Genomic DNA, 56,332 nt, shown 5'->3' on the forward strand with positions numbered 1-56,332 from the left:
CAGGAGCGCGATGAGCAGGTTCAGCAGACGTCCGGTTTTCTTGGGGGGCACATGTGCAGGCTACCCGGAACGCAGGCTGGCCGCGGACGGCATGCCGTCCGCGGCCAGCGATAGGCGCGATGAGCTGTTGGACGTCAGCGGACGCCCACGAGATCCACGACGAAGATGAGGGACTCGTTGGGACCGATCGCCCCGCCGGCGCCCCGGGAGCCATATGCCAGGTCCGAGGGGATCTCGAGACGTCGGCGGCCGCCGAGCTTCATGCCGAGAAGGCCCTGATCCCAGCCCTGGATCACCTGGCCGACGCCCACACGGAAATCGAGCGGGGCGCCGCGGTTCCAGCTCGAATCGAACTCCTCGCCGCTGGACCAGGCCACGCCAACGTAGTGAGCCGAGACCGTGTCGCCTGGAGCAACCTCGCGGCCGTCGCCCTCGATGAGGTCGATGATCTTGAGCTCGGTGGGCACGGGGCCCTCGGGGAACTCGATCTCCGGCTTCTGCCGGTCGTACTGACGCTGTCCGAAGGACATGGCACTTCCTCTCAGTAGTGGCGTTGCGTGACGCCGTGGAGCGTTATTTGATGCCGAGGATGTCGACGACGAACACCAGATCACCCTTGGCCTGGCCCTGCTGCTGGTCGCCGTACGCCTGGGCTGCCGGGATGACCAGCAGGACCCGGGAGCCGACCGTCTTGCCCGTGAGCCCCTTGGTCCACCCCTCGATGACTTGGCCGAGGCTGAACGTTGCGGGAGTTCCGCGGTCATAGCTCGAATCGAACTTCGTCCCGTCGGAGAGGTTGACGCCGACGTAGTTCGCGACGATGGTGTCGCTCGCCTCGACGGCGGCGCCCTTGCCCTTGATGAGGTCCTGGGCGACGACGTCGGTGGGCTTCGCGACGCCCTTGACGTCGATCTGCGGCACGCCCTTGGAATCCTCGGTCACCTTGGGCAGACCGGCGGGAGGTGTGACGGTGTCCCCTTCAGGCTTGGACAGCGGTGCAGGAACGTCCTTCGCGTCCGTGATCTTGAGGATGAGGAGCGTCGTTGTGTTGTCTCCGCCCTGCTCGGCGTCGACCGGCGGAGTGGCGTACGCGAGGTAGGAACCTACCTTCGCGCCCAGAAGAGCGTTGTACAGCACGCTGTTCTGCTGCTGGAGGCCGCTATCCACCGGCACCTTCTGCGACTCGCCGCTCGCAAAGGTGTCGCCGAGCACGCTGCCGTCGGTTCCCTTGAGGGCGAGGACGCTCACCACGGCGTCCTGGCCCGCCTTGACCGCGGCGCCCGTCCCGTCTTGGACGGTCTTCACCGTGAGGCTGGACACCGTGAGCGGCTTGGCGAAGTCGACGGTCGGAGCCTTCGCCGCCGGAGTCACCTTGAGGGAGCTCAGGGCGTTGAGGTCACCTGCGTTCTGGCTCGTGGGCTGGCTGGACGAGGGGCTGGACGAGCTGCCAGACCCGCACCCTGCGAGAAGCAGGGCGAGGGGCAGCAAGAGCGCAAGGAGTCGGCGCACTGATCAACTTTCCTGTGAAGTCTGCACCACAACGGTGGCGGCGGTCAGGGCCCGGAGGCCTCTCCTAGCGTAGCGGCTCAGTCTGTGAAGAATATCTGTGGGTTACCCCGCGAAGGGTCTCAGCGTCTCCAGGAGTTCGTCGACGCGGGAGTCCTCATTCGAGAAGGGATCCTTGCAGAGGATGGTGTGGTGGGCCCGGTCGTTGAGCTTGAGGTGGACCCAGTCGACGGTGTAGTCGGCGCCTGCGGCTTGGGCGGCCTGGACGAACCGTCCGCGCAGCCGGGCGCGGGTGGACTGGGGCGGGGTCTCCATCGCGGACTGGATGGCAGTCTCGTCAACCAGCCGGGCCGCCTCACCCCGCTTCTGCAGCAGGAAGAAGAGGCCGCGGTCCGGGCTGATGTCGTGGTAGGTCAGATCTAGCTGTGCGACTCGTGCCGAGTCGAGATCCACATCATGCTTCGAGCAGTAGGTATCGATGAGCTTCTTCTTGATGGCCCAGTCGACTTCCCTGTCGATGAGGGACGTATCCCCGCTCTCCACGGCCGAGAGCGTGCGCTCCCACAGGTCCAGGATCCGAGGGACGTGCGGGGTGTGCGCACCGTATTGCTCGACGAACTGCCTGGCCTTCTCGAGGTAGACCCGCTGCATGTCGATGGCGGTCAGCTCGGTCCCGTTGGCAAGGCGGACGACGGCGCGTCCCGACAGATCGTGGGAGATCTCACGAATGCTCCGGATCGGGTTCTCCATGCGCAGATCCCGCATGATGACACCGGCCTCGATCATGCGGAGCACGAGATCCACGGTGCCGATCTTCATCATCGTCGTGGTCTCGGACATCGTCGAATCGCCGACGATCACATGGAGACGGCGGAAATGCTCGGCATCCGCGTGTGGTTCGTCGCGGGTGTTGATGATCGGGCGAGACCTCGTGGTCGCCGAGGACAGGCCCTCCCAGATGTGATCCGCACGCTGCGAGAACGCGTAGATCGGTCCATGCGGAGTCCGAAGGACCTTGCCCGCACCGCAGAGGAGCTGCCGCGTGACGAGGAACGGGATCAGGATCTCTGCCAGTCGCGAGAACTCCGTACGCCGCGGAATCAGGTAGTTCTCATGGCTGCCGTACGAGTTGCCTGCGGTATCCGTGTTGTTCTTGAAGAGGTAGACGTGGCCGTCGAAGCCCTCTTCCCGCAGCCGCTTCTGCGCCTCGTCGATCAGGTCGACGAGGATGCGCTCCCCCGCCCGGTCGTGGGCCACCAGCTGTGCCACGTCGTCGCATTCGGCCGTCGCGTACTCCGGATGCGACCCCACATCCAGATACAGGCGGGAGCCATTGCCGAGGAACACGTTCGAGGAGCGGCCCCAGCTCACCACCTTGCGGAACAGGTAGCGCGCGACTTCCTCAGGGGCAAGCGGCCTGCCCTGGGGGCTCGAGTAGGCGATCCCGAACTCGGTCTCGACGCCGAAGATGCGACGGTCCACGCGGCTCCTCTCGGACTAGATCGGCCCCGTCAGGAGCTCGTTGAGCTCGTCAAGGGTGATGCGGCGAAAAGCGCGGCGGACGCCACGCTCGGTCTCGGAGTTCCTGTCCAGGACTGCGACTTCAAGGGAGAGCTGGGTCTCAGTCCGATCCTCCCGCAGCGCTCGTGCGGCGAGCTGGATGGCCTCCCGGTACGAGGCCTCGGCGCTCCATCCGTCGATCACTGCCTCGGCGACACGCTCCGCCGCGCCGCCCATGACCACGAAGCGGCGTTCATCGGCGATGGAGCCGTCGAAGGTGAGGCGGAAGAGATGGTCCGAGCCGACGTCGTGCCCTACCTCCGCCACGGTGAGCTCGACCTCGAACGGCTTCTGCTCTGCGGTGAAAACCGCACCAAGGCTCTGGGCGTACACGCTCGCGAGGCCGCGCCCGGTCACATCCACCCGATCGTAGGAGTACCCCCGGACATCCGCGTAGCGCACCCCGGCCTGCCGGAGGCTCTCGAACTCGTTGTACTTGCCCACGGCGGCGAACGCGATCTTGTCGTAGATCTCGCCGATCTTGTGGAGCGACGGCGAGGGATTCTCGGCGACGAGGGCAATCCCCTCCCCACAGCTCAGAACGACGACGGACCGGCCGCGCGCGATGCCCTTGCGGGCGAAATCCGCTCGATCCTTCATCACCTGTTCGGGCGAGACGTAGAACGGCTGGGTCATATCAGGCCTCCCGCCCGGCGATGCTGCGCTGCTCGAAGATGTCGCCCGCGATCTCTGCGAGCTCGTGCTCGGGCGCGCGACGGTGACCCGACCGCGTGACGGAATAGACCACCGGCCAGAGCTGGCGGAGGGGGTCCGGTCCTCCGGTCGCCGTGTCGTCATCGGCTGCGTCGAACAGCGCCTCGACGGCAACGCGCACTGCCTGCGCCTCGGAGAGTCCGGGGCGCCAGAGCTTCTTGAGGGCTCCCCTTGCGAAGACGGATCCGGAGCCGACCGAGTGGTGTTCGGGCTCCTCGTAGCGGCCGCCGGTCACGTCATAGGAAAAGATGCGTCCCACGCCTTCGTCGAGATCGAAGCCCGCGAACAGCGGCACGACCGCAAGCCCCTGGAGCGCAAGACCGAGGTTCGAGCGGATCATGGCCCCCAGCCTCGTTGCCTTGCCTTCAAGGCTGAGGAGCGTGCCCTCGATCTTCTCGTAGTGCTCGAGCTCCACCTGGAACAGCCGAACGATGTCGATGGCGAGGCCGGCCGTGCCAGCGATGCCCAGCACGGCGTAGCGGTCGGCCGGGAAGACCTTCTCGATATGCCGGCTCGCGATCATATTCCCCATCGTGGCGCGGCGGTCGCCGGCCATGACGACGCCGCCGGCGAACGACATCGCGACGACGGTCGTGCCGTGCGGCGCGAGATGTGACGCGTCGGTGGGAAGAACCCTATTGGAGGGCAGCAGCTCTGGACGGACGGCGGCTAGGTGCTCGGTGAAGGACGATGTCGACTGGGCGGCGACACGTTCTGCGAGGAAGTCGTTCATCCTGGGCCTACTGGCCGCCCTTCTGGACGAAGCCGCGGACGAACTCCTCGGCGTTGCTCTCCAGCACGCCGTCGATCTCGTCAAGCAGGTCGTCCACGCCCTCGGTTGCCTCGGAGGCCTGAGGCGCAGCCGGCGCGGGCGCTGGCGTACCCGGATCGACGTCCTCGATCTCGTCGCGTGACTGGCTGCTCTTCTGCTCCTGACCGGCCATGACTGCCTGCCTCCTTGCATCGAACCCGTCGCCTCTGCGGCGGATGGAACCTATACTGTCACTCTTTCATGCTGTGGTTGAGCCTTGGCCTGCCGCGGCTCACGTGTGGCGCTCGCCGAGAAGCGCATCCAAGAAGGCTTGGATGTCCTGGTTCTGCTCGAAGAGCGACTCGGTGAGCTCCTTCGTTCCCCTCAGCGGCTCGCGGGTTGGGACGCGCTGAAGCCGATAGCTGCCTGGCGGGGAGAAGACCACCGAATCCCAGCTCGCACTGGCCACATTCGCAGGGAAGCGCTGGATGCTCTTGCCCCGGAACCAGGCCCTGGTATCCGGCGGCGGGTCGATCGCGGCACGCGCAATCGCGCCGTCGTCCACAAGCCGTTCCAGCGTTCCCTTCGCGAGGAGGCGGTAGGCCAGCCCTCGCTCGGGCCGCACGTCGGACCATTGGATGTCGATGAGACCGAGACGGGCATCGCCCCACGCGAGGCCGTCCCGCGACTTGTACGCTTCGAGCACCCGGCGCTTGGCCGCCCACTCGACGTAGCCCGCTGCCGTCCCCGGGTCGGCGGCCAAGTCTGTGAGGGCTCTCTCCCACAGGCGCAGCACGGCAGCAGTGTGCCCATCGCCCCCATGTTCGGCGGCAACACCGGCATCCGCTGCGAGCTTCGACGCGGCCTCGAAGTAGATCCACTGGATCTCAAGCGCCGTGAGCCGCCGCCCATCGAGGAGGCGGACCGTCTCGCGGAGGTCGACATCATGGCTGATCCGATGCATCGCGGCGACCGGCTCGTGGACCTCGATCTCCGGCACCGCCCCGGCCTCGATGAGACTCAGGACGAGGGCCGTGGTCCCGAACTTGAGGTAGTTCGCGACGTGGCTGCAGTTCGCGTCGCCCACGATGACGTGGAGGCGACGATACTTGTCCGCCACCGAATGTGGTTCGTCGCGGGTATTGATGATGGGCCGCCGCATGGTGGTCTCAAGGCCTACCTCGGCCTCGAAGAAGTCCGCCCGCTGGCTGATCTGGTAGCCCGGCGTGCGCCCGTCCTGTCCGAGGCCCACACGGCCGGCACCGCAGACTATCTGCCGGGTGACGAAGAACGGCGTGAGACCGCGGACCAGATCCGCGAACGGGACGGACCGGGGCACGAGGTAGTTCTCGTGGGAGCCGTAGGAAGCACCCTTGCCGTCCGTGTTGTTCTTGTAGAGGTTGATCGGCCCGCGCTCCTGATCACCGGACAGGGCCCGCACCGCCGTGAGCACGACGGCGTCACCGGCCGAATCCCAGAGGACGGCGTCTCGGGGATTCGTGACTTCAGGACTCGAATATTCAGGATGGGCGTGATCCACATAGAGCCGTGCGCCGTTCCCCAGCACGAGGTTCATGAGCGCCGGCTCCTGATCGCCGTCCAGCTCAAGCTCGGCTGGACCGTGAGCGAGCGCCACGCCCTCCGCGGTGAGCACCGGCTCCAGGTCGGTCAGGAGGTCAGGGTGGGCCTGATTCCGGCGGACAGACCAGCCCCGAGCGTCGCGGAGCGGCGTTTCGTCCGTGTAGTCCCAGCCAGCGCCCGGGGACGCGTGGAGCCGCTCCCGGGTGAGCCTCGCGTAGGCGGCGATCACTTGGGACGAGAGGTAGGTCGCGTTTGCTCCCGGCGCGGCCGGGGCATGGATCCCATACTCGGTTTCCGACCCCATGACGCGCAGTGCGCCGCCTGGAGGGAGCCCCTCCTGACTCTGCTCAGTGCTCGACATGTCACTTCCCCTCGCGGGCTCGTGTCACAGGTACTGGCCCGTGCTCTGCGCCGTCTCGATCGTGCGGCCGGGCTCGCTGCCGCCCTTGCCCTGGACGATCGTGCGGATGTAGGTGATCCGTTCGCCCTTCTTGCCAGAAATACGCGCCCAATCGTCCGGGTTGGTCGTGTTGGGCATGTCCTCGTGCTCCCGGAATTCGTCCGAAACAGCCCTGAGGAGATGGTCCACGCGGATGCCCTTCGCCCCTGTGGTCAGAAGGTCCTTGATCGCTGCCTTCTTGGCCCGATCCACCACGTTCTGGATGACCGCGCCGGAGTTGAAGTCCTTGAAATAGAGGATTTCGGTATCACCGTTCGCGTACGTCACCTCAAGGTACTCGTTGACCTTGTCGGTCGAGTACATGGCCTCGACCGTCCGCTGGATCATCATGTTCACGGTAGCCTCACGGTCGCCGCCGTGCTCGGCCAGATCCGCCGGATGGATCGGAAGGTCCGCAGTGAGGTACTTCGAGAAGATGTCTGCCGCGGCCTCGGCATCGGGCCTGTGGATCTTGATCTTCACGTCGAGCCGGCCCGGTCTCAGGATCGCGGGGTCGATCATGTCCTCGCGGTTCGATGCGCCGATGACGATGACGTTGTCGAGTCGCTCGACCCCATCGATTTCGCTCAGCAGCTGCGGGACGATCGTGGTCTCCACGTCTGAGGACACTCCGGTGCCACGCGTGCGGAAGAGCGAGTCCATCTCGTCGAAGAACACGACGACGGGGCTTCCGTCCGACGCCTTCTCCCGTGCGCGCGCGAAGATGAGGCGGATATGGCGCTCGGTCTCTCCGACGTACTTGTCGAGAAGCTCCGGGCCCTTGATGTTGAGGAAGTAGCTCTTGATGTCCTGCCCGCCGGCCCGCTCCATGGCACGGGCCGCAAGCGAGTTCGCGACAGCCTTCGCGATGAGGGTCTTGCCGCAGCCTGGAGGGCCGTACAGCAGGATTCCCTTGGGGGCCTTGAGCCCGTGCTCCCGGTACAGGCCTGGGTGCAGGAACGGCAGTTCCACGGCATCGCGGATCTGCTCGATCTGGGAGGCGAGGCCACCGATGTCGTCATAGCTGATGTCCGGGACTTCTTCCAGGACCAGGTTCTCGACTTCGGAGCGCGGCACCTTCTCGAGCGCGGTCTGCGTCCTGTTGTCCACGGAAACGGCGTCGCCGACGCGCAGCTGCTCGAGCAGCAGCGGTCCCGAGAGTCGGACCACGCGCTCCTCGTCGCCGCGGCCGATGACCAGAACGCGGTCCGCGCCGAGCAGCTCCTTGATGGTGACGAGCTCCCCCGAACGCTCATAGCCCAGGCCGGCTACGACCTCGAAGGCCTCATTGAGCAGGACCTCCTGCCCGACGCTCAGTTCTGAGATGGAGATGAGCGGGCTCAGGCCAACCCGGATCTTCCGTCCGGAGGTGACCACGTCCACGCTCTCGTCCGTCACTGCGGCGGCAGCTCCGCCGGCCTGGCGGCGGCGGTTCAGCTGGACCACGGTTCCGTAGCTGTACGGCGGCTGCCCTTCGTGCTCGAGCGCTGACTTGAGACGGACGATTTCCGTCTTGGCGGTCTGCAGCATCTCGGCCATGCGCGTGTTGTTGGACGTGGCTGCCGACAGCTGCCGATCGACCGCGCGGAGCTTGTCCCGCAGGACGTTGACCTGACGCTCGAGAACAATCAGCTGTTCAGCGTGAGCTCGTGCGGTGGCTTCTTCGCGACCAGAGTTGGTCCCCTCGCGATCTTCCATCACCCTCACACCCTCTCGTGGCTCGGAACATTCCGATATCTCGACACTAGCCGCACTCCGGCCCGCGCAAACGCCTTTGAGCAACAGAGAAGCTAAGCGTTACCTTCACGCAATCTTTAGGGGAGGGAACGGGGAGAGGTTGCGAATCTGGTGCGGCAGGGCCGTCTCATCAGAGGCCGAGGGGTCAGGCGTCGTCGGACCTGCCGGCGCGCGCGTCCCGGGCCGCCCTGCGCAGCTTCCGGTCCGAGACGGGGCGCTCGCCCACGGACTCGGGAGTCCAGGCGTTGAGATCCTCCTGGCTGAACTCCGCCTTCGCCCGCTTCTTTCGCAGGAGCGGGGTCACGCCGTCGGCGAGCCTTCGGGTGACCAGCAAGAAGCCCGTGTGGCCCACCATCCGGTGCTCTGGACGCACCGCGAGCCCCTCGAGGTGCCATCCGCGGACCATCGATTCCCACGCATCGGGCTCCGTGAACCGCCCATCGGCCCGGATCGCCTCGGCCGTGCGGGAGAGCTGGGTTGCCGTGGCAACGTAATTGATCCATACTCCCCCGGGCGCCAGGACGGTCGCGACGGCATCGAGGCACTCCCACGGTGCGAGCATGTCCAGCACGACTCGATCGACGCTGCCGGGCTCTTCTGCCCTGACGACCTCGTCTTGGAAGTCACCGAGGGACACGTGCCACGCCGGATGGGGTCCGCCGAAGATCGTCTCCACGTTGCCGCGCGCGATCTCGGCGAACTCCTGGCGGCGTTCGAAGGAGTGGAGGTAGCCGGCGTCGCCCACCGCGCGCAGCAGTGAGATCGAGAGCGCTCCGGAACCCACGCCCGCCTCGACGACGCGGGCACCCGGGAAGATGTCGGCCATCGTGACAATCTGGCCCGCGTCCTTCGGGTAGACCACGGCTGCCCCGCGCGGCATCGACAGGACGAAGTCCGAGAGGAGCGGCCGCAGGGCTTGGTACTGGTGGCCGGCGGTGTTCGTCACCACCGAGCCGTCCGGCTGGCCGATGATCACATCGTGGTTGAGGAAACCCTTGTGCGTGTGGAACGCACCGCCCTCCTCGAGGGTGATCGTGTTCATCCGGCCGCGCTCATCCGTGAGCTGGACGCGCTCGCCAACCCGGAACGGTCCGCGGCGATTCGCCGCACCGGCGGGCTCAGGCAGGAGGGTCGACGACGGCTGGGTGCTGCTTTCGGTCATGGGTTCCTTCTCGACAATGGTGGAGTGTCTTGGGGTGGCTGCGGTTTAGCGCACTGGCCGGCCGGATATCGCCGCCACGACGGCGCGCTGGCTCAGGAGTCCGACGACGCGGCCCGCGGCGTCTACGACGGCGTACTCAGTGCCTTGCAGTTGGGCGAGGTACTGGACGAGTTCCTGCCCGCCGGCCGTGTCGGGAACGTAGGCTCCGGGAGCGAGGGCGTAGCCGACCGCGGTGACGGGGGTCACTCCCCGCGCTTCGTGGGGAACGCGGGCAATTGCGGCGGGATCGACCACGCCTTGCGGCTTGCCATCGGGCGCGCAGAGGACGACGACGGTCCCCTGGCCCGCGCCTGCCTGCACCGCCTGCTCCACCGACGCGAAGTTGGGCACGCCGACCGCCGGGACCGCCAGACGACCGGCGACGATGCCCGGGAGGCGGCTCCGAAATCCCGCGTTGCGGATGGAAGCGGAAGCGCCCTGCCAGAGGAATCCAGCGACGAGCAGCATGACCAGCGTGAATGAGAGGTCCGGTCCGTTGCCGCGGAGCCAGGGAAGCGCGAGGCCGAAGAAGAGGATCGCCACCACGATGGCACGGCCCGCCCAGCCCGCGGCGATGGTCCCCTTCTCCTGCGAGCCCGTGGCCTTCCACACGGCGCTTTCGACGAGCCGGCCGCCGTCGAGCGGAAGCCCGGGCAGGACGTTGAACAGGCCGATGAGGAAGTTCGCCCACAGGAAGATATTGGTCAGGATGTCCGCCACCCCGGTGAGCTCAACCGCGGTCACGAGCACCCAGGCCAGCCCTGCCAGGACGAGATTTGCTGCCGGCCCGGCAAGGGCGACGACGACCGACCGCCCAGGGGACACGGTGAAGCTCTCGAACTGCGTGTGGCCGCCCCACAGGTTCAGGACGATCTTCTGGCTCGGCCAGCCGAAGGCCCGGGCGCTGAGTGCATGGGCAAGTTCGTGGACCAGGACGGAAAGGAGGAGAAGGACCGCGTACGCGAAGGCCACGAGATACGCGCCCGTGCCGAGCTGCGGTTGACGAGCCTGGAGCGTCGGCCCGTAGACGACCACCGTGAAGCCCGCGATGAGGAACCACGAGTACGCAAGGTAGATGGGTACTCCCGCTATCCTGCCGAGCCGGATTCCGTCGCGGGAACGCCCTTCAGCAGCGTGACTGTGGCCGTCCGTCTCGGGGCCGGGCCGCTCGTCGGCCGGACTCACGCGCGGCCCTGCCGGGCGAGGCCGGAGGATGCGGCGAGCACGTCCACGACGTCGTCCATGGTGCGGCCAGCGAGGGTCTCCCAGTGCTCGGCTCCGAGATGCACCGGGATCGCCAGAGCGTTCGGGACCACGATGGTGGCTAGGCCAGCCGCTTCGGCCGCGGTGGCCCCCGGCTCGGAGTCCTCGATGGCCACGCATTCGGACGGGGCGAGTCCCGGGAGCCGGGCGCCGAGGAGGGCAAGGCCCTTGAGGTAGGGATCCGGATGCGGCTTGCCGCGGCGCACGGCGTCACCGGTGACGACGGCGCTGAAGGTCCCCTCGGGGAGGTGTCCGAGAATCCGCTCCACCATGGGCCGCTCGGACATCGTCACGAGTGCGCACTCAACCTTCGCATCCCTGAGAGCGGCCAGAAGCTCTCGCGCCCCCGGGCGCCACGGCACGGCCTTTCCCAGCTGCTCGATCACCTGCCCGGTGAGCGTGTCGATGATCTCGCGCTTGTCGAGCGCCACCCCTGCCTCCTGAAGGATGCCAGCTGACGTCGGCAGCGCCTGGCCCACCAATCGCATGGCCTGCTCGTGGCTCCAGGTCCCGCCGAAAGACTCGACGAGTTCGCGCTCGGCGACGATCCAGTAGGGCTCGGTATCCACAAGCGTGCCGTCCATATCCCAGAGGACGGCACGCAGCGATGCTGGCTCGGATTCGACGGGAAGGCGCATATGGACCAGTCTACGGTGACTGCCTCCGCTGTCCTCCCTGCGCGAAACTCGCACGGGCCTTCCCTTGCAGACCCTGCGATCGGGGCTGCTTGGTCATAGTCTGGAGCGATGAACGAGTTCGACGCCGACGCCCCGGCCCCCCACCCCGGCCTCTTCCCGACGCCTGCCGAGGGCGAGAGGGTCACCGTGATGCTCGCGGCGTTCGAGGGCTGGAACGACGCCGGCGAAGCGGCGAGCGAGGCGATTCGAGCCATCAAGCGGCAGTTCGGCGCGCAGAAGGTAGGAGCCATCGACGCCGACGACTATTACGACTTCCAGTTCACCCGACCGACGGTGCGGCGGTCGGGTTCGGGGCGACGGCGGATCCGTTGGCCATCGACTCGGGTGTCCATCGCGCGCCCGGAGGGCTATCCCGTTAACCTCGTCTTCGTCCAAGGCACGGAGCCTTCCTATCGCTGGCGGGGATTCACCGAGGAGCTCATGGAGTATGTCGAGGATCTCGACGTGGACTACCTCGTGGTGGTGGGAGCGCTGCTCGCCGACGTGCCCCACAGCAGGCCCATCCCGGTGACTGCCACGAGCGAGTCGGAAGACGTGCGGGACCGGCTGGACCTCGAGGCCTCCCAGTACGAAGGCCCCACAGGCATCGTGGGAGTGTTCGCCGACGCCGCGGATCACCACGGCATCCCGACGGTTTCCCTATGGGCAGCCGTTCCCCACTATGTGGCGCAGGCCCCGTCTCCGAAGGCGCAGCTCGCGCTCATGCACCGCATCGAAGAGCTCATCCAGGTTCCGCTGGACACGAACGAGCTCGCGGAGGACGCCGAGGCCTGGGAGCGCGGCGTCAACGAGCTGGCCACCGAGGACCCCGAGATCGCGGCCTACATCCAGCAGCTTGAAGAGGCGAAGGACACCGCGGATCTCCCCGAGGCGACCGGAGAATCGATTGCCCGGGAGTTCGAGCGCTACCTCAAGCGCCGCGGCAAAGACGGCGGCGCGACCAGCTAGAGCTAGAGGCGGACCAAGCGCTAAAGGCGGACGCCGAGGAGGGCGTCGACGGCGGCGGCGACGAGATCGCCGTCGGCCGCTTCCTCTTCGACTCCCGCCAGCGCGTCATCGGCCCACTTGTCCACGGCGGCCAGCGCCCGGGGGGCGTCGAGATCGTCCGCAAGAGCCCCACGGATCTCCGCGAGGAGAAGCTCGGCAGAGCCCTTCGCGGCGCGCGGGAGGGCCTCCCGCCACCGGGCCAGCCGCGCTTTCGCGACCTCGAAGAGCTCCGTCGTCCACTCCCAATCCGACCGATAGTGGTTGGCGAGAATGGCAAGCCGGATCGCTTCCGGGGCTTCCCCAGCCGCGCGCAGCTTCGAGACGAGGACAAGGTTTCCGAGCGACTTGCTCATCTTCTGGCCCTCGAGGCCAACCATGCCGGTGTGGGCGAAATGGCGCGCGAGCGGAACGTGGTGGAGTGACCACGCGTGCCCGGCGCCCATCTCGTGGTGCGGGAACGCAAGGTCAGATCCGCCCCCCTGGACGGTGAAGGGCTGGGGTAGGAAACGCTGGGCGATGACCGTGCATTCGATATGCCAGCCCGGCCGACCCCGCCCCAGCGTCCCGCCGTCCCAATGCGGCTCGCCCAGACGCGCCTCCCGCCAGAGAATGGGGTCCAGCGGGCTGTGCTTGCCCGGCCGATCGGGGTCTCCCCCACGCTCGCCGAAGACCTCGATCATTTCGGCGACGGTGAGGTGGGAGACCTGACCGAGGCGCCAGGCGTCCGCGGAATCGGCACGCCGAGTCGCCTCGGTGACGTCGTAGTAGATGTCGCCGTCCGGCTCGCCCTCGGCACCCGCGAGCTGGTAGGCAAGGCCTTCCTCGACCAGCCGTTCGACTTCGGGGATGATCCACGGGATCGACTCGACGGCGCCGACGTAGTGGTCCGGGGCAAGGACGTTCAGTGCCTCCATGTCGGTCTGGAAGAGACCGATCTGCTGCTTTGCGAGGGTCCGCCAGTCCACACCCGTGGCGTCCGCGCGCTCAAGCAGCGGATCGTCGACGTCGGTGGTGTTCTGAACGTAGGAGACCGTGCTGCCGGCGTCGCGCCAGAGGCGATTGAGCAGGTCGAAGGAGACATAAGTCGCGGCGTGGCCGAGGTGCGTGGCGTCGTAAGGGGTGATGCCGCAGACGTACATCGACTGCTCCGGCGCCACCGGGATCTCCGCCATCTCGTTCCGCGCCGAGTCCCACAGCCGAATCGGACCGCTCTGGCCGGGGAGGGACGGAACCGGAGCCTGACGCCAAGTCTTCACCCCACAAGCCTAGTGCCCGCGCCGCGCGAGCCTGCAACTCTCCTCAGCTGTCGTCGTCGCTGTCTAGCAGGTCGATCGGGAGGTCCTCGCCGTACGCGTCGTAAAGCGCATCCGCGTACGCCTCGAAGGCGTCGGCGACGGCGAAGTACGCAGCTTCAACGGCCGGGTCGTCGTCTCCGCGCCGGGATGCCGCGGCCACGAGGTGCTCCTCCAATGCCGCCGTCAGCGAACCGAGGGCAACGCGCGGGTCGATCGTCATGGCCCCACGGTAATCTGAATGCCGTGGACTGCCTAGACAGTCCGCAGAAGCTAGACACTCCGTAGAAGCCGGAAGCAACAGAAGCTGCTCCGCAGAGGAAGCGAGGGCCAATGAAGGAACGGATCCTCAGCTCGGGGCCGGCCAGCAGCGCCGCGGCCGGGAAGTACGAGTACCTTGTGCTCTCCGTGAATCCCGGAGAATCGATCGCCGAGGCGCGGCAGCGCGTGCGTGAGCACTCCGAGTACGGCAAGTGGGAACTCGAGCGCAGTCGGCTTTACATGGGCGGCGGCCGCCGGTACTGGCTGCGCCGCAAAGTCATGGTGGTCGAGCGGACGGCGTAGCGGAAGTTCAGCCTTCGAGGGGGCCGAGGAGAGCGTTCGCCACCGTTGCGTGGGCCGATTCGGGGTCCGAGGGGTGATAGAGCCCGGCGAGGACGTCCCGGTACAGGCGTTGGAGCTCGCTTGAGCGGAAGTAACCCCCGCCGCCGCCCACACGCAATGAAATATCGACGACCGAGCGCGCCGCCTCGGTCGCACGGTGCTTGAGGCCGCTGAGGGCCGGGAACCACGCGGCGCCGCGATCCACGAGGCGATCGACGTCGTGAGCCACCCGCTCAAGCTGCGGGAGCACGCCGTCGACCGTCATGGCCGCCTCGGCCACCTGCCAGCGGATATCCGGGTCCTGCGAATACGGCCTTCCCCCATTCCGCAGCGACTTCCTCCGATGGGCCGCCTCGACGGCCAGCTCGAGCGCACGTTCGGCGATGCCCGTGTAGACCGCGGCCAGCAGCGTCTCGAAGACCGCGAAGATCCCGAAGATCAGCAGATCGGGGTTGGGGCCGACCGGAAGGGAGCGCACGATCCTGTCCGCCGGCGCAAAGGCTCCGTCGAGGATGGTGGTGCAGGACTGGCTCGCCCGCATTCCGAGCGTGTCCCAGTCGTCGAGGTGCCGCCACCCGGGTTCGTCCCGCCGGATGAATCCGTAGACGAGCCGCGGCTCCTCCCCACTGGTGTCCTTGCCGAACGTTCCCATCCGCGTCCAGACCGGGGCGAGGCTCGTGAAGACCTTCGTCCCGGAATACCGGTAGCCGCCGCCCTCCTGGGGTTGGGCCGCCGTCACCGAATCGAAGAGCACCGAATCGTTTCCGGCCTCGGAGATTCCGAAGGAGAAGACTTCCCCCGCGGCGGCCTCCTCGAGCACGAAGTCCAGGCTCGCATCTCCTCGGGCTTGGACGACCCGGGCAACGCCGGTCCACACGAGGTGCATGTTCACCCCGAGCGCCGTGGCGGGCGCCGCTGCGGCAAGGCGCCGCTGGAGGCGGACGACGTCGGCCAGGCTGGCTCCCAGCCCTCCCAAGGCTTGGGGCACGAATGCCTTGAGGTACTTGGCCTCGACGAGCTCGTCGAAATCCTCGCGGAAGAACTCGTTGCGCTCGTCGTAGCCCGGCGCGCGGGAGCGGATGCGCTCTACGAGGCTGTCCCGCAGGACGGACTCGGGTTCGATAGGCACGAGCTCCTCCTCATCGATGGTCACAAGCCTTATGGAAGGTCAGGAGCCTAATAGGAGGTCAGGAGCCGGCGGAGGACCCGGGCCCCGAACTGGAGGGAATCTGCGGGGACGCGTTCGTCCACCCCGTGGAACATCCCGGCGAAGTCGAGATCCGCAGGCAGCCGAAGGGGCGCGAAGCCGTACCCCGTGATCCCGAGCCGGCTGAGGGACTTGTTGTCGGTTCCGCCGGAGAGCGTGTACGGGAGGACGTGGGCCTCCGGGTCCTCCTCACCGAGGGCGCCGACCATGGCATCGACGAGGGCGCCTTCGAACGGCGTCTCAAGCGAGACGTCATGATGCACGTAGGCGAAGTCGATGCCCTCCCCAGCGAGCTCCCTGATCTTCTCCATGACCAGTTCGTCCTGGCCCGGGAGGGTCCGCACGTCGATCCGCGCCTCCGCGCTGCCGGGAATGACGTTGTCCTTGTAGCCGGCCCTCAGGACCGTGGGATTCGACGTGTTCTGCAGTGTCGCGCCGACGAAGCGGGCGAAGGTTCCGAGTTCCTTGAGGAGGATCTCCGGATTGTCCTGGTCGAACTCGATCCCTGTCAGCTCGGTGACACCGTCGAGAAAGCGCCGTGTGGTGTCCGTGAGCTCGATCGGCCATTTGTGGTCGCCGATGCGGCCAACGGCTCGGGCGAGACGCGTCACGGCGTTGTCCAAGTTGGTCTGCGAGCCGTGGCCAGCCCGACCGCCCGCTGTGAGCTTGAGCCATGAGAGGCCCTTCTCGGCAGTTTGGAGCATGTAGGTCCGGCGTCCGCCGATCTCCGCGGAAAACCCGCCGACCTCGCTGATCGCCTCCTTCGCGCCCTCAAACAGCTCAGGCCGGTTGTCGACGGCCCAGCGGGCGCCGTAGGTGCCGCCCGCCTCTTCGTCGGCGAACATTGCGATGACCAGATCGCGCTTCGGCCTGGTCCCCGTACGCTGCATGTCGCGCACGACGGAGAGGACCATGGCATCCATGTCCTTCATGTCCACCGCTCCGCGGCCCCAGATGAGGCCGTCCTTGAGCTCGGCGGCGAAGGGGTCAACGCTCCAGTCGTCCTTCTGGGCCGGAACCACATCGAGGTGGCCGTGGACCACGAGGGCACTTGCGCTCGGGTCGGTTCCCTCGAGCCGTGCGACCACAGAGGCGCGGCCCGGAGCGGACTCGAAGATCTCGGCTTCGAGTCCAACCTCCTCAAGCAGCTCCGCGGTGTACTCGGCTGCCGCTCGCTCCCCAGGGCCCGACGCGTCACCGAAATTGCTCGTGTCGTACCGAATGAGGTTCTGGCAGATCTCGACTACTTCGTCCTCGGCGCGAAGAGTGCTCTCGGCTGGGCGGTCGGACATGCAAGTTCCTCCTCGGCAGACACAGTCGGTGAGGCCAGCCTAGCCCTCACCCGGACACGGCGCGGCGGGCGTCCCCGATTTCTTCCTATGCCCCGCATCGTGTACAGTCTTATTCGCTGCCCGGGAGGGAAACGCATGATGCGAGATCTTCCGGTGCCCACTTCTGCGCGGGTGGCGGAATGGCAGACGCGCTAGCTTGAGGTGCTAGTGCCCGTTTAGGGCGTGGGGGTTCAAGTCCCCCTCCGCGCACAATCTGAACGCCCCGGTCTTGAGACCGGGGCGTTTCTTTTTTGCCTCGGCGGAGGGGCTGAAATGGCACGCCCCGCAGGTGCGGACGTGACCATCTGGAGCCAGAAATGGTGTAGAGTATTTTCTCGTTGCCCCGGGGAACACCGCAGCATTGCGGGCTCCGGCGACCATCTGCGCGGGTGGCGGAATGGCAGACGCGCTAGCTTGAGGTGCTAGTGCCCGTTTAGGGCGTGGGGGTTCAAGTCCCCCTCCGCGCACGGATGTGATGAGACATTGACACCCCCGGTCTTCGGACCGGGGGTGTTCTGTTTTTGGACTAGACCGCGCACCTCCGCGGGGCACCCGCACCTCCGTGCCGGGCCCGGCGCGGAGGTGCGGGGAAGAGCGACTCCAGCTAGAGGCGCTCCACGCGGCCCACGAAATGCCGCCGTCCCGACGAGGCGCCCCATCCGACGAAGTCAGAGCGCTCCCAGGCACCCTCGGAGTCCCCCGAGTCGGTGATGTTGACGCAGACGCGTGCGGGAAGGAAGACGGGAGCCTCGAACTTCACCTCCCAGACGAACGCGTCGCCCTTCTGTGGACCCACCTCGGCCAGCGCACGGGACGCGGTATACATCCCGTGAGCGATCGACCGCCGCATGCCGAGTGCTCGGGCCGAGATCGAACTGAGGTGGATGGGGTTGACGTCGCCGGACACCGCCGCGTACTCCCGGCCGGTCTCTGAGCTGAGGCGCCAGAGTGCCGTCGGCAACGGCGGGCGGAACTCCTCCCGCGCCCCATTCACTCCCGGCCTGTCGAGTCCGGGGAGGTACACCCCCTTGGCGAGGTAAGTCGACACGCCGCGCCAGGCGACGTCGTCGTTCCCCGCATGCCGCACTTCGACGACAAGGTCGACTCGGGTACCCGCCCGATGCCCAGCGAGCCCCTCGGCCCAGGCCGTCACTTCGAGCAGGTCGGTGTAGAAGACGGGAAGCCGGTATTCCACCCGGTTCTCGAGGTGGACCATCCCGAGAAGTGGAAGCGGAAAGTCCTCCCGTCCCATGACGGACATTGCGGCGGGGAAGGCGAGCGTGTGAACGTATCCCGCCGGGGCAATGTCTCGCTTGGTCTCGCCCAGGAGCGACTGGTACTCAGTCATCTTCCCGAGGTCCGGACGCACGCCCGCTACGCGATGCCGCGCCGCGGGCAGCACCCCCCGGGCCGTACCCTTCTTGACGAGCTTCCTCGCCGCGTCGCGCGCCGCGGCCACATACAGCCGCGAGAGCGAGGGCATCTCTGCAAGCTCAAGCGTCTCGATGCCCCTCGCCGGCGCGCTCATTGGCCTACCATGTTCTGTCCGCACACGCGCAGCACGCCGCCCGAGATCCCACCGGCGGCGTCCGATGCCAGGAACGCGATGGCCTCGGCAACGTCCTGCGGCTGGCCGCCCTGCTGCAGGGAGTTGAGCCGACGCGCGATCTCCCGGGTCGCGAACGGAATCTTCGCGGTCATCTCCGTCTCGATGAAGCCGGGGGCGACGGCGTTGGCCGTGCCGCCGCGCGAGGCGAGCCGTGCCGCCGTCGACCGCACCATGCCGATCACGCCCGCTTTGGAGGCGGCGTAGTTGGTCTGCCCGCGGTTTCCCGCGATGCCGCTCGTTGAGGCCACCGAGATGATCCGTGCGCCCTCACCGAACCGATCTGACGCGAGCAGTGCCTCGTTGATCTGCAGCTGGGCGGCGATGTTGACGGCGATGACCGAGTCCCAGCGTGCCGCGTCCATGTTTGCCAGCAGCTTGTCGCGGGTGATGCCCGCGTTGTGCACGACGATGTCCAGGCCCCCATGGCGGCTCAGAGCGTGTGTGAGGATGCGTTCGCCGGCGTCGGGCTTCGTGATGTCGAGCTGCAGCGCCGTGCCATGGATGTCGTTGGCCACCCGGGCGAGCGATTCTCCGGCGGCAGGGACATCGACGACGACGACGCGCGCCCCGTCGCGGGCGAGCGTCCGCGCAATGGAGCTGCCGATGCCTCGGGCGGCACCCGTGACGACAGCAACCTTGCCCTCCAGTGGCCGCTCTGCATCGGCCGGCAGCGAGCCGCCGGCGGTTCCTACGGTCAGGAACTGGCCGTCCACGAAAGCGGAGCGGCCCGAGAGCAGGAACCGCAGCGCGCCGAGGACGCTCGGCGCGTCAGCCGAAACGCCTTCTGCCAGGAGGACGCCGTTGCCCGTGGCACCCGCCCGAAGCTCCTTGGCGAGTGAGCGGAGGAGGCCGTCGACTCCCTGCCGGGCGGCGGCCACTGCGGGCTCGTCCTGAACGGAAGCGCGTCGGGAAACGGTCACGACGCGCGCGCAGGGGGCGAGCGACCGAAGCGCCTTGCCCGCGGCCAAGACCGGCCCGGCCAGATCCCGTGGGTGCTGCACGCCGTCGAGCATCAGGACGATCGCCCCGAGTCGACGGGGTCCGGAACCATTGGCCTCGGTGCGAGACGACTGAGCGAAGGCCTCGGCGTCGCGGCGAACCTCCACACCCCACCCCTCGAGCGCTGAGACGAGCTGCTCGGTGGATGCCCCCTCGCCGATGACAAGGGCGGGACCGGGAAGCAGGGGCGCCGCGGGGTCGTGTCGACGCAGCGGCACCGGCTGCGGCAACCCGAGGCGCTTGGCGACGTCGCGGCCCCAGCCGCGGCTGACCAGAGCTGTGTACGTATCCGTCACGGATCCCCCTCAGCGAGCCTCGAGAACTGCGGCAACCCCGAGGCCGCCCGCAGCGCAGACAGAGACGAGGCCGCGCGCTGGACGGCCGTCCACGGTCCCGCGCTCATGCAGCTGCTTGGCCAGAGTCGCGACGATGCGCCCACCGGTCGCGGCAAAGGGGTGCCCGGCCGCCAGCGAGGAGCCATTCACGTTGAGCTTCGCTCGGTCGACCTTGCCCAGCGCGCCGTCCAAGCCGAGGCGCTCGCGGCAGAACTCCTCGTCCTCCCAGGCAGCAAGATGGCACAGAACAGTGCCGGCAAACGCCTCATGGATCTCGAAGTAGTCGATGTCCTCGAACGTGAGCCCAAGGCGGCCCAGCAGGCGCGCGACCGCGAACACCGGCGCCATGAGCAGACCGTCCTTGCCGTGCACGAAGTCGACGGCGGCCGCCTCGCCATCCACAATGTCGGCCAGAATCGGCAGGTCGTGCGACTCGGCCCAGTCCTCGGACGAGAGCAGAACGGCCGAAGCTCCATCCGTCAGCGGGGTCGAGTTGCCGGCAGTCATCGTGGCCCGGTCCCCCAGCTGGCGGCCGAAGACGGTTCGGAGCGAGGCGAGCTTCTCAAGCGAGGTGTCGGCACGCATGTTTCCGTCACGCGTGACCCCGCGGTAGGGAGTGACCAGATCGTCGAAGAAGCCCCGGTCGTAGGCCTCGGCCAGGTTGCGGTGGCTCGCCAGCGCCAACTCGTCCTGCGCCTCCCGGGAGATGTTCCACTGCGCCGTCGTCAGCGCCTGATGCTCCCCCATCGAAAGCCCCGTGCGGGGCTCATTCGTGCCGGGTGCCACCGGAGTGACGTCCTTCGGGCGCAGCTTGGAGACTGCCTTGAGCTTCTGCTGGAGCGTCTTCGCGCGATTCAGCTCGAGAACGGCGTGCCGCAGGCCCTCGCTCACGACGATCGGGGCGTCCGAGGCGCTGTCGACGCCGCCCGCGATGGCCGAGTCGATGCGGCCGAGCTTGATCTTGTCGGAGAGACCGAGGATTGCCTCTAGACCCGTAGCGCACGCCTGCTGGAGGTCATACGCAGGCGTCTCGGGAGAGAGCGCGGAACCGAGCACGGCTTCCCTGGTGAGGTTGAAGTCCCGCGAGTGCTTGAGCACGGCACCTCCGGCCACCTCGCCTAGCCGCTCGTCCTGAAGCCCGAACCGGGCCACGAGCCCGTCGAGAGCCGCGGTGAGCATGTCGAGATTCGAGGTCATGGCGTAGGCGCCATTCGCTCGGGCGAAGGGGATGCGATTGCCGCCGACGACGACGGCCTTGCGCAGCGTGGACATCTTGCCTCCCTGTGAGGGGTTCATGCGCCGAGGCGCGGAGAAGGATGTGATGTGAATTACCGATACCAAGCGTACCTGATACGCTGAGTATCGTGAACTTCTCCCCCACGGACTCCCCGGCCATCGACGGGCGCGCCGCGAGATGGGCCAACCACCGCGAGGAACGACGCCGCGAGCTCATCCGGGCCGCCCGCCACGCCGTCCACCGGCTGGGTGCGGAAGTCCCCATGGAAGACATCGCCACGGCGGCCGGAACCTCAAAGTCGGTCTTCTACCGCTATTTCGGGGACAAGGCAGGGCTTCAGGCAGCAATGGGCGAAGTGGTCCTGGCGCGAATGCAGGAACGAATCGCCGAAGCTGCACGCACGGCCCAGTCTCCCTATGAAGGTCTGCGCGCGATGGTCGCCGCGTATCTCGGGATGGCTGCGAGCTCTCCGCACGTCTACGAATTCGTGACCCGCGTCCCAGCCGCGAGCGAGGCCGACGCGGCAGCCGCCTTCGGGAGCTTCTTCGATGCCGTTGGAGCCATGCTCGAGGAGCCCATGCGGCGTCTTCTCGCCCCCGGCCGCCAAGCCACCATTGCCTTCTGGCCCACGGCCGCCATGGGCCTCGTGCGTGCCGCGGGCGAGCGCTGGCTGGAAACCCCCGAGAACACCGTCAAACCGACCCTCGACGCGATGGCAGGGCTGATCGCCGATTGGCTTTTCGCCGGCATCGCAGCCGAATCCGACATCACGATCACCAGCAAGGAGATGCCATGACCGAACTCGCCCCCGACGCCGCCGCTCTCGCAGAGGACGCGGCCGAGACCGCCGAGGACGTGCGGATCGACGTCGATGCGCTCGCCGAGCAGCTTCTTGGCACATGGGCCGAAACACGCCGTGAAGCGCGCGAGCTCGCGGGCCGCTCGGAGCTCCACAAGGCAGAAGGGCTCACCCACCATGAGCACCGGGAGCGCGTCTTCGGGCAGCTCAAGTACCTCGTGGACCACCGTGCTGTGCACCGGGCGTTCCCGAAAGAACTCGGTGGCGACGAGGACCACGGCGGGAACATCGCAGGATTCGAGGAGCTCGTCACCGCAGATCCTTCCCTCCAGATCAAGGCGGGGGTCCAGTGGGGCCTCTTCGGCGCAGCCGTTCTCCACCTCGGCACTGAGGAGCACCATGCCAAGTGGCTTCCCGGCATCATGTCGCTCGAGGTCCCCGGCTGCTTTGCCATGACCGAGATCGGCCACGGTTCGGATGTGGCAAGCATCGCCACAACAGCCACCTACGACCCCGAGACCGAGGAGTTCGTGATCCACACGCCGTTCAAGGCCGCGTGGAAGGACTACATCGGGAACGCCGCGAAGGACGGCATTGCCGCCGTCGTCTTTGCACAGCTCATCACCGCCGGCGTGAACCACGGGGTCCATGCCCTCTACGTCCCGCTCCGAGACCCTGAGACGAAGGAATTCCTCCCCGGCATCGGCGGGGAGGACGACGGCGTCAAGGGCGGCCTCAACGGGATCGACAACGGCCGCCTCCACTTTGACCACGTACGGGTTCCGCGCAGCAATCTGCTCAACCGGTACGGGGCCGTTGCACCGGACGGTTCCTATTCCTCGCCGATCTCCAGTCCGGGGCGCCGCTTCTTCACCATGCTCGGAACCCTCGTGCAGGGACGGGTGTCTCTCGACGGAGCCGCAACGGCGGCGGCCAAAGTCGCCCTGACGTCCGCCATCCGCTACGCCTCCGAGCGTCGCCAGTTCAACGCCTCCTCGGACGTGGCGGAGGAAGTCCTGCTCGACTACCAGCGCCACCAGCGGCGCCTCCTCCCCCGCCTGGCGACCGTCTACGCGATGAGCTTCGCCCATGAGCAGCTGCTCGCGAAGTTCGACGGCGTCTTCTCCGGCCGTACGGACACCGATGGCGACCGTCAGGATCTCGAAACCCTCGCGGCCGCCCTCAAGCCGCTCTCCACATGGAGCGCCCTCGACATCCTCCAGGAATGCCGGGAGGCGTGCGGGGGCGCAGGTTTCCTCATCGAGAACCGCTTCGCGTCGCTGCGCGCCGATCTCGACGTGTACGCCACGTTCGAGGGCGACAACAACGTGCTCCTCCAGCTCGTGGCCAAGCGTCTCCTCAACGACTACGCGAAGGAGTTCCGCACCATGAACGTGGGGGCTCTCGCCAAGTTCGCCCTGGGCCAGGCCGCCGGCGTCGCGTACCGGACTGGTCTGGGGGCTGTTGCGCAGTTCGTCCGCGACAGCGGCCGCGCGCAGCGCGCGGCGTTGGCGCTCCGCGACGAGGACACCCAGCGGCTCCTCCTCGCCGATCGGGTCCAGACGATGGTCGCAGAAGTGGCGCAGGCGCTCCACGGGGCCAACAAGCTGCCGCAGGCCGAGGCCGCAGCGCGGTTCAACGCGCACCAGAACGAGCTCATCGAGGCAGCCCGCGCACACGCGGAGCTCCTCCAGTGGGAGGCCTTCACCGAGGCGCTCGCGGAGATGAAAGATCCGGGCACCAAGCAGGTCCTCACCTGGCTGCGTGACCTCTTCGGCTTGTCGCTGATCGAGAAGCACCTCGCCTGGTATCTCATGAACGGCAGGCTCAGCATGCAGCGCGGGCGGACCGTCGGGGAGTACATCAACAGGCTGCTCGCCAAGCTTCGCCCCCACGCCCTCGACCTTGTGGAGGCGTTCGGCTATGGCCCCGAGCACCTTCGTGCCGCCATTGCCTCAGGTGCAGAAGCGGAACGCCAGAGCGAGGCGTCTGCTTATTTCGCGTCGCAGCGCTCATCGGGTGCGGCTCCCAAGCTGGAAAAGCACGCGAAGCAGGTCAGGCACCCGAAGCTGGCGTCCTGATCATTCGACCTCCGGCCTGTTCGCTCTGAGCCCTCGTACGGAGGCTTCCACCCCTCACTTGGCCGGGTCTAGCCTGAGGGCAAGGCCCGGCCAAGGGACCGGGCAGACCCACGAGGAGGATGCTATGGCAGAAGGATGGTCCCGTCGCGGCGGGTGGGACATGCCCGTCCCGCCGCAGTTCCGCCGCTTCGGATTCCCGGAGCAGTTCCGTCGGTTCATGGAGGGCGACTGGGACACAGGGTGGCTGCGGATCGAGGAATTCCGCGAGGGCGAGACCCTTGTGGTGCGGGCAGAGGTTCCGGGCATCGATCCGGAGAGGGACGTCGACGTGAGCGTGCGCGACGGCGAGCTGAACATCCGTGTAGACCGTCAGGAGAACAGCGAAAACGCCAACAAGGACGGGTACCGGTCGGAGTTCCGGTATGGCTCCTTCGCCCGGTCCGTCCAGCTTCCGCGAGGCGCGCGACAGGAGGACATCAAGGCGAGCTACCGGGACGGGGTGCTCGAGATCCGCGTTCCGGCGGCGCCCGAGAGCGGTCCCGGCCCCACGAAGATCAACGTGAGCAGAGACTAGGGATTGGATGGACGACGACGGCGAGCTGCCTCGGGCGAGGCGGCTCGCCGTCGTCGTTCGCCTCTCAGCGTCAGGCGAGCACTGAGCGGTAGACCTCGAGAGTCGTCTCGGCGATGCTGTCCCAGGAGAAGTGCTGCTCGGCACGCTTGCGGCCGGCTTCTCCCATCTGGCGTGCACGCGCAGGATCGGACACCACTTCGGTGAGGGCGGCGGCGAAGTCGGTGACGAACTTCTCGGGATCGAGAGGAGTGCCCGTCCCGTCGGTAACCTGCTCGATCGGGACGAGCAGCCCCGTCGTGCCGTGGTCGACGACCTCCGGAATACCCCCCGTTGCCGTGGCAACCACCGCTGCGCCGCAGGCCATGGCTTCGAGATTCACGATGCCAAGGGGCTCGTAGATGCTCGGACAGGCGAACGCCGTGGCATGGCTCAGGACCTGAATGAGCTCCGCGCGCGGGAGCATGCGCTCGATCACGACGACACCCTCGCGCTCGGCCTTCAGGCCATCGATGAGGGCGGCGGTCTCCTTGGCGAGGTCAGGGGTGTCAGCGGCGCCGAGGCACAGGACGAGCTGGACGTCCGCCGGAAGCTTCGCGGCCGCGCGAAGGAGGTAGGGCACGCCCTTCTGCCGAGTATTCCGGCCCACGAAGACGACGGACGGCTTCTCGGGGTCGACGCCGAGAGCACTCACATGCTCCGTGTTCTCGTCGCGCTCCCACAGGGAGACGTCGATGCCGTTGTGGACCACGCGGACCTTGGCGGGATCGACCTCCGGGTAGCAGCGCAGGATGTCCTCGCGCATGCCGTGCGACACGGCGATGATCGCCGACGCTGCCTCATACGCTGTCTTCTCCACCCAGGAGGACAGCCGATAGCCGCCGCCAAGCTGCTCGGCCTTCCACGGGCGCAGCGGCTCGAGGCTGTGGGCGCTCAGGACGTGGGGGATTCCGTACAGCAGCCCCGCGATGTGGCCGGCCATGTTGGCGTACCACGTGTGCGAATGAACGACGTCGGCCCCCGACACCTCGGGCACGATGTCCACGTCGATCCCCAAGGTCTGGAGAGCCGCGTTCGCACTGGCAAGCTGCGGCGGCGCCTGATGCGAGGTGACCTTGGCGCCGTCGACCTCAGGCTCGCGCGGAGCACCGAACGCATGAACCCTCAAATCCACCTGCCGGGCTAGCACTTTGCTGAGCTCCGACACGTGCACCCCCGCCCCACCGTAGATCTCCGGGGGAAACTCTTTGGTCACAATGTCAATTCGCACGGCACCAACGTAGTCGCTGCCGGGTAGGTGTTCTAGTGTGAACCACGAGGCTCTCTGCAGCGTGGGAGAGGCCCGAAGGGCCGGAAGAAGAGATGACGGGGGTGCGCCATGGCGCCGAAACGAGTGTTGGCAATCGTCCTGGCCGGTGGAGAGGGAAAGCGGCTCATGCCGCTCACGGCGGATCGTGCGAAACCGGCCGTGCCGTTCGCGGGAGCGTATCGGCTCATTGATTTCGCGTTGTCGAACCTGGTGAACTCGGGGTACCGGCACATCGTGGTGCTCACGCAGTACAAGTCGCACAGCCTCGACCGCCATATCTCCGAGACCTGGCGGCTCTCGACCCTCCTGCAGAACTACGTTGCCTCCGTTCCCGCCCAGCAGCGTGTGGGGAAGAGCTGGTTCCTCGGCAGCGCGAACGCCATCTACCAGTCGCTCAATCTCATCTACGACGACCAACCGGACATCGTCGTCGTCGTCGGCGCAGACCACGTGTACCGCATGGACTTCGAGCAAATGGTCCAGGCCCACATCGCGTCCGGCGCGAAGGCGACCGTCGCCGCCGTGCGCCAGCCCCTCAGCATGGCGAACCAGTTCGGCGTCATCGAGACCGACTCCGCCGATCCCGGGCGCATCGCCGCGTTCGTCGAGAAGCCGCCGACGACGCCCGGCCTGCCGGACGCCCCAGATCAGTTCCTCGCGTCCATGGGGAACTACGTCTTCGACTCCGACGCGCTCGTCGAAGCGCTCAAGCGGGATGCCGAGCGCCTGGACACGAAGCACGACATGGGCGGCGACATCGTCCCCTACTTCGTCGAGCGCGGCGAGGCCGGCGTCTACGACTTCACCCTCAACGAGATCCCCGGCGCAACCGAACGAGATCGCACGTACTGGCGGGACGTGGGCACCATCGACTCGTTCTACGACGCCCACATGGACCTCATCTCCCCGCTGCCGGTCTTCAACCTCTACAACTCCAAATGGCCCATCTACACGCACCAGAGCGTCTCACCGCCCGCGAAGTTCGTGCGCGGCGTCGGAGGCCGGATCGGCTCCGCCCTCGATTCGATCGTCTCGAGCGGCGTCGTGGTCACGGGCGGCTCCGTCGAGGGTTCCGTCATCTCGCATGATGTGCGCGTCAACGCCGGCGCACGGGTGCTCGACTCGGTGCTGATGGACGGCTGCATCGTCGGCGAGGGCGCCGTCATCCATCGCGCCATCCTCGACAAGAACGTCACCGTCCCCCCAGGCGCCACCATCGGACTCGACAGCAAACTGGACAAGCAGCGCGGCTTCCAGGTGACCGATTCGGGGATCACCGTGCTCGCGAAGGGACAGTCGGTGCCCGAACCGAGCGAGGACGAGAAGAACCTTGCCGCAGCGTGGGCGTCCGAGCACCCCGCCGAGTTCGAAGACAGGACTCAATCCCGGGCCGCTGAGGCGAGTGCCGCAACCGGGAACGGACAGCGGGAAGCCGATGCGCCGTCGTCGGCCGCTGAGGCAGCGGAGGCCGCGCCCCGGTAGACTTGGAGGCCATGAGCTCCACCGATCCCGCGTCCCCCGAGACTCTCACCCCGGAGGAAATCCAAGCCTGCCTCAAAGTGCTCGGCACCATCCACAAGTACGACGAGGAACACCCGGATTTTGTCGCCGTGCGGCGCGCCACGGGCAAGATGTTCAAGGCGCACCGCCGGTTCACCCGGAACCAGAAGCGGGACGCGATCGCCGACGCCGATCGGGCTGTCCTCGCGCAGACCGCAACGGCCGCCCCGGACAGGATCGACGACGAGACCAAGGGCAACAAGCTCAAGCCCTCGGCTACCGGCAGAATCGCCGGGCACCTGATCCGTGCTCGCGCCTGCTACATCTGCAAACAGCCCTACACCCAGGTCGACGCCTTCTACCACCAGCTGTGCCCTGAATGCGCGGCCTTCAGCCACGCAAAACGCGACGCGCGGACAGACCTCACGGGTCGGCGCGCCCTCCTGACGGGCGGGCGCGCCAAGATCGGCATGTACATCGCGCTGCGGCTTCTCCGCGACGGGGCCCACACGACCATCACCACGCGGTTCCCCAAGGACGCTGCGCGCCGCTTCGCCGCCATGGAAGACAGCGGCGAGTGGCTGCACCGCCTCCGCATCGTCGGTATTGACCTCCGCGACCCGTCCCAGGTGATCTCGCTCGCCGAATCCGTGGATGCCGAGGGCCCGCTGGACATCATCATCAACAACGCGGCCCAGACGGTCCGCCGGTCCCCCAACGCCTACCGCCCGCTGGTCGAGGCCGAAGATGAACCCCTTCCCGCCGAGCTTCTGGCGTCGAACGGCGGCCCGGAGCTGCTCACCTTCGGGCACGCCCACGACAAACACCCACTGTCCATTGCCGGAAGCGTCACCGGACACCCCGTCCTCGCCCCTGACGCTGTGACCGCGCTCGCCCTCTCCACGGGATCAGCCTCGCTCGAGCGGATCGAGGCCGGAACCGCGATCGACGCAGGGGGACTCGTCCCCGACGTGGCGAAGATCAACTCCTGGACGCAGGTGGTGGAGCAGGTCGACCCCCTCGAGATGCTCGAAGTTCAGCTCTGCAATGTCACGGCGCCCTTCCTGCTGATCAGCAGGCTCCGGGAAGCGCTCCGCCGATCGACTGCACGCCGGAAGTACATCGTGAACGTCTCGGCCATGGAAGGCCAGTTCGGGCGGAAGTACAAGGGTCCCGGCCACCCCCACACCAATATGGCGAAGGCATCCCTCAACATGCTGACGCGGACCAGCGCCGGCGAGATGTTCACGACCGACCAGATCCTCATGACCGCGGTCGACACCGGGTGGATCACCGACGAACGTCCTCACTACACGAAGGTCCGCCTGGCCGACGAGGGCTTCCACGCTCCGCTCGATCTCGTGGACGGGGCCGCGAGGGTCTACGACCCGATCGTCATGGGCGAGGCAGGCACGGATCTCTTCGGCGTCTTCCTCAAGGACTACAAGCCCTCCCCCTGGTGAGCCCGTCCCCTGGATGCACAGTGTCCGGGGTGTCTCGTGGCCCATTCTCGCGGCTAGTGGTCGGTTCTACACTGTGGCCATCCACAAAAGGGCCATCCATAAGAGGGCCCGGCGGAAAGGATATCGACCATGAACGTTATCGAGCAGGTCCGCGAGGGAATGCAGGTCGTCGGGCCGGACGGGAAGAAGATCGGCAAGGTCGAAGACCTCAAGATGGGCGATGCGGAAGCGGTGACCGCGGAAGGGCAGACCGATCCCGAAACCGGGGGGCTCATCGGCACCTTCGTCGATCAGTTCGCGGAGACCTCCAAGGTGCCTCGCCACGTCGCGGAAAGGCTCCTGCGGCTGGGCTACGTGAAGATCGACAAGTCCGGCCTGTTCGCAGGGCACGAATTCGTCGCCGCGGATGAGCTGGACCGGGTCGAGGGCGACACTCTCTGGCTCAAGACGGGCCAGCCCGCCGGCCAGTAGTCGTTAGGCGAGGCGCGTGATCTCCACCGAGACGTCGAGATGGGAGCCGCCGCCGCCCGAGAGGATGCCCTTGAGCGGCGGGACGTCCCGATAGTCGCGCCCGCGCGCCACAGTGACGTGGTAATCCCCCGCCGGCTTGTGGTTGGTGGGGTCCCAGCTGCGCCACTCCCCGTCCCACCACTCAAGCCACGCATGGGACTGGCCGGCCACCGCCTCGCCGATGTCCGCCGTCGACCGCGGATGGAGGTACCCGGAAATATAGCGAGCCGGGATGCCAAGGCTCCGCAGCGACCCGATCGCGAGGTGGGCGAGGTCCTGGCAGACGCCCTGCCGCTGTTTCCACGCCTGCTCTGCGTCGGTGGTCACCCCGGTGCTCCCGGGCATGTAGCGCATCTCGCCCCGCAGCCACTCGAAGACTGCGTGGGCGGCTGCGTGGGGGTCGAGGTCTCCTGCGAGCCCCGGGACGATGTCCAATACCTCGCTTCCGGGACCGGAGAGTCGTGACTGCGGGAGCCAATCGCTGAACTGGTCCTCGACCTCGGGACTCCTCAGTCGCTCCCAGGAGACGATGGCGCCGTCGGCGGGCACTCGCTCGACCCGATGCACCTCGACGGTCGTGGTCGAGGTGACTTCGAGGTACTCGTGCGGGATCTGCATGTCGAAAGCGGTGACCCGGGTTCCCCAGTAGTCCTTGTACGAGCTCACGGCGGCCTGGGAAGGCAGGACACGGACCTGCGACTCGAGCACAACCTGCTGGGGTTCGGTGAGCGGCGTCATCCGGGCCTCGTTGTAGCTCAGGGTGACGCGCTGGTTATAGCGGTACGCGGTCCGATGGACAATCCTCAACCGGGTCATGACACCTCTCCCACCCAGGCCTGCTCGTCGGCCCGACTGAAGTACTTGCGCGAAATGGCGTCCGACGCCTGCGCGACCGCTTTCTGGACGCGCTCCATATGCTCGGGAAGTTCCATCATGAGCTCATCCGTACGGTGGAACTCAAGGAACGTGCGGGCCTGTCCCACGATCCGGCGCGCGTCGTTGATGAGTCCGAGACGGGTGTCAGACGGGTCGAGCTTGGCAAGGGCCTCGTCGGCATCCCTCAGCGCATACACGATCGACCGCGGGAACAGCCGGTCCATGAGCAGGAACTCTGCCGCATGCCGATCGTCGAACGACACCCGGCGGGTGCGGAGGAAGGACTCGTAGGCTCCGGCGCACCGAAGCATGTTGACCCAGGACATCCCCGCGGTATGGACCTCGCGTGTGGACAGCATGCGTGCTGTCATATCGGCCCGTTCGAGCGAACGCCCCAGCACGAGGAACAGCCAGCTCTCGTCGTGGCTCATCGTGGTGTCGGTAAGCCCGCCGACCATCGCGGTCCGTTCGAGGACCCAGTGGCAGAAACGGTAGGTCCCGACGACGTCCTTGCGATGCTGGCTCAGGCCGTAATAAGTGGTGTTGAGGCACTCCCAGAGGCTCGACGAGACGGTCTCACGTGCACGGCGGGCGTTCTCCCGAGCCGCTCCGAGGGAGCCCGCGATGGAGGTCGCGTGCGAGCGGTCGTACGCCAGAATCTGGAGCAGCTCGGCGAGCCCGAAGTCTTCGTCCTCCGGGCGGGAGCCCATGACCGCCAGCAGCTCCTGCGCGACGCTGTGCTGGTCTTCCGGCGGGAGGTGGTTGAGGCGCTCGAGGTGGACATCGAGGATCCGGGCGGTCCCGTCAGCGCGCTCGACGTAGCGGCCGATCCAGAACAGGGATTCAGCGATGCGGCTGAGCAAGGGGGCCTCCTGAGGCGAGGACGAAGAGAATGCTGGGCTTCGGGCTGGGACGGGAGATCACTGCTGCTCCGCCTGCCGGTCGCGCCAACTGCTCTCGACCGGCCAGACACTCGTCCGCTCGCGGATGGTGATGGAATGCCGCGGCTCCGTCTCGATGGGGACGTTGCGGGACTCGGCGAGCACCCATGTGTCCTTGGAGCCGCCGCCCTGGCTCGAATTGACGATGAGGCTGCCCTCCTTGAGCGCCACCCGGGTGAGACCGCCGGGAAGGACCCATACGTCGTCGCCATCGTTGAGCGCGAAGGGGCGGAGGTCGACGTGGCGGGGGCCGAATCTGTCCCCGCTCAGGGTTGGAACGGTGCTGAGCTGGAGGACGGGCTGCGCGATCCAGCCGCGCGGGTCGGCGATGAGGCGCCGCCGAAGGGTGTCGAGTTCCTCCTTGGTGGCGTCCGGGCCGATGACGAGGCCCTTCCCCCCGGACCCGTCGACCGGCTTGACCACAAGCTCGTCGAGGCGGTCCAAGACCTCCTCCCGCGCCGCGTCCTCCTCGAGGCGGAATGTGTCCACGTTCGCGATGATCGGCTCCTCGCCGAGGTAGTAGCGAATCAGGTCCGGGACATACGAGTAGACGAGCTTGTCATCGGCCACGCCGTTGCCGACCGCATTCGCGATGGTGACGCCGCCAGCGCGGGCCGCGTTCACAAGCCCCGGACATCCGAGCATCGAGTCAGAGCGGAACTGCAGCGGATCGAGGAAATCGTCGTCGATGCGCTTGTAGATGACATCGACACGCTGCTCGCCCTCCGTGGTCCGCATGTACACGCGGTTCCCTCGGCAGATGAGGTCCCTGCCCTCCACGAGTTCGACGCCCATGAGGCCAGCCAGCAGCGTGTGCTCGAAGTAGGCCGAGTTGAACACGCCGGGGGTGAGGACGACGACGGTCGGATCCTCAACCCCGGCCGGTGCGGTCTTGCGGAGGGCTGAGAGGAGCCGGCGCGGGTACTCCTCCACAGGCCGGATCGGCTGCCGACTGAACGCCTCCGGAAGGCCCTTCGCCATGGCCCGCCGGTTCTCGATGACGTAGCTGACGCCGGAGGGAACGCGCACGTTGTCTTCGAGGACGCGGAAGGTCCCCCCGCCATCCCGGACGATGTCGATCCCCGAGATGTGCACGCGGACCCCACCCGCGGGCTCGAATCCGTGCACCTGCCGGTGGAAATGCTTGCTCGACGTGATGATCCGCCGCGGGATCACGCCGTCGGACGTGACCGACATCTTGCTGTAGACGTCGTTGAGGAAGGCCTCGAGCGCCTGGACGCGCTGGGCTACCCCCCGCTCGAGGACGCTCCATTCCGAGGCCGAGATGACGCGCGGCACGATGTCGAGCGGGAAGGGCCGCTCCTCCCCCGCGTAGTCGAACGTGACGCCGCGATCGAGGAACGTCCGGGCCATCGAATCGGCCCGGGAGCTGACGTCGGCGAGGTCGAGGCTCGCCAGCGCCCCCGCGAGCTGGCGGTACGTAGGACGGGCCACCTGGTCGGGGGCGAACATCTCGTCGTAGGCGCCCGTGCGGGCCGCGGCTACGGCATAGTCCTCGAAGAGATCCGACATAGGGGCTAGCTTTTCACCAATCAACGCGCCGCGCATATCGGCTGGGCCTCCGGGCGTGTTTCCGGGGGCCCACCGCTTTCTCCCAGCCCTGTCGGGGAGCCGTGGTTGAATGGCCGCGTGCCGAACGAGAACCTGAGCCGCGAGGAAGCCGCCGAGCGGGCGCGGCAGATCGCCGTCGAGTCGTACCACGTCACGATTGATCTCCGGGGAGCGCAGGACCCCGGACAGGAGACCTTCGAGACGACGAGCACGATTGACTTCCGCGCGCAGCCCGGGGCGGCGAGCTTCGCCGACTTCGTGGGCGAGGCCGTCACGAGCGTGGTCCTCAATGGACGGCTGCTCGACGAGGCTGCGGTGTTCGACGGCACCCGGATCCGCCTCGATGGCCTTGCCGAGAGGAATCGGCTCGAAGTCACGGCGCAAGCGCGGTATAGCCGCACGGGAGAGGGCCTGCACCGCTTCGTCGACCCCGCCGATGGGCGCACCTACCTCTACACGCAGTGCGAGCCGGCCGACGCGAGGCGCTACTTCGCGAACTTCGAACAGCCCGACCTCAAGGCGACCTTCGCGTTCACGGTCCTCGCGCCGGAGGAATGGGTCGTCGCCGCAAATGGCGCGCCGGTCACTCGGGTGCCGCTCCGCGGCGACGGCGAGGAGACCGCCGTCGTCCGCTGGGATTTCGCGCCCACTCCCCCGATGTCGACGTACCTCGCCGCCGTGATCGCCGGCCCCTATCACCACGCGGAGGACGTGTGGGAGGGCGTGGCTGAGGACGGCGCACCCCTCACCGTTCCGCTCGCGGCCTACTGCCGCGCTTCCCTCGCCGAGCACTTCGATGCGGACCGGATCTTCGAGCTGACGAAGCGCGGCCTCGACTTCTACCACTCGGTCTTCACCCCAGCGTTCCCCTGGCGGAAGTACGAGCAGGCCTTCGTCCCCGAATACAACTTGGGCGCCATGGAGAATCCGGGCCTCGTCACGTTCACTGAACAGTACGTCTTCGCCTCTCGTGCGGCGGACTCGCAGTACGAGGGCCGCGCGAACACGCTGCTGCACGAGATGGCGCACATGTGGTTCGGAGATCTGGTGACCATGCGCTGGTGGGACGACCTATGGCTCAAAGAGTCGTTCGCGGAGTACATGGGAACGCTGGGAGTCGCCAGGGCGACGGACTGGACCACGTCCTGGGTCAACTTCGCCAACCGGCGGAAGGCCTGGGCGTATGTCCAGGACCAGCTTCCGACAACGCATCCGATCGTCGCCGACGTGCCCGATCTCGAGGCAGCCGAGCAGAACTTCGACGGCATCACCTACGCAAAGGGCGCGTCCGTGCTCAAGCAGCTCGTCGCCTACGTGGGCGAGGAGGCGTTCTTCGCGGCGGCCCGCGACTACTTCTCCCAGCACGCGTATGGCAACACGAGCCTCGCCGACCTGCTCGCCGCGCTGCAGCGCGCCTCCGGGCGCCCCATGGAAGCTTGGGCGGCGGCCTGGCTTCAGACAGCCGGCCTGCCGCTGCTCGAACCCGAGGTGGGGTACGACGGCGGCCGCCTCGCCCGAGTGGCCGTGCGGCAGACAGTGACCGATCCGGTCACCGGAGACTCCACAGCACGTCCGCACCGCCTGCGCATCGGCCTCTATTCGCGCGCAACGGACGGCGCGATCACACGGACCCATGGCGTCGCGGTCGACATCGCCGGCGGTGCCGCGGGCCAGCTCACCGAGGTCCCCGAGCTCGCGGGCCTGCCTGCGCCCGACCTGCTGCTCGTGAACGACGAGGACCTCACGTACGCGAAGGTCAGGCTGGACCCTGCCTCTGAGAAGACCGTGCGCACCTCGTTGGGGGACGTCGCCGATCCGCTCGCGCGGGCGCTGTGCTGGACCGCTCTCTGGCACGGGGTCCGCGACGGCGACACGCCTGCTCGGGACTACGTGCACGCCGTTGCTGAATTCGGTCCTTCGGAGACCACGATCGGGGTGCTGCTGACCGTGCTCGACAACGCCCGGACAGCCCTTGAGCGCTACGCCGATGCCGACGAGCGCCCTGCACTGCGCGAGGGCTATCTCGCCGAGGTGGCCGACCATCTGACTGCTGCTGAACCCGGTTCCGATCAGCAACTCGCGTGGGCCCGCGCCCTGGCGAAAGGAAGCCGGTACGGCAACGGGCAGCTCGGACTCGTCCGAGCCCTGCTCGACGACGGCGAAGTGCCCGGCGTCTCCGCGGACGCCGAGCTTCGGTGGCTGCTCTGGCAGGCGCTCTCCGCGCAGGGCCGGGCCACGGCGGCGGAGCTCAATGCCGAGCTCTCGCGCGATACGACAGCCCGAGGACGCGTCGGATACACCGTCGCGGCGGCCGCGCGCCCTGAAGAGCTGGTCAAACAGAGCTGCTGGGCGGAAATGCTCGGGGGGAACTCGCTCTCGAACGATCTCCTGAGGGCGACAATCGAAGGCTTCCTGCTCGGTCCGGCCGAACTGCGCTCTCGTTTCGTGGCCCCCTACTTCGATTCGCTGGAACGAGTCTGGGTCGAGAGCTCGAACGAAGTCGCGAGCCGGCTCGTGGCCGGCCTCTTCCCTTCGGATCAGGATCTTCCCCCGGCGAGCGTCCCAGACGAGGACCCGATCGTGCAGCGCGCGGGCTTATGGCTTTCCGAGCACCCCGACGCACCTCGCGCCCTCCGCCGGATAGTGATCGAGCAGCGCGACCACCTGTTGCGCGCGCTCACGGCCCAAGCCCGCTCGCGACGCTCGTGAGAAGTCAGGGAACGCGGTGAAGCCAGGCCTCGGTGGAGAACTTCTCGGCCGCCAACGCCCGCGCGGCCGCGAGCGATGAGTCCGCCAGAGCGCTCCGCCTGGCGTTGTACCTGCGCGCGAAGGTGGACATCATGGCCTCGATGATCGCGCCCCGGTCCAAGCCGGTCTGCCTCTTCAACGGGTCGACTCGCTTCTTGGCGCTCGCGATCCCCTTGTCCGAAATCTTCTCGCGGCCGATGCGCAGCACTTCGGTCATCTTGTCAGCGTCGATGTCATAGCTCATCGTGACGTGGTGGAGCATCGCGCCGTTGCCGAACCTCTTCTGGGCGGCGCCGCCGATCTTGCCCTCGTCCGTCGCAATGTCGTTGAGGGGCTTGTAGAAGGCCTTGACCCCGACCGAGGCAAGGGCTTCCATCACCCACGCGTCGAGGAACGGATAGGAGTCCGCGAAGGAGAGCCCGTCGACGAGAGACGTGGGGAGGTACAGGGAGTAGGTGATGCAGTTGCCGGCCTCCATGAACATCGCGCCGCCGCCGCTCACACGCCTCACAACGGTGATCCCGTGACGTGCCACGCCCTCGGGGTCCACCTCGTTGCGGTAGGACTGGAACGTTCCGATCACGACCGAGGGTTCGTCCCAGTCCCACAGGCGCAACGTCGGCTTCCGGTGCCCTTCGCCAACCTCGCGGGTGAGCACCTCGTCCAGAGCCACCTGATGCGCGATCGGCAGCGGGGTCGGAGGAATGATCTCCCACTCATGGTCAGCCCAGGTGGTGGCGTGGCCGAGAGCACGCCGCACAGCAACGGCGACGGCCTCCGAGTCGAAGCCGAACATCACCGTGCCGAGGCCCACTGCCTCGGAGACCGCGCTGCTGATGGCCGTGTTCGGCGCGTCCGTCGAGAGGCCGACGAGGGCATCGTTGATGTCCGCGAGGGCGTCGTCCGGTTCGAGGAAGAAATCACCGTTGATGCTCGCGCTGGTGATGACGCCATCGTCCGCTGCGAGGTCGGCGACCACGAGCTTGCCGCCGGGCACCTTGTATTCGCCGTGATATTCAGCCACGCCTTCAGCCTAGCCCGGGCGGCAAAGGGGCTGTCCGGAAAGCCAAAAGGCGCCGGCCCACCCGGGGACGGCGCCTTCGTGCGCAGCAAGGGGCCAAATCAGCCCTTCTTGCCGAAGTTCTTGAACCGGGCGTTGAAGCGCTCGACGCGGCCGGCCGAGTCCATGATGCGCTGCTTGCCCGTGTAGAACGGGTGCGACTCGGAGGAAATTTCGACGTCAATGACCGGGTAGGTGTTGCCATCCTCCCACTCGATCGTCTTATCCGACGTCGCGGTGGAACGGGTGAGGAACTTGGTGCCGGAGGCGAGATCGTTGAAGACGATCGGCGCATACTTCGGGTGGATATCAGACTTCACAATGGGACCTTTGCTAGGGCTCTGGATTTTGCCAGAGGCCAGGTGTGAGCGCCCTCCCGATTGAAGGGCCAGCCATGAATTCTAGCATGGGCGGGGATCGGCGTGCCCGTGCTTCTCAGCGTTGCCGCAGCTCCCAGAAGGCCACCGCGCTCGCCGCGGCAACGTTCAGCGAGTCGATGCCCGCACGCATCGGGATCTTCACCGCGAGGTCGACGGCGTCGAGCGTCTCCGGCAGGATCCCCGCACCTTCCGTGCCCAGGACCAGGGCGAGACGCTCAAGGCCCCGCGCGCCGAGGACATCCAGCTCAAGCGCGTCCTCAGTCAGCTCGAGCGCAGCCACGGTGAAGCCGAGGTCGCGAAGGTCGTCCACGGCGTCTGGCCAGGCGCCGATCCGCGCCCACGGCACGTGGAACACGGCGCCCATGCTCACCCGGATGCTGCGGCGATACAGCGGATCGCCGCAGCGGGGTGTCACGAGCACCGCATCTACACCGAGCGCTGCGGCGGAGCGGAAGATCGCGCCCACGTTCGTGTGGTCCACGATGTCCTCGAGCACCGCGACACGCCGCGCATTTGCGAGGAGTTCGGCGACCGGAATCGGATCGGGACGGTGCATGGCAGCCATCGCCCCGCGGTGCAGATGGAAACCTGTGATCTCCTCGAGGAGCCATGGAGGGCCGACGTAGGCGGGAATGTCCGGGTAGGCTTCGAGGACGTCCGCGAGGCCTTCGAGCCATTTGTCGGCGAGGAAGAACGAGCGTGGCCGGTGCCCCACCGCGAGTGCCCGGCGGAGCACCCGGGAGGATTCCGCTATATACAGGCCCTCGGCCGGTTCCCGCACCTTACGGAGGTGGACGTCCGTGAGACTCGTGTAGTCGCGGACCCGCGGATCGTCGGCGCCCTTGATCCGCACGATGGTCACGCGCTCACGAGCTTTCCGATCATGTTGGCCAGCGCCACCACGCCCAGGATGACGATGACGACGCGCAGCACCGACGGAGACATGCGCCGGCCGATCCCCGCACCGAGGAATCCACCGAGCAGAGATCCGACCGCGATCAGAAGGACTGCGAGCCAATTGATCCGATCGAAGGCGAAGAGGAGGTACCACACCGCCGCGATGAGGTTCACCACGAGGCTGAGCACAACCTTGATCGCGTTCGACTGTTGAAGCGTTCCATGGAAGAAGATCCCGAGGACCGCCATCAGCAGAACGCCCTGAGCCGCAGTGAAGTACCCGCCGTAGACGCCGATCAGGAATACGAGCACATACAGGATGGGCGGAATCGGCTGGTGGTCCGCCTGTTCCGGCGTCACGTGGGTGAGGGCCTGACGCCGCTTCACCCACGCGGAGAGCTTCGGCTGGAAGATGACCAGGAGGATCGCGATCACGATCAGCACTGGGGCGACGTAGCCGAAGACCGTCTCCGGAAGCACCAGAAGGAGGATCGCACCGAGGAGGCCGCCGACGAATGACACCGGAAGGAGCCTCAGGAGTGTGCGCCTCGCACTGGCGGCCTCCCGGCGGTAGCCCCACGCGCCGGAGAATCCTCCTGCGACGAGGCCCATGGCGTTCGAGATGATCGAGCCTACCGGCGAGTAGCCCACGGCCACGAGGATCGGGAACGTCACGAGCGAGCCCGAACCGACAATCGTGTTGATCGTGCCGGCCCAGAGGCCGCCGACGAAGATGAGGAGGTCGCGCCAGAATTCCACGTCAGACGGCCACGGGAGCCGGGGCCCGGCGGACGGCCGTATAACGTCCGCTGCTCGCCGTCACCTCGAGAGGCAGTCCGAAGGTCTCGCTCAGGTTCTGCTCGGTGAGGACCGCGTCGATCTCGCCCTTCGCCACGACCTTGCCGTCGCGGAGCAGAAGGGCGTGCGTGAATCCGGGCGGGACTTCCTCGAGATGGTGCGTGACGAGGACGAGGGCCGGGGCGAACTCGTCCTGGGCCAGCTCGCTGAGCTTGTAGACGAGCTCCTCCCGGCCGCCCAGGTCGAGTCCCGCACCGGGCTCGTCCAGCAGGAGGAGCTCGGGGTCGGTCATGAGCGCGCGGGCGATCTGGACGCGCTTGCGCTCCCCCTCGCTAAGCGTGGCAAAGACCCGTCCGAGCAGCGGGCCCATCCCCCACTCGTTGAGGAGACGGAACGCGCGGCGTTCGTCGTCCCGGTCATAGGCCTCGCGCCAGCGGCCCGTGATGCCGTAGGAAGCGGTGACGACGACGTTGAGCACCTTCTCGTGCTCCGGGATCTGGTTCGCGAGGGCGGCCGATGCGAGGCCGATGCGCGGCCGGAGCTCGAAGACGTCGACCTTGCCGAGGGTTTCGTCGAGGATGCCGACGGTGCCTCGCGTCGGATGCATGCGGGCTGCCGCAAGCTGGAGGAGCGTCGTCTTGCCCGCGCCGTTGGGGCCGAGGACCACCCAGCGCTCCCCCTCGCGCACCTGCCAGTCGACGCCGTCGAGCAGCGTCTTGGCGCCGCGCACCACGCTGACGCCGGACAGCTGGAGAACATTGCTCATGGGAGTAGACACTATTGCAGACTTCCGCTGTGGGCGAACCAGAGCGCCGCGGCTAGAATCGCCGGTATGCCATCCCGCTTCGCCTTGGTCCTCTCTGCCCGCACGCTTCTGCCTCAAGCGGGCACCGCCGCTGCCGCGCTCCTCGAGCCGCTCGGTGCGGCTGTCGGAGCGTTCGCGAGTGCTGGCGATGACCGCTACAGCGTCCTGACGGCATCCGTCGATCTCGACTTGGACCGGCTCGCCGAGGCGCGGGAGGCGCTTGGGGAACTTGCGGAAGCGGAAGCCGCGCTCGTCCCGGCATCGGTGAGGGATGCGGAGCACAAGTTCCTCATCATGGACGTCGACTCCACCCTCATTCAGCAGGAGGTCATCGAGCTCCTCGCCGAGCATGCGGGCAAGCGCGCCGAGGTCGCCGCAGTCACGGAGGCGGCCATGCGCGGCGAGCTCGACTTCGCCCAGAGCCTGCACGCCCGCGTCCGGACCCTGGCGGGACTCCCCGAGGAGGTCATCGATCGAGTTCGCGACGCCGTGCTCCTCACCCCGGGTGCCGAGGAGCTCGTCGCTGCGTTTCACGAGGCGGGGCACGCCGTCGCCGTTGTGTCCGGGGGGTTCAACCAGATCCTGGCTCCCATCGCCGATCGCCTGAAGCTCGACTACTGGCGCGCGAACGACCTCGAGATCGTCGACGGGAAGCTCACCGGACGAGTGGTCGGCGAGGTCGTGGACCGGGCGGTGAAGGAGCACAGCCTTCGGGCGTGGGCCTCTGAGCAGAACGTCCCTTTGGAGGCGTGCATCGCCGTCGGCGACGGTGCCAACGACCTCGACATGCTGGGCGCCGCCGGTCTCGGCGTGGCCTTCCATGCCAAGCCGGCCGTGCGCGCGGCAGCCGACGCCGCCGTCGACCTCCCGTACCTCGACGTCGTGCGGCACTTCGCCGAAGTCTGATCGAGTCGGCCACGCGTCAGGCAGACGTGGCCACGTGTCGGGCGAGACGTGGCCACGCGTCGGTGAGAGGTGTCAGCCGGTGAAGTGCTCGGCCCCGCCCACGTACTCGGTGTGCCCGGTGGGGACGTCTGCGGTGACCATTTTGGCGACCTCTGCCGCGAACTCGTCCACCGAGTAGAGCTTGCCCGCGGCCTCGCGGCGCGATGCAATGGCACCGGGCGCAGCCCGCTCGAGGAGGGTCGCGGTGATCGTGCCCTCAATCATGTCGCCTGACACCACCACGAAGGTGATGCCCTTCTCCTCGAGCCACGGGACGAGCTCGCGGAGCGCCGTCTCGCCCGCGCGCTTCGAGCGCGCGACCGGCTCGTAGGCATCCATCGTGGGGACCTGATCGATGAAGTGTGCTTGGTGGCTCGTGACGAAAACGACGCGCGAACCCGGCTTCATGCGCTCGGCCGCGGCCTTGAGCATCGAGACCTGAGCGTCGCGGTTGAGGCGAAGTGCGTAGTCCTCGCCGAGGCCCGACTCCATGCCCCCCGAGGCGTTGAGGACGAGGACATCGAGAGAGCCGAAGGTGTCGAGCGCCGCCTGGGCGAGCTTCTCGACGTCTTCCGGGTTGGTGAGGTCGCCGCCTACAGCCAGCGCGCGGCCCCCGTCCGCCTCGATCTCGGCGACCACCTTGTTGGCGCGCGGCGCCTTCTGCCGGTAGTTGATGACGACGGCGGCCCCCTCCCCCGCGAGGATCTTCGCCGTGGACGCGCCGATGCCGCGCGAGGAGCCGGTGACGATCGCCGTCTTGCCGGCCAGCGGCGCGCTCTGCGCCGTGCCTTGGTCTGTCATGTCAGTTCCTTCCGTGAACAAGAGGTGGGGTGTCAGTGGCCCATGCCGAGGCCGCCGTCGACCGGGATGACGGCGCCCGAGATGTAGCCGGCCTCGTCGCTCGCGATCCAGCGGACGACATTCGCGACCTCGTCGGGGTCGGCAAAGCGGCCGGCGGGGACACGGGAGAGGTAATCCTTCTGGGTGTCTTCGGGGAGCTCCGCGGTCATGTCGGTCTTGATGAAGCCGGGCGCCACGACGTTGGCCGTGATCCCGCGGGAGCCGAGCTCGCGCGTGAGCGAGCGCGCCAAGCCGACGAGGCCCGCCTTCGACGCCGAGTAGTTGATCTGGCCCGGCGCCCCGTAGAGGCCCGAGACGGAGGAGATGAGGATCACGCGGCCGCGGCGGAGCCTGATCATTCCCTTGGAGGCGCGCTTCACGACGCGGAAGGCTCCCGTGAGGTTGGTGTCGAGCACCGATGTGAAATCGTCCTCGCTCATCCGGAGCAGGAGAGTGTCCTTCGTGATGCCGGCGTTCGCGACGAGCACCTCCACAGGGCCATGGGCAGCCTCGACCTCGGAGAACGCGCGATCGATAGACGCCTCGTCCGTGACGTCGGCCTGTACGCCCAGAATGCCCTCCGGCAGTTCGCTCGAGGAGCGGTAGGTGACGGCTACCTTGTCGCCGTTCGCCGCGAATGCCTTCGCGATGGCGAGGCCGATTCCGCGGTTCCCTCCGGTCACGAGGACACTGCGCGGGGCGTGGGCTTCCGTACTCACGGGGCTCCTTCAGGTGTTCGAAAGGCGGCTTTACGGTATTGGAAGTGCGGCCGCGGGCTTGGCTGCGGAACGATCCGGGCAGCACTGGTCTGTCGAGAATCCTAGCGGCACGTCCCGTGCGCCGCCGCCTCGAGCCTGGGGATGGGCGCGCATGACAGCAGGATTCGCCCGCCCGGAGGCCCGGTGGGACAATGGACGGACGGGAACAATGATGAAGAGACTGACTGACGGGACGGGAACCGGGCCGGAGGACGAGCGGACCTCCGACGATCCGGAAGTCCACAGCATCACCACCGCGGCCCCGGGGCACAGCGAGGACATGCACAAGCGCATGGTCCGCTACGCCACGGCGATGGGCATCCGCATGGTGTGCATCATTCTGCTCTTCGTCGTGGACGGCTGGTTCAAGCTGGTCGCCGTCGCCGGCGCCGTGTTCCTTCCGTGGGTTGCCGTGGTCATTGCCAACGCCCAAGACAAGGCGGAGACCACGAGCGACTCCCTGCTCGACGCGCCGCCCGTCGGCGAGCTCGAAGCCGGGACGCCCGGACGCGCCGAGGACGTGGTGCTGGACGGGGAAGTCGTGGACGACACAGAGGAAGAAGATCGGGGCACGGAGGAGAAGAGCGCGTGAGCCTGCTGGGAATGGCGGGTGAAGGTCCGGAGGCTGCAGTGTGCTCCCGGAAGGGGTGCCGCAGCGAGGCAGAATGGCAGCTCCTCTGGAACAACCCCCGGATCCACACACCCGAGCGGCGCAAGGTCTGGCTCGCGTGCGGGGAGCATCGCGACTGGCTTGAGGACTACCTCAAGACTCGCCTGCTGTGGCGCGAGACCGTTCCCCACCCGCAGCCGGCCGGGGACGGGGCCCGCTGACGTGTACCGGTTCCTCTTCTCACGCCGCTGGCTCACGTATCTAGGCCTCGCCATCCTCTTCGCCGTTGCCTGCGTGCTGCTCAGCCGCTGGCAGATGTCACGGCTCGCCGAGGCCCAGGCCGTCATCGACCTCGTGAATCGGAACTACGACGCCGCCCCGGTGCCCTTCCGGGACGCGTCCCAGCAATTCGAGCACCTCGCAAGCGGTCACGAATGGGAGCAGGTGAGCCTTCGCGGCTCGTATCAGGTGGCGGACAGCCGCGTTGTCCGCAACCGCCCTCTCAATGGGCAGCCGGGCTACGAAGTGGTCGTGCCGTTCAAGCTCGACTCGGGCCAGACGGTGGTCGTCGACCGTGGATGGCTGCCGATCGGCAGTCAGGAGCAGGGACGCCCGGACTCCGTGCCCGCCCCGCCGTCGGGTGAGGTGTCCGTCGTCGTGCGTCTCCGCCCCAGCGAGCCTGCCCTCGATCGCGGCGCCCCGTCGGGCCAGCTGGCCTCCATCGATCTGCCCACCTACGCGGGTCAGCTGAAGTACCCGGTGCTCACCGGATCGTACGGGCTGATGGCGAGCGAGACCCCCGCCGCGGCCACCACCCCGACCCCGCTGCCCAAGCCTCAGCCCGACGACGGAACCCACCTCTCGTACGCCCTGCAGTGGCTCGCGTTCGGCGTGCTCATGTTCATCGGCTTCGGCTACGCGGCGCGCCAGCACGCGCGCAACCGCGCCATTGACGCCGCAGCGGAGGCAGCGGAGGCTGCCGAAGCGGCTCGAGGCCAGGGCGAAGATCACACCGAGGCGCAGCGGGCGGCCGACGATGCTGCGGCTCGCGCGGCGCGCTTCGTCCCGAAGAAGCGGCGGAAGCCCACCGCCGAGGAGGAAGAAGACGCCATCCTCGACGCCCAGGGCTACCGGTGAGCGCCTCACACAACGGCGACCGGCCCGCCGTCGAGCGCGTGCGCCAGGCGCTCCTTGGCGCGGGTCTGCCGGACAGCGTGCGCACCTTCGACGAGGACGTTCCCACCGCCGCGGCAGCCGCGGAAGTTCTTGGCTGCGATCTCGGGGCGATCGCGAACAGCCTCGTCTTCGAGCTCGACGGCGAGCCCCTTCTGATCCTCGCGAGCGGGGCGGCGCGCGTCGACACGAAGCTGGTCGCGAGGCAGCTCGGTTCGGGGAAGATCCGCAGAGCCAGCGCCGAATTCGTCCTCGAGCACACGGGACAGCGTGTCGGCGGGGTCGCCCCCGTTGGACATCCGCGGCGGCTCCGCACGGTCATCGATCTGCAGCTGAGGGCCTACCCGCTGCTATGGGCGGGTGCAGGGGACCATCAGTCGATGCTGTCGGTCACCTATGAGGACCTTGCCCGCGTGACAGGAGCCGAACCGCTGGAAGTGCGCTGACGCCTACGCGAGCGTGATCAGGTCGAGGTAGTCCGCGCTCCAGAGGTCCTCGACGCCGTCCGGAAGGAGGACGACGCGCTCGGGGTTGAGCGCCTCGACGGCCCCCTCGTCGTGGCTCACCATGACGACCGCTCCCTTGTACGTCTTGAGGGCGCCGAGGATCTCGCGGCGGCTTGCCGGGTCGAGGTTGTTGGTCGGCTCGTCGAGCAGGAGGACGTTCGCGCTCGAGGCGACGATCGTGGCCAGGGCGAGACGCGTCTTCTCCCCGCCCGAAAGCACGCCGGCCGGCTTGTCCACATCATCGCCCGTGAACAGGAACGAGCCCAGGATGCCCCGGACATCCGCGTCCCCGAGGTGATCGGGAGCGGCACGCCGCATGTTCTCCAGAACCGAACGGTCGGGATCGAGGGTCTCGTGCTCCTGCGCGTAGTAACCGATCTTGAGTCCGTGGCCGGGATGGATCTCGCCCGTGTCCGGCGAGTCGACCCCAGCCAGCATCCGGAGAAGGGTCGTCTTGCCGGCGCCGTTGAGCCCGAGGATCACGACACGCGAGCCCCGGTCCACCGCGAGGTCGACGTCGGTGAAGATCTCCAGCGAGCCATACGACTTCGAGAGCCCCTCTGCCTGGAGGGGGGTCTTTCCGCAGGGGGCTGGCTCCGGGAAGCGCAGGGCGGCCACGCGATCCGAGACCCTTTCCTCGGCGACGCCGGCCAGCAGGCGCTCCGCGCGCTTGGCCATATTCTGCGCCGCGACCGCCTTCGTTGCCTTGGCGCGCATCTTGTTCGCCTGATCGAGGAGGACCTGGGCCTTCTTCTCGGCGTTGGCGCGTTCCCGCCGACGCGCACGCTCGTCCGTCTCGCGCTGGGCGAGGTAGCGCTTCCAGCCCATGTTGTAGACGTCGATCACCGCGCGGTTCGCGTCGAGGTGGAAGACCTTGTTGACCGTCGCCTCGAGGAGCTCGACATCGTGCGAGATCACGATGAGTCCGCCCTGATGCGCCTTGAGGAACTCCCGCAGCCACGCGATGGAGTCGCCGTCGAGGTGGTTCGTGGGCTCGTCGAGGAGAAGGGTATCCGCGGCCGAGTAAAGGATCCTGGCCAGCTCCACACGCCGCCGCTGGCCACCCGAGAGGGTGCGAAGCGGCTGGTTGAGGATGCGGTCGGGGAGCGCGAGGTTCGCCGAGATCGCGGCGGCCTCGGCCTCGGCCGCGTAGCCGCCGCCGGCGAGGAACTCGGCCTCGAGCCGGTCGTAGCGGGACATTGCCTTGCGCTGGGTGGCCGGGTCGCCGCTGGCCATGGCCGCTTGGGTTTCGCGCAGCTTGCGGACGACGACGTCGAGACCGCGCGCTGACAGGATACGGTCACGCGCTAGCTGCTCCATGTCCGGGGTCCGCGGGTCCTGCGGCAGGTAGCCGATCTCACCACTGCGGGTCACCGTTCCGGCGGCCGGGATCCCCTCGCCCGCGAGGACGCGCGTCAGCGTGGTCTTGCCCGCGCCGTTCCGCCCCACGAGGCCGATCTTGTCGCCCTTGTCGATCCGGAACGTCACCCCGTCCATGAGCAGGCGGGCTCCGGCGCGGAGTTCGAGGTCCTGAACAGTGATCACGTAAGGAGAGGCCTTTCGGGGGGTGCGCGGCCCGGACTGGGCCTCATACCATGCTAGCCGCCGAAACCCCCGCCCCTTCCCCCTGCCCTGCCCTCTGGGGCTGGGGCTGCGCCTTCTCCAATGGCTGCTGCCCGCCGTTCTCCTGCGCTTCAGCCTGCTTCCCGAGCCGCTCGCGCTGAGGCACGACGACGTACTTCGGGTCGCGTGTGGACGCCCGTCCAGCTTCGAATACGCCGAAACGGAGGAGCGCTGAGCCCGCGGCCACGGCCAGACCACCGAGCGCGCTCACCGCCCGGGACTTGCCTCCGCCCAGCGCGAGCCCGACCGCGCCACCGACGGTGCAGGCCTTCGAGAGGCGCAGCAGTCTTCCAGCCTTACCCGTGTGCAGGGTCTCAGTGGAGAGGTGGTCCCGGCGTTCCATGACCATGCTCATGGCGGTCTCCAGTACCGCGCCTCCGACAGCCATCCGTCGTGCCGGTCCTGCCTCGGCAACGGGCGAGAGGGCTGCCGCGACGCCGCCGGCCGATGCCGCGGCCGAGCCGGCGAACACGAACGGCAGGACGTCATGGGCGTCGTGCCACGTGGGCACCGCGGTGTCGCCGATCAGGACTGCCGTGTAGGTCGCGACCCCGGTTCCGGTCACGGCCGCGCCGAGGCCCGCCAGGCGCCCGGCTCGCGGCAGGAGACCGAGCACGTTGGAGGCCGCCGTCGCTCCAGCGAGCGGACCGTAGACCGAGAGGATCCAGGAACCCACGCTCATCGGCGAAGTCGGCTTCGCGACCCGGAGCATGTTGAGGAACCGGTCAGGACGACCGAGGTCGTGGACGAGCGCGACGACCGACGCGGAGATCGCGGTGAGGGCCGTGAGCTTGGCCGACCGTTCGAGCCCCGGACGCCCGCTGTGCTGCGCGCCCGCCGCGAGGAGCGACGAGGCGCCCGCGAGGCCGCCCGCGAAGATGTAGCCGGCGATGTCCAGCGCTTCCCACGTCGGCTCCTTCAGAATCGGCCGCCCGTAGTAGGAGGTGAATTCCTCCTTCTGCCGCCGCGGGCTCACTTCTTCGCTCCCCAGAACGCGAGGGCCGCCCCGGCCAGAAGGCCAGCAGCAGCGCCCGCCGCACGCTTCCACATCGCGGGCAGGTCCCTCGTGGTCACGATGGGATCCGGGGGAAGTCCGTACGTCTCGGGTTCATCCAGGAGGAGGAAGAACGCCCCGTCGCCGCCCACGCCGTTGTCGGGATCGCGCCCGTAGAGCTGGGCGTTCTCCTCGCCGCGCTCCTTCAGCTCGACGAGGCGCGCGTCGGCCCGCTCCCGCAGCTCATCGAGCTCGCCGAACTGGATCGACTTGGTGGGGCAGGCCTTCGCGCAGGCCGGCTCCTCGCCCGCCTCGAGGCGGTCATAGCACATGGTGCACTTGAAGGCCCGGCCGTCGCCCTTGCGCTGGTCGATGACGCCGTAGGGGCAGGCCGAGACGCAGTAGCCGCACCCGTTGCAGATGTCCTGCTGGACAACGACCGTCCCGTGCTCGGTGCGGAAGAGCGCACCCGTGGGGCAGACGTCGAGGCAGGCCGCGTGGGTGCAGTGCTTGCACACATCCGACGACATGAGCCACTTCACGCCGTCGTGCGCGGACGGATCGGTGGCGGGCACCTGCTTCTCGATGAACGCCACGTGGCGCCAGGTGTTGGCCCCGAGGGCGGAGGTGTTGTCGAACGACTCTCCAGTGATCTGGAGGTCCGTGTCGGCCGGGACATCGTTCCACTCCTTGCACGCGACCTCGCAGGCCTTGCACCCGATGCACAGGCTGGTGTCGGTGAAGAAGCCCTTGCGGGGGACGCCCACCGAAGGCATCCCGAGTTGGGTGACGCTCATGCCCTGACTCCTTCCATGCCGGTGTGCTCGTCAAGGCCGGTGTGCTCGTCTATGCCGGCGCGCCGGCGGTAGTCCGCAACCAGGCCAAGCAGGTCGCCGCCTCGGGGCCGGCGGCCGGGTCGGATGTCCACGGTGAGCGCCTTGACCTCCTGGATATGGACGTTCGGGTCCATGGAGATCGAGGAGAGCTCATTCATCGCGTCGCCTCGGCTCAGCCCATTCGGGCCCCAGTGGTACGGCATGCCGATCTGATGGACCGTCCGGCCCTGGACCCGGAGAGGCTTCATCCTGTCCGTCACGAGGACTCGGGCCTCGATGGCCCCGCGGGCCGAGACGAGCGTGGCCCAGCCCCGGTTCGTCAGCCCGCGTTCCGCGGCAAGGGCGGGCGAGACCTCGCAGAAGGACTCCGGCTGCAGCTCAGCCAGATACGGGAGCCAACGGGTCATGGCACCCGCGGTGAAGTGCTCCGTGAGCCGGTACGTGGTCAGCACGTAGGGGTAGACGTCGGCACCCGGCTGATTCCCGCTCGGGTGGTACCGGTTGCCCTCACGGGGCAGGAGCTTGCGCAGAGGATTCCTCTGCTGGCCGTACAGCGCATTCTCGAACGGCGACTCCTGGGGCTCGTAATGCGTAGGCATTGGCCCGTCGACAAGGCCCGCTGGCGCGTAGAGCCACCCCTTGCCGTCCGACTGCATGATGAAGGGGTCAGTGCCGGAGAGGGCATCGGGCCCCTTCGCGTCCTTGGGCGGTCGGTACGACGGCGGCTTGGTCGGCTCGAAGTCTGGAACGTCGTCGCCCGTCCACTCGCCGGCCTCCTCGTCCCACCAGATGAGCTTCTTCCGCTCGCTCCACGGCCTCCCCTCGGGATCCGCCGAGGCACGGTTGTAGAGCTCGCGGCGGTTCGCAGGCCACGCCCAGCCCCATTCGCGGCTTGAGACGGTCTGCTCGGTGTGGGGCTTGCGGCGCGCCGCCTGATTGACGCCGTCGGCCCTGCAGCCGCAGTAGATCCAGCACCCGCACGATGTGGAGCCGTCATCCTTGAGCTGCGTGTAGGCAGACAGCGGCGAGCCATCCGCCGCCTTTCCATTGATCTCGGCGAAGACCGCGTCTGCGTCCGGCTCGTCCTGGGTTCCCACCGTCGGGTAATCCCAGGTGAGGTCCAGCACGGGCCGATCGGCGTCGTCGGCCGATCCTTCGAGCAGCTTGCGGATCCGCCGGCCCAGATGCCAGATGAACCACAGGTCGCTCCTGCGGTCTGCTTCGGGCTCGATCGCCTGGTCCCGCCACTGCACCAGCCGGTTGGTGTTCGTGAAGCTCCCGGCCTTCTCGGTGTGGGCGGCGGCGGGGAAGAAGAACACCTCCGTGGCGATGTCCTCGGTGCGGAGCTCGCCGGTGGCGATCTCCGGGCCGTCCTTCCACCAAGTGGCACTCTCGATGAGGGAGAAGTCCCGGACAACGAGCCAGTCGAGCTTCGACATGCCGAGCCGCTGGAGGCGGGTATTCGCGGACCCCACAGCCGGGTTCTCCCCCATGAGGAAATACCCCTTGCAGAGGCCCTCGAGCTGGGCGTTGACCGTGTCGTACGTGCTGTGGCTCCCCGTGATGCGCGGGAGATAGTCGAAGCAGAAGTCATTCTCCGCGGTTGCGGCGTCGCCCCACCATGCCTTGAGCAGGCTCACGGTATAGGCGCGCATGTTGGCCCAGAAGCCGCCCTTCGCCGAGTCGGCCTCGATGTAGCCGTCCAGGTCGAGGTGCTGTTCGGCGTGAGGGGTCGGGAGGTAGCCGGGCAGCAGGTCGTACAGCGTGGGGATGTCGCTTGAGCCCTGGATGCTTGCATGGCCGCGCAGGGCCATGATCCCGCCCCCGGGGCGTCCGATGTTGCCGAGAAGGAGCTGGAGTACGGAGGCCGTGCGGATGTACTGGGTGCCCGTGGTGTGCTGCGTCCAGCCCACGGCGTAGGCGAACGCCGTCGTCCGTTCCCTGCCGGAGTTGGCGGTGATCGCCTCGGCGACCTCCTGGAAGAGCGCCTGCGGCACGCCGCAGACCTGCTCGACCATCTCCGGGGTGTAGCGGGAGTAGTGCCGCTTGAGCACCTGGAAGACGCAACGGGGGTCCTGAAGGGTTTCGTCCCGCCGCCACTCGCCGTGGACCCCAGGGCCGCCCGACCCGTGCGACTGGGGATGCGACGACTCGCCGAGCGCGCTCCCCTGCTCTTGGAGATGCGAATCGCGCTCGCCGGACGAGGCCGCCGCGTACCCGCCCTCGTACTGCCACGTCTCGGTGCTGTAGGTGGAGTTCTCCGCGTCGTAGCCAGAGAAGAGACCGTCGAGATCCTCGGTGTCCTGGAAATCGTCGCGGAGGATGGTCGCCGCGTTCGTGTAGTTCACCACGTATTCGCGGAAGTACGCATCGTGCGTGATGACCCAGTTGATGAGCCCGCCGAGGAACGCGATGTCGGTGCCTGCGCGGATCGGTACGAAAGTGTCCGCCATGGCGCTCGTCCGCGAGAACCGGGGGTCGACATGGATGATCTTCGCTCCGCGCTCCTTCGCCTCCATCACCCACTGGAAGCCAACAGGATGCGCCTCGGCGAAGTTCGAGCCTTGGATGATGATGCAATCGGCGTTCTGAAGATCCTGGAGATACGTGGTCGAGCCACCACGGCCAAAGCTCGTGCCGAGGCCGGAGACAGTGGAGCTGTGGCACACCCGTGCCTGATTCTCGACCTGGACGATGCCCAACGCCGTGAACAGCTTCTTGATGAGGTAATTCTCCTCATTGTCGAGCGTGGCGCCGCCGAGGCTCGCGATCCCCATGGTCCGACGGGTGCGGATGCCATCGACGTCCCACTCCCACGTGTCGCGCCGGGTCTCGACCACGCGCTGGGCCACCATGTCCATCGCGGTCTCGAGGTCCAGCCGCTCCCAGTCCGTCCCATGCGGCTTGCGGTAGAGGACGTACTTCTCGCGGGAGGCCCCCGTGGTCAGCTGGAGCGACGCCGAGCCCTTCGGGCACAGTCGCCCGCGGCTGATCGGCGAATCGGGGTTTCCCTCGATCTGGATGACCTGCTCGTCCTTGACGTAGACCCTCTGGGCGCACCCCACTGCGCAGAAGGGGCAGACCGAGGGGACCACCCGATCTGCCGTCTCGATCCGCGCCTTCAGATTCTCAGTGGCGCGTGATTTCGCCGCGTGATGTCGGCCTGACGGATCGTGCTCCAGAAACTGCCGCAGAACCGGCCACTGCAGCGGACTTGCCATGGGAAACCCCTCCCAGCCTCGGACCGCCGTCGCGTGATCTGTGTCACGCGGCGCACGGGAGCCATACTAGCCCTGCCCTCTACGTGCCCCGCCAGACCTCAGATGAACCATGCGAGATTTCTGCCGCCAGATCGCAGCCGCGGTTCAGCCGGAAGCGCCCTCCCGGACCAAGAGGCCCTCGTTCTCCTCGATTGCCGAAAGTGCCAGTTCCTTGTAACCGACGGACTCGAAGAGCACCGTGAGACGGTCGGGCTCGACCCCCATGACCATGCCCGGCCCCCACTCCCGATGGCGCACCTGGGACTGCATCGACCAACCGCCCGGGGTTGCAGCCTCGCGTTCCTCGGCCTCCTGCTCGCTGCCTTCCTCCTTGCACCGGTCGCAGTTTCCGCACCAGGCGGGCGCCTCCTCGCCGAAGTAGTTCAGGAGCCACTGACGCCGGCAGGCGTCGGTCTCGGCGTAGCCGCGCGCCATCTCCACCCGGGACTCGTCGATCCGATGCCGCGCTTCGTCCGCCGCCCGCGCGCGTTCCATCGCGTCGTGGGGGCTGAGGTGTCCCACGGCCCGATACCCGCTCCGCGATCCAACGACGCAACCGCTGTGCTCGAGCAGGCTCAGGGCGCGCGCCTGCGCCCGAGGGGTCAGGCCCGTCTCAGCCCGAAGCGCAGCCGAACGAAGCGGCCCCCGAGCGCGGACCGCGTCGTAGAGGGCAGCCACGTTGTCCTCGTCGAATGACTTCCCCGCGAAGAACCGCTGGAGTCCCAGGTCTTCGGCGCGGTAGTGGAGGACGGCGAGCGCGGGATCGCCGTCCCGGCCCGCCCGGCCGATCTCCTGATAGTAGCTGTCGAGCGAATCGGGGATGTCGGCATGGACCACGAAGCGCACGTCGGGCTTGTCGATCCCCATGCCGAACGCGGTCGTGGCGACGACGACGTCCAGTTCGTTGTCGAGGAACCGCCGGTGGACCTCCGCGCGGTCGCTCGCCTTGCGCCCGGAGTGATAGGCCTCCGCACGGACGCCGCGGTCCGACAGTTCACGGGCGTACTCCTCGGTGTTCCGCCGCGTGGCCACGTAGAGCAGGCCGGGCCCCTCGAACTCGGCGACCTGGTCGATCACCGCGGCCCGCTTCCCTGCCTCGCTCTCGTGCCTGATGACCGTCAGCTCGATATTGGGCCGATCGAAGCTCTGGACCATGACGAGCGGGTCCCGAAGGCCCAGGCGCTCCACGATTTCAGCTCGGGTGTGCGGCGTCGCCGTGGCGGTCAGCGCGACGACGGGTGGTCGCCGGAGCTTCTGGAGCACGTCACCGAGCAGGAGGTAGTCCGGACGGAAGTCGTGGCCCCACGATGAGATGCAGTGAGCCTCATCGACCACGAAGAGAGCCAGCCGTACGGTGCTCAAGCGCTCCACAGTCTGCTCACGGGCCAACTGCTCAGGGGCCAGGAAGGCGAAGCGCACGTCGCCGCGTTCGATGGCTTCCCACGCGGCCCTCTCTGCGCGGGCGCCGAGGGTCGAGTTGAGGGCCACGGCCCGCTCCGCGCCGAGGCTCTCGTTGATGGCGTCCACCTGATCCCGCTGGAGGGCGATGAGTGGGCTCACCACGAGCGTGACGCCGTCGAGGGCCGCGCCGGGGACCTGGTAGATCGCCGACTTCCCGTGGCCGGTGGGCATGACGGCGAGGACGTCCCGCCCTCCGGTTGCCGCTTCCACCGCTTCGAATTGGCCCTCCCTCCACGAGTCGATGCCGAAATTCTGGCTGGCGATGCGGAGCAGGGCGTCCTGTGTCATTCGCTGGTGTCGGCTAGTAGGAGATCAACTTGACCAACTCGCCCACCTGATCCTCGGAGAGGCTCCGGGCGATGTCGGCCTGGGACACCATGCCCACGAGGTCGTGGCCGTCGATGACCGGGAGACGGCGGACCCGGTGCTCCTCCATGGTCTTGATCGCCTCTTCGACGCTGTCGTCGGCGCCGATCGTGATGGGCTTTCCCTCACCCAGGCTCCCAGCCGTCGTCGTCCGCGGGTCTCCGCCTTCGGCGAGGCACTTGACCACAATGTCGCGATCAGTCACCACACCCTTCAGTCGATTGTCCTCGCCGCAGATGGGCAGGGCCCCGACATCGAGGTCCTTCATCTTCCGGGCTGCGACCTCGAGTGTCTCGTTCTCGCCGACGCACTCGGCTCCCGGAGTCATGATCTCGCGCGCGGTAGTCATCGCTCTCTCCTGTCGCCGTGTCTCTGGCCGCCGCCCTGTCTGCGGCGGCCATCCGCGGATTACCCTCCGGGCAGGGTCGAAAACTCGGCGCGAGTTGTGGCGCCTCGCCAACGTGCAACGGTTGGCCTTGGTGGGGCGCCTACAAAATGACGGACGACGGCGGTGCGTAGCCTTCACAGTCAGAAGAACCCGCCTGCCGGGAGACCTTGGAAGGGAATCATGAGCCAGAAGACCGCCCCCACCGGGCCCACGTCATCCCGTCCGCGTCGGGCGTGGGATGCCCAGTCGCTTGCCCTTGTCGCCGTGTTCGCGGCACTCATCGCCGCATCGGCCATCGTCCCCGGCATCCCCGTCGGGAGCTTCGGCGTTCCCATCACGCTCCAGACTCTGGCCGTGGCGCTCACGGCGCTCGTGCTCGGAGGCACCCGCGCTGCGGCCGCCGTCGGCCTGTATCTCATCCTCGGTTTCGCAGGCCTGCCCATCTTCTCCGGAGGCCGCGCTGGCCTCCAGATCCTCGCCGGAGGGTCAGCGGGCTACATCGTGGCGTTCCTCGTGGGGGCGTTCCTGCTCGGCCTGCTCGCCGAGCGCATCGTCCGACGCACCTCGGCCGCGCGGCGCGGCGCCTGGTTCTTCCTCGCCGCGACCGTGGTGTCCGTCGTCGTCATCCACTCCCTCGGCGTGCTCGGGATGATGGTGAACCTCAAGCTCTCATGGCAGGCCGCCTTCCTCGCGGATCTCGCATACTACCCCGGCGACCTGCTCAAGAACGCCGTGTCTGCCCTGGCCGCGACGGCGGTCCACCGCGCCTTCCCCGACGTCCTGGTCAGGAGGGTCAAGCAGGCGTGAGCCGGATCGAGCTCGAAGGCGTCCGGGTTGCCGTAGCGCTCGACGCCGATGCGGGGCCGCGCGAGAAAGTCGTCCTCGACGGGATCAGCGCCGTGATGGCCGAGCGCCGCGTTGCAGTGATCGGAGCCAACGGCTCCGGGAAGTCGACCCTGCTGCGCCTGCTGAACGGGCTCGTCGAGCCTTCCTCGGGGAGCGTGGTCGTCGATGGGCTCGACAGCGTCCGCGATGGCAGGGCCATTCGGCAGCATGTGGGCTTCGTCTTCACGGACCCCCTCTCCCAGCTCGTCATGCCGACTGGACGCGAGGACATCGAGCTGTCCCTGCGGCGCCGCCATCGGAATCGGGTCGACAGGGCAGCCGCGGCCCAGGAGGTGCTCGACCGTTTCGGACTCGGCCGGCTCGCGGACCAGAGCGTCTACGAACTCTCCGGCGGCGAGCGGCAGCTGATGGCGCTCGCCGCCGTGCTCGCGGTCGACCCGGAGGTCCTCGTCCTCGATGAGCCGTCCACCCTCCTCGATCTCCGCAATCGAGAGCTTCTCCGCAAGACGCTCGCCTCACTCCCCCAACAAGTGATCCTCTCGACCCACGACCTCGAACTCGCGCTCGACGCCGAACGCGTTCTCGTCGTCGAATCCGGCAGGATCGCGTTCGACGGAGAGCCCGCCGAAGCCGTCCGCCGGTACCGAGCCCTCAGCGGTGCGGAAACGGGGCAACGCTGATGCGGGACCGGACGCGGGGGGCCGTCCTCGCGGGCTATGTCCCGGGCGACTCATGGCTGCACCGCGCGCCCCCATGGGTGAAGTTCCTCGGCGTGCTGCTCGCCGGAACGGCCAGCTTCGTGCTGGTTGATTGGCGCGCTTCGGCGGCCGCGGTGGTCGTGGTGATTGGCGCATGGCTGACGGCTGGCCTCGGCGTGCGGCGCCTCCTCGCGTCGTGGAAAGTCCTGCTCCCCCTGCTCGCGGTCCTCGGCGCCTTCCAGTGGTGGCAGCTGGGGCCGGCCACGGCGGCGCGGATCGTCCTGAACCTCGTGCTGTGCTTCGTCGGGGCCGGGCTGCTCACGGCGACCGTTCCCCTGCGCGATCTGCTCGACGGAGTCGCCGGGCTCGCGCGCCCGCTGCGGCGCTTCGGGGCGGACCCCGAGCGGTTCGCCTTGGCGATCGCCGTCATGATCCGCAGCATCCCCGTGCTCGCGGGTGCGTTCGCCGAGGTGGGCGACGCAGCGCGCGCCCGCGGACTCGAGCGCAACCTCCGCGCGCGGACAATTCCGGTCGTCCTCTCGGCTGTGGCGTACGCGCGCCGGACCGGGGAGGCGCTCGCGGCGCGCGGCCTCGGGGAACCTGAGGAGTGAGGTGGCTGCCCGTTTCGCCAAAGGCGGTCACGTGTCAGGGGCGGCGCGTTTCGAACAGCACCGCGGTTCCGAGCCCGCCAGCGGAGCTGATCATCGCAAGGCAGAGCGAGCCGTCCGGCAAGGACTGGGCGCGGGCGAGTAACCGCACCACAGACACCGCGCCCGAGGCTCCGTAGGCATGACCGAGCGCGAGCGAGCCTCCGTGGATGTTGAGGACGGCGTCGAGGGCGTCGTCCCCGAGCCCCAGGCGGTCCGTGCACGCCAAGACCTGGCCGGCGAAGGCTTCGTTGAATTCGACGGCAGCAAGATCGTCGACGGCCAAGTCATGCTCCTTGAGCAGCGCCGCGGTCGCGGCGGCTGCGCCCACGCCGAGGCGCCGCGGGTCGACGCCGGCACTCGCCGAACCGAGGAACGCGAGCGCTGCGCGGCCGGGAGGCAGCGCCGACCTGTCGCCATCCACCACAACGACGGCCGCAGCCCCGTCGGCGTCGAAACACGAGTTGCCAGCGGTAACGGTTCCCCCGGTAACGAACGCGGGAGGAAATCGTGCAAGAAGGCGCTCATCGAGTCGTTTCCTCGGCCCGTTGTCCGCCCGAACCCAGCCACCGGACGTGTGCACAGGAACGATTTCCGCGTTGAACGCCCCCGAGGACGCGGCCTCGAGCGCCCGGCGATGGCTCCGCAGCGCCAGCGCGTCCTGACGCTCGCGGACCACGCCCGCCTCGCGCGCAACGGTCTCTGCTGCGAGCCCCATGTCCGGATCGCCGTCGTCCTCGGGCCGAGTAGGCGCGTGCTGAGCGCGCGAGTAGAAGGCGATGCCACCGTCGGCCGTGCGGTGTCCGCGCACCGGCGCCGTGCTGATGGACTCCGCGCCGCCCGCAGCATAGGCGAGGCCCGCGCCCGCCTGAATCAGGCGGCAGGCGAGGACGACGGCGTCGAGCCCCGACCCGCACTGGCCATCCACCGTCAATCCGGGGACGGTCTCAGGGAACTCGGCCTCGAGTGCGGCGAGCCGGGCGAGATTCCCTCCGCCTCCCGCAGCGTTGCCCACGATGAC

Annotated in this window: 54 protein-coding genes and 2 tRNA genes (2 of these 56 cut by a window edge); 19 read left to right on the forward strand and 37 right to left on the reverse strand. The window is 67.8% G+C overall.

From position 1 onward, the window contains the following. From E5679_RS03300 to E5679_RS03355, 12 genes are all read right to left on the reverse strand, one after another. Window positions 1-51, reverse strand: the 5' portion of a protein-coding gene (locus tag E5679_RS03300; protein ID WP_138413662.1) for a helix-turn-helix transcriptional regulator. The gene continues 1,929 nt to the left of window position 1, outside the view; 51 of the gene's 1,980 nt are visible here — the first part of the coding sequence; the start codon lies at window positions 49-51; its stop codon lies beyond the left edge, outside the window. A gap of 83 nt (window positions 52-134) precedes the next feature. Then, entirely contained in the window at window positions 135-530 is a 396-nt protein-coding gene (locus tag E5679_RS03305; protein WP_138413663.1) for an FKBP-type peptidyl-prolyl cis-trans isomerase, read from the reverse strand. A 43-nt stretch (window positions 531-573) separates the two neighbouring features. Beyond that, complete coding sequence (locus tag E5679_RS03310; protein WP_138413664.1) at window positions 574-1,509, reverse strand: FKBP-type peptidyl-prolyl cis-trans isomerase; 936 nt, start codon at window positions 1,507-1,509, stop codon at window positions 574-576. A gap of 102 nt (window positions 1,510-1,611) precedes the next feature. Continuing rightward, window positions 1,612-2,988, reverse strand: coding sequence for a Pup--protein ligase (pafA, locus tag E5679_RS03315; protein WP_138413665.1), 1,377 nt, complete (start codon window positions 2,986-2,988; stop codon window positions 1,612-1,614). Between the two features lie 15 nt (window positions 2,989-3,003). Continuing rightward, window positions 3,004-3,702, reverse strand: a complete 699-nt coding sequence (gene prcA / locus E5679_RS03320) for a proteasome subunit alpha (protein WP_138413666.1) — start codon at window positions 3,700-3,702, stop codon at window positions 3,004-3,006. A 1-nt stretch (window position 3,703) separates the two neighbouring features. Continuing rightward, the gene (gene prcB, locus E5679_RS03325) at window positions 3,704-4,513 is read right to left on the reverse strand and encodes a proteasome subunit beta (RefSeq protein ID WP_138413667.1); all 810 of its coding nucleotides are present in this window, start codon (window positions 4,511-4,513) and stop codon (window positions 3,704-3,706) included. Between the two features lie 7 nt (window positions 4,514-4,520). After that, window positions 4,521-4,724: a ubiquitin-like protein Pup gene (locus E5679_RS03330; protein ID WP_138413668.1), complete on the reverse strand. Its 204-nt coding sequence runs from the start codon at window positions 4,722-4,724 to the stop codon at window positions 4,521-4,523. A 99-nt stretch (window positions 4,725-4,823) separates the two neighbouring features. Beyond that, complete coding sequence (dop, locus tag E5679_RS03335; RefSeq protein WP_138413669.1) at window positions 4,824-6,473, reverse strand: depupylase/deamidase Dop; 1,650 nt, start codon at window positions 6,471-6,473, stop codon at window positions 4,824-4,826. Between the two features lie 24 nt (window positions 6,474-6,497). After that, window positions 6,498-8,249 (reverse strand): proteasome ATPase, encoded by a 1,752-nt coding sequence (arc, locus tag E5679_RS03340; protein ID WP_138413670.1) that lies wholly within the window; start codon window positions 8,247-8,249, stop codon window positions 6,498-6,500. 184 nt (window positions 8,250-8,433) lie between these two features. Then, window positions 8,434-9,450 carry a tRNA (adenine-N1)-methyltransferase gene (locus tag E5679_RS03345; protein WP_138413671.1) on the reverse strand — a complete coding sequence of 339 codons (1,017 nt, stop codon included), beginning with the start codon at window positions 9,448-9,450 and terminating at the stop codon, window positions 8,434-8,436. A gap of 45 nt (window positions 9,451-9,495) precedes the next feature. Beyond that, complete coding sequence (locus tag E5679_RS03350) at window positions 9,496-10,674, reverse strand: site-2 protease family protein (RefSeq protein ID WP_138413672.1); 1,179 nt, start codon at window positions 10,672-10,674, stop codon at window positions 9,496-9,498. Then, window positions 10,671-11,390: an HAD family hydrolase gene (locus E5679_RS03355; protein ID WP_138413673.1), complete on the reverse strand. Its 720-nt coding sequence runs from the start codon at window positions 11,388-11,390 to the stop codon at window positions 10,671-10,673. The genes E5679_RS03350 and E5679_RS03355 overlap by 4 nt, the downstream gene beginning before the upstream one ends. Window positions 11,391-11,498: 108 nt before the next feature. On the opposite strand from E5679_RS03355, the gene E5679_RS03360 reads away from it, so the two are divergent. After that, window positions 11,499-12,398, forward strand: a complete 900-nt coding sequence (locus E5679_RS03360) for a PAC2 family protein (protein WP_138413674.1) — start codon at window positions 11,499-11,501, stop codon at window positions 12,396-12,398. A 20-nt stretch (window positions 12,399-12,418) separates the two neighbouring features. Here E5679_RS03360 and mshC read toward each other — a convergent pair whose 3' ends face one another. Both mshC and E5679_RS03370 read right to left on the reverse strand, forming a co-directional pair. Beyond that, window positions 12,419-13,693, reverse strand: coding sequence for a cysteine--1-D-myo-inosityl 2-amino-2-deoxy-alpha-D-glucopyranoside ligase (gene mshC / locus E5679_RS03365; protein WP_138413675.1), 1,275 nt, complete (start codon window positions 13,691-13,693; stop codon window positions 12,419-12,421). A gap of 43 nt (window positions 13,694-13,736) precedes the next feature. Beyond that, window positions 13,737-13,952, reverse strand: coding sequence for a hypothetical protein (locus E5679_RS03370; protein ID WP_138413676.1), 216 nt, complete (start codon window positions 13,950-13,952; stop codon window positions 13,737-13,739). A 110-nt stretch (window positions 13,953-14,062) separates the two neighbouring features. On the opposite strand from E5679_RS03370, the gene E5679_RS03375 reads away from it, so the two are divergent. Continuing rightward, on the forward strand, window positions 14,063-14,293 hold the full coding sequence (locus E5679_RS03375; RefSeq protein WP_138413677.1) for a DUF5703 family protein: 231 nt from the start codon (window positions 14,063-14,065) through the stop codon (window positions 14,291-14,293). A 7-nt stretch (window positions 14,294-14,300) separates the two neighbouring features. On the opposite strand, the gene E5679_RS03380 is transcribed toward E5679_RS03375, so the two are convergent. Together E5679_RS03380 and E5679_RS03385 are read right to left on the reverse strand one after the other, a co-directional pair. Then, the gene (locus tag E5679_RS03380) at window positions 14,301-15,455 is read right to left on the reverse strand and encodes an acyl-CoA dehydrogenase family protein (protein ID WP_138413930.1); all 1,155 of its coding nucleotides are present in this window, start codon (window positions 15,453-15,455) and stop codon (window positions 14,301-14,303) included. A gap of 53 nt (window positions 15,456-15,508) precedes the next feature. Beyond that, the gene (locus E5679_RS03385; RefSeq protein ID WP_138413678.1) at window positions 15,509-16,831 is read right to left on the reverse strand and encodes a M20/M25/M40 family metallo-hydrolase; all 1,323 of its coding nucleotides are present in this window, start codon (window positions 16,829-16,831) and stop codon (window positions 15,509-15,511) included. A gap of 165 nt (window positions 16,832-16,996) precedes the next feature. On the opposite strand from E5679_RS03385, the gene E5679_RS03390 reads away from it, so the two are divergent. Both E5679_RS03390 and E5679_RS03395 read left to right on the forward strand, forming a co-directional pair. Continuing rightward, window positions 16,997-17,080: transfer RNA gene (locus E5679_RS03390), tRNA-Leu, on the forward strand. A 173-nt stretch (window positions 17,081-17,253) separates the two neighbouring features. Beyond that, a tRNA-Leu gene (locus E5679_RS03395) sits at window positions 17,254-17,337 on the forward strand. Between the two features lie 137 nt (window positions 17,338-17,474). Here E5679_RS03395 and E5679_RS03400 read toward each other — a convergent pair. The 3 genes from E5679_RS03400 to E5679_RS03410 are packed head-to-tail and all read right to left on the reverse strand — an operon-like array spanning window position 17,475 to window position 21,085. Continuing rightward, window positions 17,475-18,398 (reverse strand): MaoC/PaaZ C-terminal domain-containing protein, encoded by a 924-nt coding sequence (locus E5679_RS03400; RefSeq protein ID WP_138413679.1) that lies wholly within the window; start codon window positions 18,396-18,398, stop codon window positions 17,475-17,477. Then, window positions 18,395-19,774 carry a 3-oxoacyl-ACP reductase gene (locus tag E5679_RS03405; protein ID WP_138413680.1) on the reverse strand — a complete coding sequence of 460 codons (1,380 nt, stop codon included), beginning with the start codon at window positions 19,772-19,774 and terminating at the stop codon, window positions 18,395-18,397. The genes E5679_RS03400 and E5679_RS03405 overlap by 4 nt, the downstream gene beginning before the upstream one ends. Window positions 19,775-19,783: 9 nt before the next feature. Further along, entirely contained in the window at window positions 19,784-21,085 is a 1,302-nt protein-coding gene (locus E5679_RS03410; protein WP_249335925.1) for an acetyl-CoA C-acetyltransferase, read from the reverse strand. Between the two features lie 92 nt (window positions 21,086-21,177). Here E5679_RS03410 and E5679_RS03415 point away from each other — a divergent pair, with 92 nt between their 5' ends. The 3 genes from E5679_RS03415 to E5679_RS03425 all read left to right on the forward strand — a co-directional run bounded on the left by E5679_RS03415 (window position 21,178) and on the right by E5679_RS03425 (window position 24,504). Beyond that, window positions 21,178-21,846, forward strand: a complete 669-nt coding sequence (locus tag E5679_RS03415; protein WP_249335926.1) for a TetR/AcrR family transcriptional regulator — start codon at window positions 21,178-21,180, stop codon at window positions 21,844-21,846. After that, the gene (locus E5679_RS03420) at window positions 21,843-23,930 is read left to right on the forward strand and encodes an acyl-CoA dehydrogenase family protein (RefSeq protein WP_138413682.1); all 2,088 of its coding nucleotides are present in this window, start codon (window positions 21,843-21,845) and stop codon (window positions 23,928-23,930) included. The genes E5679_RS03415 and E5679_RS03420 overlap by 4 nt, the downstream gene beginning before the upstream one ends. A gap of 124 nt (window positions 23,931-24,054) precedes the next feature. Next, window positions 24,055-24,504 carry an Hsp20/alpha crystallin family protein gene (locus tag E5679_RS03425; RefSeq protein ID WP_138413683.1) on the forward strand — a complete coding sequence of 150 codons (450 nt, stop codon included), beginning with the start codon at window positions 24,055-24,057 and terminating at the stop codon, window positions 24,502-24,504. 70 nt (window positions 24,505-24,574) lie between these two features. Here E5679_RS03425 and glgA read toward each other — a convergent pair whose 3' ends face one another. Next, the gene (gene glgA, locus E5679_RS03430) at window positions 24,575-25,771 is read right to left on the reverse strand and encodes a glycogen synthase (protein WP_138413684.1); all 1,197 of its coding nucleotides are present in this window, start codon (window positions 25,769-25,771) and stop codon (window positions 24,575-24,577) included. 108 nt (window positions 25,772-25,879) lie between these two features. Here glgA and glgC point away from each other — a divergent pair, with 108 nt between their 5' ends. The 3 genes from glgC (at window position 25,880) to E5679_RS03445 (ending at window position 29,244) form a co-directional block, all read left to right on the forward strand. Further along, window positions 25,880-27,292 (forward strand): glucose-1-phosphate adenylyltransferase, encoded by a 1,413-nt coding sequence (gene glgC / locus E5679_RS03435; RefSeq protein WP_138413685.1) that lies wholly within the window; start codon window positions 25,880-25,882, stop codon window positions 27,290-27,292. An 11-nt stretch (window positions 27,293-27,303) separates the two neighbouring features. After that, the gene (locus E5679_RS03440; protein WP_138413686.1) at window positions 27,304-28,773 is read left to right on the forward strand and encodes an SDR family oxidoreductase; all 1,470 of its coding nucleotides are present in this window, start codon (window positions 27,304-27,306) and stop codon (window positions 28,771-28,773) included. A gap of 129 nt (window positions 28,774-28,902) precedes the next feature. Beyond that, a complete protein-coding gene (locus tag E5679_RS03445; protein WP_138413687.1) occupies window positions 28,903-29,244 on the forward strand; it encodes a hypothetical protein in 342 nt (113 codons plus the stop codon). A gap of 3 nt (window positions 29,245-29,247) precedes the next feature. Here E5679_RS03445 and E5679_RS03450 read toward each other — a convergent pair whose 3' ends face one another. From E5679_RS03450 to E5679_RS03460, 3 genes are read right to left on the reverse strand one after another with little or no spacing between them, the layout of a single operon-like run. Then, window positions 29,248-30,099 (reverse strand): transglutaminase family protein, encoded by an 852-nt coding sequence (locus E5679_RS03450; protein ID WP_138413688.1) that lies wholly within the window; start codon window positions 30,097-30,099, stop codon window positions 29,248-29,250. Further along, the gene (locus E5679_RS03455) at window positions 30,096-31,022 is read right to left on the reverse strand and encodes an alpha-E domain-containing protein (RefSeq protein WP_138413689.1); all 927 of its coding nucleotides are present in this window, start codon (window positions 31,020-31,022) and stop codon (window positions 30,096-30,098) included. Before E5679_RS03455 ends, E5679_RS03450 begins: the two co-directional genes overlap by 4 nt. Before the next feature lie 57 nt (window positions 31,023-31,079). Continuing rightward, window positions 31,080-32,633, reverse strand: a complete 1,554-nt coding sequence (locus E5679_RS03460) for a circularly permuted type 2 ATP-grasp protein (protein WP_138413690.1) — start codon at window positions 32,631-32,633, stop codon at window positions 31,080-31,082. Window positions 32,634-32,750: 117 nt separating this feature from the next. On the opposite strand from E5679_RS03460, the gene pepN reads away from it, so the two are divergent. Next, window positions 32,751-35,381, forward strand: a complete 2,631-nt coding sequence (gene pepN, locus E5679_RS03465; protein WP_138413691.1) for an aminopeptidase N — start codon at window positions 32,751-32,753, stop codon at window positions 35,379-35,381. Between the two features lie 4 nt (window positions 35,382-35,385). Here pepN and E5679_RS03470 read toward each other — a convergent pair whose 3' ends face one another. The 5 genes from E5679_RS03470 to E5679_RS03490 all read right to left on the reverse strand — a co-directional run bounded on the left by E5679_RS03470 (window position 35,386) and on the right by E5679_RS03490 (window position 39,321). Continuing rightward, on the reverse strand, window positions 35,386-36,444 hold the full coding sequence (locus E5679_RS03470; RefSeq protein ID WP_138413692.1) for a lipoate-protein ligase LplAB: 1,059 nt from the start codon (window positions 36,442-36,444) through the stop codon (window positions 35,386-35,388). A gap of 98 nt (window positions 36,445-36,542) precedes the next feature. Next, window positions 36,543-36,800, reverse strand: a complete 258-nt coding sequence (locus E5679_RS03475; protein ID WP_138413693.1) for a type B 50S ribosomal protein L31 — start codon at window positions 36,798-36,800, stop codon at window positions 36,543-36,545. 115 nt (window positions 36,801-36,915) lie between these two features. After that, window positions 36,916-37,722: a TrmH family RNA methyltransferase gene (locus E5679_RS03480; protein WP_138413694.1), complete on the reverse strand. Its 807-nt coding sequence runs from the start codon at window positions 37,720-37,722 to the stop codon at window positions 36,916-36,918. Continuing rightward, window positions 37,719-38,516 carry a sulfite exporter TauE/SafE family protein gene (locus tag E5679_RS03485; protein ID WP_138413695.1) on the reverse strand — a complete coding sequence of 266 codons (798 nt, stop codon included), beginning with the start codon at window positions 38,514-38,516 and terminating at the stop codon, window positions 37,719-37,721. Before E5679_RS03485 ends, E5679_RS03480 begins: the two co-directional genes overlap by 4 nt. Window position 38,517: 1 nt before the next feature. Continuing rightward, window positions 38,518-39,321 (reverse strand): ABC transporter ATP-binding protein, encoded by an 804-nt coding sequence (locus E5679_RS03490; protein ID WP_138413696.1) that lies wholly within the window; start codon window positions 39,319-39,321, stop codon window positions 38,518-38,520. 66 nt (window positions 39,322-39,387) lie between these two features. On the opposite strand from E5679_RS03490, the gene serB reads away from it, so the two are divergent. Further along, entirely contained in the window at window positions 39,388-40,266 is an 879-nt protein-coding gene (gene serB / locus E5679_RS03495) for a phosphoserine phosphatase SerB (protein ID WP_138413697.1), read from the forward strand. 72 nt (window positions 40,267-40,338) lie between these two features. Here the strand turns inward: serB and E5679_RS03500 are convergent, their stop codons facing one another. Together E5679_RS03500 and E5679_RS03505 are read right to left on the reverse strand one after the other, a co-directional pair. Continuing rightward, window positions 40,339-41,106 (reverse strand): SDR family oxidoreductase, encoded by a 768-nt coding sequence (locus tag E5679_RS03500; protein ID WP_138413698.1) that lies wholly within the window; start codon window positions 41,104-41,106, stop codon window positions 40,339-40,341. Window positions 41,107-41,138: 32 nt separating this feature from the next. Then, a complete protein-coding gene (locus tag E5679_RS03505; RefSeq protein WP_138413699.1) occupies window positions 41,139-41,864 on the reverse strand; it encodes a beta-ketoacyl-ACP reductase in 726 nt (241 codons plus the stop codon). A 211-nt stretch (window positions 41,865-42,075) separates the two neighbouring features. Between E5679_RS03505 and E5679_RS03510 the strand changes: the two genes are divergently transcribed. Genes E5679_RS03510 through E5679_RS03525 form a run of 4 tightly spaced genes read left to right on the forward strand, consistent with a single transcriptional unit; the run spans window position 42,076 to window position 44,132 of the window. Then, window positions 42,076-42,495, forward strand: coding sequence for a DUF3099 domain-containing protein (locus E5679_RS03510; RefSeq protein WP_249335927.1), 420 nt, complete (start codon window positions 42,076-42,078; stop codon window positions 42,493-42,495). Between the two features lie 11 nt (window positions 42,496-42,506). Next, window positions 42,507-42,734, forward strand: coding sequence for a hypothetical protein (locus E5679_RS03515; protein ID WP_138413932.1), 228 nt, complete (start codon window positions 42,507-42,509; stop codon window positions 42,732-42,734). A 1-nt stretch (window position 42,735) separates the two neighbouring features. After that, window positions 42,736-43,650: an SURF1 family cytochrome oxidase biogenesis protein gene (locus tag E5679_RS03520; RefSeq protein ID WP_138413701.1), complete on the forward strand. Its 915-nt coding sequence runs from the start codon at window positions 42,736-42,738 to the stop codon at window positions 43,648-43,650. Further along, a complete protein-coding gene (locus tag E5679_RS03525; protein WP_138413702.1) occupies window positions 43,647-44,132 on the forward strand; it encodes a YbaK/EbsC family protein in 486 nt (161 codons plus the stop codon). Before E5679_RS03520 ends, E5679_RS03525 begins: the two co-directional genes overlap by 4 nt. A 3-nt stretch (window positions 44,133-44,135) precedes the next feature. Here the strand turns inward: E5679_RS03525 and E5679_RS03530 are convergent, their stop codons facing one another. From E5679_RS03530 to E5679_RS03555, 6 genes are all read right to left on the reverse strand, one after another. Then, window positions 44,136-45,737, reverse strand: a complete 1,602-nt coding sequence (locus E5679_RS03530; protein ID WP_138413703.1) for an ABC-F family ATP-binding cassette domain-containing protein — start codon at window positions 45,735-45,737, stop codon at window positions 44,136-44,138. A 43-nt stretch (window positions 45,738-45,780) separates the two neighbouring features. Further along, on the reverse strand, window positions 45,781-46,791 hold the full coding sequence (nrfD, locus tag E5679_RS03535; RefSeq protein WP_138413704.1) for an NrfD/PsrC family molybdoenzyme membrane anchor subunit: 1,011 nt from the start codon (window positions 46,789-46,791) through the stop codon (window positions 45,781-45,783). Beyond that, window positions 46,788-47,606 (reverse strand): 4Fe-4S dicluster domain-containing protein, encoded by an 819-nt coding sequence (locus E5679_RS03540; RefSeq protein WP_138413705.1) that lies wholly within the window; start codon window positions 47,604-47,606, stop codon window positions 46,788-46,790. Before E5679_RS03540 ends, nrfD begins: the two co-directional genes overlap by 4 nt. After that, window positions 47,603-50,866, reverse strand: a complete 3,264-nt coding sequence (gene fdh, locus E5679_RS03545; protein WP_138413706.1) for a formate dehydrogenase — start codon at window positions 50,864-50,866, stop codon at window positions 47,603-47,605. The genes E5679_RS03540 and fdh overlap by 4 nt, the downstream gene beginning before the upstream one ends. A 144-nt stretch (window positions 50,867-51,010) precedes the next feature. Further along, the gene (locus E5679_RS03550; protein ID WP_138413707.1) at window positions 51,011-52,654 is read right to left on the reverse strand and encodes a RecQ family ATP-dependent DNA helicase; all 1,644 of its coding nucleotides are present in this window, start codon (window positions 52,652-52,654) and stop codon (window positions 51,011-51,013) included. Window positions 52,655-52,667: 13 nt separating this feature from the next. Further along, window positions 52,668-53,081 carry a CBS domain-containing protein gene (locus E5679_RS03555; RefSeq protein WP_138413708.1) on the reverse strand — a complete coding sequence of 138 codons (414 nt, stop codon included), beginning with the start codon at window positions 53,079-53,081 and terminating at the stop codon, window positions 52,668-52,670. A 219-nt stretch (window positions 53,082-53,300) separates the two neighbouring features. On the opposite strand from E5679_RS03555, the gene E5679_RS21165 reads away from it, so the two are divergent. Genes E5679_RS21165 through E5679_RS03570 form a run of 3 tightly spaced genes read left to right on the forward strand, consistent with a single transcriptional unit; the run spans window position 53,301 to window position 55,275 of the window. Beyond that, complete coding sequence (locus tag E5679_RS21165; RefSeq protein ID WP_138413709.1) at window positions 53,301-53,927, forward strand: biotin transporter BioY; 627 nt, start codon at window positions 53,301-53,303, stop codon at window positions 53,925-53,927. Further along, a complete protein-coding gene (locus tag E5679_RS03565; RefSeq protein ID WP_249335928.1) occupies window positions 53,924-54,646 on the forward strand; it encodes an energy-coupling factor ABC transporter ATP-binding protein in 723 nt (240 codons plus the stop codon). The genes E5679_RS21165 and E5679_RS03565 overlap by 4 nt, the downstream gene beginning before the upstream one ends. Further along, window positions 54,646-55,275 (forward strand): energy-coupling factor transporter transmembrane component T family protein, encoded by a 630-nt coding sequence (locus E5679_RS03570; RefSeq protein ID WP_138413711.1) that lies wholly within the window; start codon window positions 54,646-54,648, stop codon window positions 55,273-55,275. The genes E5679_RS03565 and E5679_RS03570 overlap by 1 nt, the downstream gene beginning before the upstream one ends. A gap of 34 nt (window positions 55,276-55,309) precedes the next feature. Here E5679_RS03570 and E5679_RS03575 read toward each other — a convergent pair whose 3' ends face one another. Further along, window positions 55,310-56,332, reverse strand: partial view of a thiolase family protein gene (locus E5679_RS03575; protein WP_138413712.1) — the 3' portion only. The gene runs 174 nt beyond the window's last position; only the last 1,023 of its 1,197 coding nucleotides appear in the window; the start codon falls outside the window, past its right edge; it ends in the stop codon at window positions 55,310-55,312.

This window comes from Sinomonas gamaensis (assembly GCF_005876955.1).
GTDB classification, from domain to species: domain Bacteria; phylum Actinomycetota; class Actinomycetes; order Actinomycetales; family Micrococcaceae; genus Sinomonas; species Sinomonas gamaensis.

Coding starts and splice junctions, on each gene's coding strand:
- E5679_RS03345 (WP_138413671.1), bottom strand. CDS start 9,450: ATGACCGAAAGCAGCACCCAGCCGTCGTCGACCCTCCTGCCTGAGCCC.
- E5679_RS03570 (WP_138413711.1), top strand. CDS start 54,646: ATGCGGGACCGGACGCGGGGGGCCGTCCTCGCGGGCTATGTCCCGGGC.
- E5679_RS03445 (WP_138413687.1), top strand. CDS start 28,903: ATGAACGTTATCGAGCAGGTCCGCGAGGGAATGCAGGTCGTCGGGCCG.
- arc (WP_138413670.1), bottom strand. CDS start 8,249: ATGGAAGATCGCGAGGGGACCAACTCTGGTCGCGAAGAAGCCACCGCA.
- E5679_RS03515 (WP_138413932.1), top strand. CDS start 42,507: ATGGCGGGTGAAGGTCCGGAGGCTGCAGTGTGCTCCCGGAAGGGGTGC.
- E5679_RS03355 (WP_138413673.1), bottom strand. CDS start 11,390: ATGCGCCTTCCCGTCGAATCCGAGCCAGCATCGCTGCGTGCCGTCCTC.
- glgC (WP_138413685.1), top strand. CDS start 25,880: ATGGCGCCGAAACGAGTGTTGGCAATCGTCCTGGCCGGTGGAGAGGGA.
- prcA (WP_138413666.1), bottom strand. CDS start 3,702: ATGACCCAGCCGTTCTACGTCTCGCCCGAACAGGTGATGAAGGATCGA.
- E5679_RS03305 (WP_138413663.1), bottom strand. CDS start 530: ATGTCCTTCGGACAGCGTCAGTACGACCGGCAGAAGCCGGAGATCGAG.
- E5679_RS03450 (WP_138413688.1), bottom strand. CDS start 30,099: ATGACCCGGTTGAGGATTGTCCATCGGACCGCGTACCGCTATAACCAG.
- E5679_RS03385 (WP_138413678.1), bottom strand. CDS start 16,831: ATGTCCGACCGCCCAGCCGAGAGCACTCTTCGCGCCGAGGACGAAGTA.
- E5679_RS03370 (WP_138413676.1), bottom strand. CDS start 13,952: ATGACGATCGACCCGCGCGTTGCCCTCGGTTCGCTGACGGCGGCATTG.
- E5679_RS03510 (WP_249335927.1), top strand. CDS start 42,076: ATGAAGAGACTGACTGACGGGACGGGAACCGGGCCGGAGGACGAGCGG.
- E5679_RS03330 (WP_138413668.1), bottom strand. CDS start 4,724: ATGGCCGGTCAGGAGCAGAAGAGCAGCCAGTCACGCGACGAGATCGAG.
- E5679_RS03425 (WP_138413683.1), top strand. CDS start 24,055: ATGGCAGAAGGATGGTCCCGTCGCGGCGGGTGGGACATGCCCGTCCCG.
- E5679_RS03360 (WP_138413674.1), top strand. CDS start 11,499: ATGAACGAGTTCGACGCCGACGCCCCGGCCCCCCACCCCGGCCTCTTC.
- E5679_RS03540 (WP_138413705.1), bottom strand. CDS start 47,606: ATGAGCGTCACCCAACTCGGGATGCCTTCGGTGGGCGTCCCCCGCAAG.
- E5679_RS03375 (WP_138413677.1), top strand. CDS start 14,063: ATGAAGGAACGGATCCTCAGCTCGGGGCCGGCCAGCAGCGCCGCGGCC.
- dop (WP_138413669.1), bottom strand. CDS start 6,473: ATGTCGAGCACTGAGCAGAGTCAGGAGGGGCTCCCTCCAGGCGGCGCA.
- E5679_RS03550 (WP_138413707.1), bottom strand. CDS start 52,654: ATGACACAGGACGCCCTGCTCCGCATCGCCAGCCAGAATTTCGGCATC.
- E5679_RS03555 (WP_138413708.1), bottom strand. CDS start 53,081: ATGACTACCGCGCGCGAGATCATGACTCCGGGAGCCGAGTGCGTCGGC.
- E5679_RS03420 (WP_138413682.1), top strand. CDS start 21,843: ATGACCGAACTCGCCCCCGACGCCGCCGCTCTCGCAGAGGACGCGGCC.
- fdh (WP_138413706.1), bottom strand. CDS start 50,866: ATGGCAAGTCCGCTGCAGTGGCCGGTTCTGCGGCAGTTTCTGGAGCAC.
- E5679_RS21165 (WP_138413709.1), top strand. CDS start 53,301: ATGAGCCAGAAGACCGCCCCCACCGGGCCCACGTCATCCCGTCCGCGT.
- E5679_RS03410 (WP_249335925.1), bottom strand. CDS start 21,085: ATGTCCACGCTGCGCAAGGCCGTCGTCGTCGGCGGCAATCGCATCCCC.
- E5679_RS03400 (WP_138413679.1), bottom strand. CDS start 18,398: ATGAGCGCGCCGGCGAGGGGCATCGAGACGCTTGAGCTTGCAGAGATG.
- E5679_RS03500 (WP_138413698.1), bottom strand. CDS start 41,106: ATGACAGACCAAGGCACGGCGCAGAGCGCGCCGCTGGCCGGCAAGACG.
- E5679_RS03440 (WP_138413686.1), top strand. CDS start 27,304: ATGAGCTCCACCGATCCCGCGTCCCCCGAGACTCTCACCCCGGAGGAA.
- serB (WP_138413697.1), top strand. CDS start 39,388: ATGCCATCCCGCTTCGCCTTGGTCCTCTCTGCCCGCACGCTTCTGCCT.
- E5679_RS03490 (WP_138413696.1), bottom strand. CDS start 39,321: ATGAGCAATGTTCTCCAGCTGTCCGGCGTCAGCGTGGTGCGCGGCGCC.
- prcB (WP_138413667.1), bottom strand. CDS start 4,513: ATGAACGACTTCCTCGCAGAACGTGTCGCCGCCCAGTCGACATCGTCC.
- E5679_RS03460 (WP_138413690.1), bottom strand. CDS start 32,633: ATGTCGGATCTCTTCGAGGACTATGCCGTAGCCGCGGCCCGCACGGGC.